At 52.5% G+C, this 52,972-nt stretch carries 73 protein-coding genes (1 of these 73 cut by a window edge); 15 read left to right on the top strand and 58 right to left on the bottom strand.

All coding sequences use genetic code 11. The annotated features are described in order from the left end of the window. Positions 1–349 precede the first annotated feature (349 nt). On the top strand, positions 350–904 hold the full coding sequence (locus KUE00_RS16555; protein ID WP_246761035.1) for a gamma carbonic anhydrase family protein: 555 nt from the start codon (positions 350–352) through the stop codon (positions 902–904). Here the strand turns inward: KUE00_RS16555 and KUE00_RS16560 are convergent. From KUE00_RS16560 to dprA, 6 genes are read right to left on the bottom strand one after another with little or no spacing between them, the layout of a single operon-like run. Continuing rightward, positions 880–1,131: a DUF1488 family protein gene (locus tag KUE00_RS16560; RefSeq protein ID WP_246761037.1), complete on the bottom strand. Its 252-nt coding sequence runs from the start codon at positions 1,129–1,131 to the stop codon at positions 880–882. The two genes, KUE00_RS16555 and KUE00_RS16560, sit on opposite strands and share 25 nt — an antisense overlap. Next, positions 1,128–1,946 (bottom strand): shikimate dehydrogenase, encoded by an 819-nt coding sequence (gene aroE, locus KUE00_RS16565; protein ID WP_246761039.1) that lies wholly within the window; start codon positions 1,944–1,946, stop codon positions 1,128–1,130. The genes KUE00_RS16560 and aroE overlap by 4 nt, the downstream gene beginning before the upstream one ends. Positions 1,947–1,949: 3 nt before the next feature. Continuing rightward, a complete protein-coding gene (gene tsaC, locus KUE00_RS16570) occupies positions 1,950–2,519 on the bottom strand; it encodes an L-threonylcarbamoyladenylate synthase type 1 TsaC (RefSeq protein WP_246761041.1) in 570 nt (189 codons plus the stop codon). Then, entirely contained in the window at positions 2,512–3,066 is a 555-nt protein-coding gene (locus KUE00_RS16575) for a DNA topoisomerase family protein (protein ID WP_246761043.1), read from the bottom strand. The genes tsaC and KUE00_RS16575 overlap by 8 nt, the downstream gene beginning before the upstream one ends. 25 nt (positions 3,067–3,091) lie before the next feature. Continuing rightward, on the bottom strand, positions 3,092–3,565 hold the full coding sequence (gene smg, locus KUE00_RS16580; RefSeq protein ID WP_246761045.1) for a DUF494 family protein Smg: 474 nt from the start codon (positions 3,563–3,565) through the stop codon (positions 3,092–3,094). Continuing rightward, on the bottom strand, positions 3,537–4,661 hold the full coding sequence (gene dprA / locus KUE00_RS16585) for a DNA-protecting protein DprA (RefSeq protein WP_246761047.1): 1,125 nt from the start codon (positions 4,659–4,661) through the stop codon (positions 3,537–3,539). The genes smg and dprA overlap by 29 nt, the downstream gene beginning before the upstream one ends. Before the next feature lie 118 nt (positions 4,662–4,779). Between dprA and def the strand changes: the two genes are divergently transcribed. The 5 genes from def (at position 4,780) to mscL (ending at position 9,590) form a co-directional block, all read left to right on the top strand. Next, complete coding sequence (def, locus tag KUE00_RS16590; protein ID WP_246761049.1) at positions 4,780–5,289, top strand: peptide deformylase; 510 nt, start codon at positions 4,780–4,782, stop codon at positions 5,287–5,289. A 24-nt stretch (positions 5,290–5,313) separates the two neighbouring features. Further along, a complete protein-coding gene (fmt, locus tag KUE00_RS16595) occupies positions 5,314–6,258 on the top strand; it encodes a methionyl-tRNA formyltransferase (protein ID WP_246761051.1) in 945 nt (314 codons plus the stop codon). Between the two features lie 43 nt (positions 6,259–6,301). Then, complete coding sequence (rsmB, locus tag KUE00_RS16600) at positions 6,302–7,591, top strand: 16S rRNA (cytosine(967)-C(5))-methyltransferase RsmB (RefSeq protein ID WP_246761053.1); 1,290 nt, start codon at positions 6,302–6,304, stop codon at positions 7,589–7,591. A 55-nt stretch (positions 7,592–7,646) separates the two neighbouring features. Continuing rightward, positions 7,647–9,023: a Trk system potassium transporter TrkA gene (gene trkA, locus KUE00_RS16605; RefSeq protein ID WP_246761055.1), complete on the top strand. Its 1,377-nt coding sequence runs from the start codon at positions 7,647–7,649 to the stop codon at positions 9,021–9,023. 156 nt (positions 9,024–9,179) lie between these two features. Beyond that, positions 9,180–9,590 carry a large-conductance mechanosensitive channel protein MscL gene (gene mscL / locus KUE00_RS16610; protein WP_246761057.1) on the top strand — a complete coding sequence of 137 codons (411 nt, stop codon included), beginning with the start codon at positions 9,180–9,182 and terminating at the stop codon, positions 9,588–9,590. Here mscL and KUE00_RS16615 read toward each other — a convergent pair. From KUE00_RS16615 to fkpA, 43 genes are all read right to left on the bottom strand, one after another. Then, positions 9,565–9,831, bottom strand: a complete 267-nt coding sequence (locus KUE00_RS16615) for an alternative ribosome-rescue factor A (RefSeq protein WP_246761059.1) — start codon at positions 9,829–9,831, stop codon at positions 9,565–9,567. The two genes, mscL and KUE00_RS16615, sit on opposite strands and share 26 nt — an antisense overlap. Positions 9,832–9,886: 55 nt before the next feature. Next, the gene (gene zntR, locus KUE00_RS16620) at positions 9,887–10,309 is read right to left on the bottom strand and encodes a Zn(2+)-responsive transcriptional regulator (RefSeq protein WP_246761061.1); all 423 of its coding nucleotides are present in this window, start codon (positions 10,307–10,309) and stop codon (positions 9,887–9,889) included. Further along, positions 10,309–10,680 (bottom strand): DnaJ family domain-containing protein, encoded by a 372-nt coding sequence (locus KUE00_RS16625; protein WP_246761062.1) that lies wholly within the window; start codon positions 10,678–10,680, stop codon positions 10,309–10,311. The genes zntR and KUE00_RS16625 overlap by 1 nt, the downstream gene beginning before the upstream one ends. A 115-nt stretch (positions 10,681–10,795) precedes the next feature. Beyond that, complete coding sequence (rplQ, locus tag KUE00_RS16630) at positions 10,796–11,179, bottom strand: 50S ribosomal protein L17 (RefSeq protein ID WP_246761064.1); 384 nt, start codon at positions 11,177–11,179, stop codon at positions 10,796–10,798. 40 nt (positions 11,180–11,219) lie between these two features. After that, on the bottom strand, positions 11,220–12,209 hold the full coding sequence (locus tag KUE00_RS16635; protein WP_002919219.1) for a DNA-directed RNA polymerase subunit alpha: 990 nt from the start codon (positions 12,207–12,209) through the stop codon (positions 11,220–11,222). 25 nt (positions 12,210–12,234) lie between these two features. Then, positions 12,235–12,855: a 30S ribosomal protein S4 gene (gene rpsD / locus KUE00_RS16640; protein WP_246761065.1), complete on the bottom strand. Its 621-nt coding sequence runs from the start codon at positions 12,853–12,855 to the stop codon at positions 12,235–12,237. A 32-nt stretch (positions 12,856–12,887) separates the two neighbouring features. Further along, entirely contained in the window at positions 12,888–13,277 is a 390-nt protein-coding gene (rpsK, locus tag KUE00_RS16645; protein WP_034899652.1) for a 30S ribosomal protein S11, read from the bottom strand. 16 nt (positions 13,278–13,293) lie between these two features. Beyond that, a complete protein-coding gene (rpsM, locus tag KUE00_RS16650) occupies positions 13,294–13,650 on the bottom strand; it encodes a 30S ribosomal protein S13 (protein WP_048917626.1) in 357 nt (118 codons plus the stop codon). Positions 13,651–13,786: 136 nt separating this feature from the next. Continuing rightward, a complete protein-coding gene (rpmJ, locus tag KUE00_RS16655; protein WP_004160566.1) occupies positions 13,787–13,903 on the bottom strand; it encodes a 50S ribosomal protein L36 in 117 nt (38 codons plus the stop codon). A 32-nt stretch (positions 13,904–13,935) separates the two neighbouring features. Then, positions 13,936–15,267, bottom strand: a complete 1,332-nt coding sequence (gene secY / locus KUE00_RS16660) for a preprotein translocase subunit SecY (RefSeq protein ID WP_124233601.1) — start codon at positions 15,265–15,267, stop codon at positions 13,936–13,938. A gap of 7 nt (positions 15,268–15,274) precedes the next feature. Continuing rightward, positions 15,275–15,709, bottom strand: coding sequence for a 50S ribosomal protein L15 (gene rplO / locus KUE00_RS16665; RefSeq protein WP_125290979.1), 435 nt, complete (start codon positions 15,707–15,709; stop codon positions 15,275–15,277). A 3-nt stretch (positions 15,710–15,712) separates the two neighbouring features. Next, the gene (gene rpmD / locus KUE00_RS16670; protein WP_004160569.1) at positions 15,713–15,892 is read right to left on the bottom strand and encodes a 50S ribosomal protein L30; all 180 of its coding nucleotides are present in this window, start codon (positions 15,890–15,892) and stop codon (positions 15,713–15,715) included. Between the two features lie 5 nt (positions 15,893–15,897). Beyond that, positions 15,898–16,398 carry a 30S ribosomal protein S5 gene (gene rpsE, locus KUE00_RS16675; protein WP_020322763.1) on the bottom strand — a complete coding sequence of 167 codons (501 nt, stop codon included), beginning with the start codon at positions 16,396–16,398 and terminating at the stop codon, positions 15,898–15,900. 14 nt (positions 16,399–16,412) lie between these two features. After that, a complete protein-coding gene (gene rplR / locus KUE00_RS16680; RefSeq protein ID WP_004160572.1) occupies positions 16,413–16,766 on the bottom strand; it encodes a 50S ribosomal protein L18 in 354 nt (117 codons plus the stop codon). Positions 16,767–16,775: 9 nt separating this feature from the next. After that, on the bottom strand, positions 16,776–17,309 hold the full coding sequence (gene rplF / locus KUE00_RS16685) for a 50S ribosomal protein L6 (protein ID WP_246761067.1): 534 nt from the start codon (positions 17,307–17,309) through the stop codon (positions 16,776–16,778). An 11-nt stretch (positions 17,310–17,320) separates the two neighbouring features. Next, positions 17,321–17,713 carry a 30S ribosomal protein S8 gene (gene rpsH / locus KUE00_RS16690; RefSeq protein ID WP_052902739.1) on the bottom strand — a complete coding sequence of 131 codons (393 nt, stop codon included), beginning with the start codon at positions 17,711–17,713 and terminating at the stop codon, positions 17,321–17,323. 30 nt (positions 17,714–17,743) lie between these two features. Continuing rightward, the gene (rpsN, locus tag KUE00_RS16695; RefSeq protein WP_062749332.1) at positions 17,744–18,049 is read right to left on the bottom strand and encodes a 30S ribosomal protein S14; all 306 of its coding nucleotides are present in this window, start codon (positions 18,047–18,049) and stop codon (positions 17,744–17,746) included. 14 nt (positions 18,050–18,063) lie between these two features. Then, the gene (gene rplE, locus KUE00_RS16700) at positions 18,064–18,603 is read right to left on the bottom strand and encodes a 50S ribosomal protein L5 (RefSeq protein ID WP_056232433.1); all 540 of its coding nucleotides are present in this window, start codon (positions 18,601–18,603) and stop codon (positions 18,064–18,066) included. A gap of 14 nt (positions 18,604–18,617) precedes the next feature. After that, the gene (gene rplX / locus KUE00_RS16705) at positions 18,618–18,932 is read right to left on the bottom strand and encodes a 50S ribosomal protein L24 (RefSeq protein WP_020322770.1); all 315 of its coding nucleotides are present in this window, start codon (positions 18,930–18,932) and stop codon (positions 18,618–18,620) included. Between the two features lie 10 nt (positions 18,933–18,942). Further along, the gene (gene rplN, locus KUE00_RS16710; protein ID WP_004160583.1) at positions 18,943–19,314 is read right to left on the bottom strand and encodes a 50S ribosomal protein L14; all 372 of its coding nucleotides are present in this window, start codon (positions 19,312–19,314) and stop codon (positions 18,943–18,945) included. Between the two features lie 293 nt (positions 19,315–19,607). Then, positions 19,608–20,966, bottom strand: a complete 1,359-nt coding sequence (locus KUE00_RS16715; RefSeq protein WP_246761268.1) for an 8-oxoguanine deaminase — start codon at positions 20,964–20,966, stop codon at positions 19,608–19,610. A 347-nt stretch (positions 20,967–21,313) separates the two neighbouring features. Then, positions 21,314–21,568, bottom strand: a complete 255-nt coding sequence (gene rpsQ / locus KUE00_RS16720) for a 30S ribosomal protein S17 (protein ID WP_024966581.1) — start codon at positions 21,566–21,568, stop codon at positions 21,314–21,316. Then, on the bottom strand, positions 21,568–21,759 hold the full coding sequence (rpmC, locus tag KUE00_RS16725; protein ID WP_025902044.1) for a 50S ribosomal protein L29: 192 nt from the start codon (positions 21,757–21,759) through the stop codon (positions 21,568–21,570). The genes rpsQ and rpmC overlap by 1 nt, the downstream gene beginning before the upstream one ends. Beyond that, positions 21,759–22,169 (bottom strand): 50S ribosomal protein L16, encoded by a 411-nt coding sequence (rplP, locus tag KUE00_RS16730; RefSeq protein ID WP_002438716.1) that lies wholly within the window; start codon positions 22,167–22,169, stop codon positions 21,759–21,761. Before rplP ends, rpmC begins: the two co-directional genes overlap by 1 nt. A 12-nt stretch (positions 22,170–22,181) precedes the next feature. Then, positions 22,182–22,880 (bottom strand): 30S ribosomal protein S3, encoded by a 699-nt coding sequence (gene rpsC, locus KUE00_RS16735; RefSeq protein ID WP_002919766.1) that lies wholly within the window; start codon positions 22,878–22,880, stop codon positions 22,182–22,184. 17 nt (positions 22,881–22,897) lie between these two features. After that, positions 22,898–23,230 carry a 50S ribosomal protein L22 gene (gene rplV, locus KUE00_RS16740; protein ID WP_000447532.1) on the bottom strand — a complete coding sequence of 111 codons (333 nt, stop codon included), beginning with the start codon at positions 23,228–23,230 and terminating at the stop codon, positions 22,898–22,900. Between the two features lie 12 nt (positions 23,231–23,242). Beyond that, positions 23,243–23,521: a 30S ribosomal protein S19 gene (rpsS, locus tag KUE00_RS16745; protein WP_013204132.1), complete on the bottom strand. Its 279-nt coding sequence runs from the start codon at positions 23,519–23,521 to the stop codon at positions 23,243–23,245. A 16-nt stretch (positions 23,522–23,537) separates the two neighbouring features. Then, a complete protein-coding gene (gene rplB / locus KUE00_RS16750) occupies positions 23,538–24,359 on the bottom strand; it encodes a 50S ribosomal protein L2 (RefSeq protein WP_246761069.1) in 822 nt (273 codons plus the stop codon). Between the two features lie 17 nt (positions 24,360–24,376). Beyond that, positions 24,377–24,679, bottom strand: a complete 303-nt coding sequence (rplW, locus tag KUE00_RS16755; RefSeq protein ID WP_034917494.1) for a 50S ribosomal protein L23 — start codon at positions 24,677–24,679, stop codon at positions 24,377–24,379. Then, positions 24,676–25,281: a 50S ribosomal protein L4 gene (gene rplD, locus KUE00_RS16760; RefSeq protein ID WP_246761071.1), complete on the bottom strand. Its 606-nt coding sequence runs from the start codon at positions 25,279–25,281 to the stop codon at positions 24,676–24,678. Before rplD ends, rplW begins: the two co-directional genes overlap by 4 nt. Positions 25,282–25,291: 10 nt before the next feature. Beyond that, positions 25,292–25,921, bottom strand: coding sequence for a 50S ribosomal protein L3 (rplC, locus tag KUE00_RS16765; RefSeq protein WP_125290984.1), 630 nt, complete (start codon positions 25,919–25,921; stop codon positions 25,292–25,294). Positions 25,922–25,953: 32 nt separating this feature from the next. Next, positions 25,954–26,265 (bottom strand): 30S ribosomal protein S10, encoded by a 312-nt coding sequence (gene rpsJ / locus KUE00_RS16770; protein ID WP_001181005.1) that lies wholly within the window; start codon positions 26,263–26,265, stop codon positions 25,954–25,956. Positions 26,266–26,585: 320 nt separating this feature from the next. After that, the gene (bfr, locus tag KUE00_RS16775) at positions 26,586–27,062 is read right to left on the bottom strand and encodes a bacterioferritin (RefSeq protein WP_246761073.1); all 477 of its coding nucleotides are present in this window, start codon (positions 27,060–27,062) and stop codon (positions 26,586–26,588) included. An 84-nt stretch (positions 27,063–27,146) separates the two neighbouring features. Then, positions 27,147–27,341 carry a bacterioferritin-associated ferredoxin gene (gene bfd / locus KUE00_RS16780; RefSeq protein WP_246761075.1) on the bottom strand — a complete coding sequence of 65 codons (195 nt, stop codon included), beginning with the start codon at positions 27,339–27,341 and terminating at the stop codon, positions 27,147–27,149. Positions 27,342–27,532: 191 nt separating this feature from the next. Further along, the gene (gene tuf, locus KUE00_RS16785; protein ID WP_246761077.1) at positions 27,533–28,717 is read right to left on the bottom strand and encodes an elongation factor Tu; all 1,185 of its coding nucleotides are present in this window, start codon (positions 28,715–28,717) and stop codon (positions 27,533–27,535) included. A gap of 70 nt (positions 28,718–28,787) precedes the next feature. Continuing rightward, a complete protein-coding gene (gene fusA, locus KUE00_RS16790; RefSeq protein ID WP_246761079.1) occupies positions 28,788–30,902 on the bottom strand; it encodes an elongation factor G in 2,115 nt (704 codons plus the stop codon). Positions 30,903–30,989: 87 nt separating this feature from the next. Then, positions 30,990–31,460, bottom strand: coding sequence for a 30S ribosomal protein S7 (rpsG, locus tag KUE00_RS16795; protein ID WP_125289829.1), 471 nt, complete (start codon positions 31,458–31,460; stop codon positions 30,990–30,992). Between the two features lie 96 nt (positions 31,461–31,556). Further along, positions 31,557–31,931 (bottom strand): 30S ribosomal protein S12, encoded by a 375-nt coding sequence (gene rpsL, locus KUE00_RS16800; protein WP_075182598.1) that lies wholly within the window; start codon positions 31,929–31,931, stop codon positions 31,557–31,559. Positions 31,932–32,055: 124 nt separating this feature from the next. After that, a complete protein-coding gene (gene tusB, locus KUE00_RS16805) occupies positions 32,056–32,343 on the bottom strand; it encodes a sulfurtransferase complex subunit TusB (RefSeq protein ID WP_246761080.1) in 288 nt (95 codons plus the stop codon). A gap of 7 nt (positions 32,344–32,350) precedes the next feature. After that, the gene (gene tusC / locus KUE00_RS16810) at positions 32,351–32,710 is read right to left on the bottom strand and encodes a sulfurtransferase complex subunit TusC (RefSeq protein WP_246761083.1); all 360 of its coding nucleotides are present in this window, start codon (positions 32,708–32,710) and stop codon (positions 32,351–32,353) included. Then, a complete protein-coding gene (gene tusD, locus KUE00_RS16815; RefSeq protein ID WP_246761085.1) occupies positions 32,710–33,096 on the bottom strand; it encodes a sulfurtransferase complex subunit TusD in 387 nt (128 codons plus the stop codon). Before tusD ends, tusC begins: the two co-directional genes overlap by 1 nt. Then, positions 33,096–33,818, bottom strand: coding sequence for a helix-turn-helix transcriptional regulator (locus KUE00_RS16820; RefSeq protein WP_246761087.1), 723 nt, complete (start codon positions 33,816–33,818; stop codon positions 33,096–33,098). Before KUE00_RS16820 ends, tusD begins: the two co-directional genes overlap by 1 nt. A 204-nt stretch (positions 33,819–34,022) precedes the next feature. Further along, complete coding sequence (fkpA, locus tag KUE00_RS16825; RefSeq protein ID WP_246761088.1) at positions 34,023–34,862, bottom strand: FKBP-type peptidyl-prolyl cis-trans isomerase; 840 nt, start codon at positions 34,860–34,862, stop codon at positions 34,023–34,025. Positions 34,863–35,150: 288 nt separating this feature from the next. Between fkpA and KUE00_RS16830 the strand changes: the two genes are divergently transcribed. After that, positions 35,151–35,369 carry a protein SlyX gene (locus tag KUE00_RS16830; RefSeq protein ID WP_246761090.1) on the top strand — a complete coding sequence of 73 codons (219 nt, stop codon included), beginning with the start codon at positions 35,151–35,153 and terminating at the stop codon, positions 35,367–35,369. Between the two features lie 84 nt (positions 35,370–35,453). Here the strand turns inward: KUE00_RS16830 and slyD are convergent, their stop codons facing one another. The 4 genes from slyD to kefG form a co-directional block, all read right to left on the bottom strand. After that, complete coding sequence (gene slyD, locus KUE00_RS16835) at positions 35,454–36,002, bottom strand: peptidylprolyl isomerase (RefSeq protein ID WP_246761092.1); 549 nt, start codon at positions 36,000–36,002, stop codon at positions 35,454–35,456. A gap of 132 nt (positions 36,003–36,134) precedes the next feature. Then, positions 36,135–36,329 (bottom strand): YheV family putative zinc ribbon protein, encoded by a 195-nt coding sequence (locus KUE00_RS16840; protein WP_125289837.1) that lies wholly within the window; start codon positions 36,327–36,329, stop codon positions 36,135–36,137. 96 nt (positions 36,330–36,425) lie between these two features. Then, the gene (gene kefB / locus KUE00_RS16845) at positions 36,426–38,231 is read right to left on the bottom strand and encodes a glutathione-regulated potassium-efflux system protein KefB (protein ID WP_246761094.1); all 1,806 of its coding nucleotides are present in this window, start codon (positions 38,229–38,231) and stop codon (positions 36,426–36,428) included. Then, positions 38,232–38,783: a glutathione-regulated potassium-efflux system ancillary protein KefG gene (gene kefG / locus KUE00_RS16850; RefSeq protein ID WP_246761269.1), complete on the bottom strand. Its 552-nt coding sequence runs from the start codon at positions 38,781–38,783 to the stop codon at positions 38,232–38,234. A 124-nt stretch (positions 38,784–38,907) separates the two neighbouring features. On the opposite strand from kefG, the gene KUE00_RS16855 reads away from it, so the two are divergent. After that, positions 38,908–40,812 (top strand): ABC transporter ATP-binding protein, encoded by a 1,905-nt coding sequence (locus KUE00_RS16855; RefSeq protein ID WP_246761095.1) that lies wholly within the window; start codon positions 38,908–38,910, stop codon positions 40,810–40,812. A 3-nt stretch (positions 40,813–40,815) separates the two neighbouring features. On the opposite strand, the gene tauD is transcribed toward KUE00_RS16855, so the two are convergent. The 5 genes from tauD to KUE00_RS16880 form a co-directional block, all read right to left on the bottom strand. Then, positions 40,816–41,673, bottom strand: coding sequence for a taurine dioxygenase (gene tauD, locus KUE00_RS16860; protein WP_246761097.1), 858 nt, complete (start codon positions 41,671–41,673; stop codon positions 40,816–40,818). Further along, positions 41,670–42,497 carry a taurine ABC transporter permease TauC gene (gene tauC, locus KUE00_RS16865; RefSeq protein ID WP_246761099.1) on the bottom strand — a complete coding sequence of 276 codons (828 nt, stop codon included), beginning with the start codon at positions 42,495–42,497 and terminating at the stop codon, positions 41,670–41,672. Before tauC ends, tauD begins: the two co-directional genes overlap by 4 nt. Next, positions 42,494–43,261, bottom strand: coding sequence for a taurine ABC transporter ATP-binding subunit (gene tauB, locus KUE00_RS16870; RefSeq protein ID WP_246761101.1), 768 nt, complete (start codon positions 43,259–43,261; stop codon positions 42,494–42,496). The genes tauC and tauB overlap by 4 nt, the downstream gene beginning before the upstream one ends. A gap of 9 nt (positions 43,262–43,270) precedes the next feature. Further along, complete coding sequence (tauA, locus tag KUE00_RS16875) at positions 43,271–44,248, bottom strand: taurine ABC transporter substrate-binding protein (protein ID WP_246761102.1); 978 nt, start codon at positions 44,246–44,248, stop codon at positions 43,271–43,273. 239 nt (positions 44,249–44,487) lie between these two features. Further along, complete coding sequence (locus KUE00_RS16880) at positions 44,488–45,090, bottom strand: LysE family translocator (protein ID WP_246761103.1); 603 nt, start codon at positions 45,088–45,090, stop codon at positions 44,488–44,490. 83 nt (positions 45,091–45,173) lie between these two features. Here KUE00_RS16880 and KUE00_RS16885 point away from each other — a divergent pair, with 83 nt between their 5' ends. The 7 genes from KUE00_RS16885 to KUE00_RS16915 form a co-directional block, all read left to right on the top strand. Next, positions 45,174–46,208 carry a hydrolase gene (locus KUE00_RS16885; RefSeq protein WP_246761270.1) on the top strand — a complete coding sequence of 345 codons (1,035 nt, stop codon included), beginning with the start codon at positions 45,174–45,176 and terminating at the stop codon, positions 46,206–46,208. Beyond that, positions 46,165–46,380 carry a YheU family protein gene (locus tag KUE00_RS16890; RefSeq protein WP_246761105.1) on the top strand — a complete coding sequence of 72 codons (216 nt, stop codon included), beginning with the start codon at positions 46,165–46,167 and terminating at the stop codon, positions 46,378–46,380. Before KUE00_RS16885 ends, KUE00_RS16890 begins: the two co-directional genes overlap by 44 nt. Positions 46,381–46,637: 257 nt before the next feature. Further along, on the top strand, positions 46,638–47,429 hold the full coding sequence (locus KUE00_RS16895; RefSeq protein WP_246761107.1) for a DUF1460 domain-containing protein: 792 nt from the start codon (positions 46,638–46,640) through the stop codon (positions 47,427–47,429). Between the two features lie 11 nt (positions 47,430–47,440). Further along, positions 47,441–48,880, top strand: coding sequence for an SH3 domain-containing C40 family peptidase (locus KUE00_RS16900; protein WP_246761109.1), 1,440 nt, complete (start codon positions 47,441–47,443; stop codon positions 48,878–48,880). A 92-nt stretch (positions 48,881–48,972) separates the two neighbouring features. After that, positions 48,973–49,842 carry a phosphoribulokinase gene (locus KUE00_RS16905; protein ID WP_246761111.1) on the top strand — a complete coding sequence of 290 codons (870 nt, stop codon included), beginning with the start codon at positions 48,973–48,975 and terminating at the stop codon, positions 49,840–49,842. Positions 49,843–50,245: 403 nt separating this feature from the next. Next, positions 50,246–50,878 (top strand): cAMP-activated global transcriptional regulator CRP, encoded by a 633-nt coding sequence (crp, locus tag KUE00_RS16910; protein WP_017803012.1) that lies wholly within the window; start codon positions 50,246–50,248, stop codon positions 50,876–50,878. A 57-nt stretch (positions 50,879–50,935) separates the two neighbouring features. Further along, on the top strand, positions 50,936–52,972 hold the 5' portion of the coding sequence (locus KUE00_RS16915) for a YccS/YhfK family putative transporter (protein WP_246761113.1). The gene runs 42 nt beyond the window's last position; only the first 2,037 of its 2,079 coding nucleotides appear in the window; it begins with the start codon at positions 50,936–50,938; its stop codon lies beyond the right edge, outside the window.

The raw sequence follows: 52,972 nt of genomic DNA on the forward strand, positions 1-52,972 counted from the left end.
GTTGCGGTAAGCGCCTTGGCGACTTACTGCGAGGTGGCGTATCTTACGCTTTCCTCCTTCAGAGTCAACTCCTTTTTCAGAAGTTTTTCTCCGGCGGTTCAGCTTCCTGAACCTCTCAACCCGGCGGCCGGTAAGCCGTTGTTCCGTGTCGATGGAGGCGCATTATAGGGATCCGTTTTCATAGCACAAGCCTTTTTTCGATCTTTCTTTTCGTTCGTTCTTTTCTTGCGCTTATCGCGCCATTATTAAACAAGATGTGCATAAATGACGCTAATTCCCCCCACCACTGTTGCTCCTTTACCGCCTGTCGCACTACGCTGTGGCGATCCTTTTAAAGAAAGAGGTACCTATGACCACAAATTTACGCCCTTATAAAGATACGTTTCCGCAATGCGGCAAACGCGTCATGGTAGATAGCTCCAGCGTGGTGGTTGGCGATGTGCATTTGGGGAACGATGTCAGCATCTGGCCGCTCGTCGCCATTCGCGGCGATGTTAACAAGGTCATTATTGGCCAACGCAGTAATATCCAGGACGGTAGCGTATTGCACGTCACCCATAAGTCGTCTGTTAACCCTGAAGGCTACCCATTACTTATTGGAGAAGATGTTACCGTTGGCCACAAAGCGATGTTACATGGCTGCCAGATTGGTAACCGTGTGCTGGTAGGGATGGGATCGATATTGCTGGATGGCGCCATAATAGAAGATGACGTGATGATTGGCGCTGGTAGCCTGGTGCCGCCGGGTAAAAGACTGACCAGCGGCTATCTCTATTTGGGCAGTCCGGTAAAGCAGGTACGGCCACTTACTGAAGCTGAAATCGGTGGCCTGCTCTATTCATCGAAAAATTACGTCGGCTGGAAGGACGATTATCTTGCTCAGGAAAGCCAAACCCACCCCTGAGCATCTTCTCTTTCTGCTTTGATGGCTTCTTCTGCCTCTTCCTCCAAATCCCAACGGTGCTGATGAAAAAACTCAAGCACCGTTTGGTCGCTGCCATAACGACTAATCAGCGATTCGCCGCTGACAGCGCACACCATCTGAAAGCCGTTAACCAGAGCCGGAAAGCACACGGCGCCTGCCGACTCATCCCACCACTCCCGATCGGGAAACTGGATCGCCTGATTCATGCCTGTAGTTCAGCCTGCAATACGGCGATGACGGGCGCGACATCAGGGAAAACGTTATGCCATAAAAAGAACGACCAGGCAGCCTGCCCGACTAACATCCCCAGCCCATCCGCCATACGTATTGCGCCATACTGCTGGCACCAGCGCAGAAAAGGTGTTGGGCCGACCTGATAAAACATGTCATAGCAGCAGGTTTGCTTGCTGATTAATGAAGGAGGAATCGCCGGGACTTCACCACCCACGCCGCTGGAGGTAGCGTTGATAATCAGGTCAAACTGCATGTCTGCTAACTGGTCCATTGCCCGCGCGGTAATCTCACCTGCATGCTGAAAAATTTCAGCCAGGGTATGAGCTTTATCCACGGTACGGTTAGTAATAGTCAGCCGGCAGCCTAAAGAAAGCAGAGGCAGGATTACGCCTCGCGCGGCACCACCGGCTCCCACCAGCAAAACGCTATCACCGGGCTTAACCAGTTCCAGCCTTTCCAGGTCGCTAAGCAAACCGATGCCGTCCGTGTTATCGCCCAACAGTCGCCCATCTTCCAGCTTCTTTATAGTATTCACTGCACCAGCAAGGGCAGCGCGCTCGCTAAGCTCATCCACCAGCCGATAAGCCTGCTCTTTAAAGGGCAAAGTGACGTTTGCGCCAGCACCGCCCTGAGCCATAAACCCGGCTACTGACTCAGGAAAACTGTCTACCGGCGCGCAGATACGCTCATAGGGATGAGCAATATCGGTTTGCCCGGCAAAAAGCTGATGAATACGAGGCGATTTACTGTGATTGATTGGGTTACCAAAAACCGCGAACTTCTGCATTATTTATCCCTGTCGAATCAATTCACCGGTTAAAGCATCGCGAATTTCAGACGGATTGGTACGACCGCCCGTTTCGCCCTGCAGAACGGGAAAGTCAGCGCCAAATTGCTGATGAACTTCCGCTGCCGTCCGGCAAGGCGGTAAGCCAGTCAGATTCGCGCTGGTAGAAACCAGTGGTTTGCCAAACGCCTGGCAAAGCTGCTGCACGTCCGGGTGATTGCTGACCCGCACGGCCAGCGAAGTAAAACGACCGGTCAGCCAGCGTGGCGTGGTAGCCCGCGCCGGCACTACCCAGGTAACCGGACCGGGCCAGCAGGAAAACATTTTCTCTTTTTGCTCAACCGTCAACTGCGCTTCATCAATATAGGGCAGCAGCTGCTGATAATCTGATGCAATAAGTATCAACCCTTTCTCTACCGGGCGCTGTTTTAACGTAAGCAGTGCCATTACTGCTGATTCACTGTCAGGATCGCATCCCAAACCAAATACCGCTTCGGTTGGATAAACGATAACGGCCTCTTGCTGTAAAGAGGTCAGACAGACACTTAAAGAGCCATAAAGATCGTTATTCAATGGTGTTTCCTGCTGTTACTGGCTTGCCACAGGCTTTACTGGCGCAAAAACGCCGGACGCCGCGCGCGGTTTTTTTCTCAATCAAAAGGGGAAAATGGCAGAATTCGCACTCCCTCTCTACCGGCGTAAAGTTTACCGCAAACTGGCAGGTCGGATAACGGTCGCAGGCGTGAAAAGTTTTGCCGTAGCGGGAACGCCGCTGCACCAGTTTTCCCTGATGGCACTGCGGACAGGCAACGGTGGTCTCATCGGGTTTATCAATCAGCTCCGTATGTTCACATTCAGGATAACGGCTACAGGCGATAAACATCCCGTAACGTCCCTGACGCAGCGCCAGTTCCGCTTCGCAAAGAGGACAAAACTGCCCTTCCAGTATTTTAACTATATGACCATCGGATTGGTTTTTAAGGGGACGAATGTAGTCGCAATCTGGATAAGAGGAACAGCCCAGGAACGCACCATGCTTTCCTGAGCGGATAACCAGATCTGCCCCACACTGTGGGCAGGGTTCATTTTTTCGCACAGCGAAAAGCGCTGTTTTATTCATAACATTTACGACACGAAGAGGATCTTCAGTGCACTATTCCTTCATTGACGTCGAAAAGTAGCTCTTCCATCTGCTGATAGGCGTTTTCACATCCGGGAATATTAAACAGCACCATCAGCACCACCCATTTGAGATCTTCAAGATCGAAATCAAGCGTATCCAGCGCCATGATACGTTCAATCACCATTTCACGGGTTTCCAGATTCAGCACCTGAATTTGTTCCAGAAACAGAATAAAGCCGCGACAGTTAGCGTCTAACCGCTGGCTTTCTTCTTCCGTATAGATCCGCATTGAGAGCGGATCGGCCGCCAGTAAAAACGGCGCGGCCAGGCCATCCTGATAGTCCGCCAGCTTTTCCAGCCAGTTCAACGCATTATAAATGTCTTCACGATGAAAACCGGCATCGGTTAAATCATCCGTCAATTTATCCTGATCGACGCGCATTTCGGCTTCGCTATGGATATACGTCTCAAATAAATACATCAGTACGTCGAACATGGCTTGCCCTCCTCAATCGGACATAGCCGCCGGGTACAGCTGAAATCCAACCTGCTAACTCCAGTTCAAGCAGCTTAGCTACGATGACTGGCACAGGTTGGCAGGCACGTTCAGCGACGACGTCAACAGGTGTAACCTCATCTCCTACGTTAGCCAACACATCGGCAAATGGCAATGAACTATTGTCCTGTACAGAAGAATATGTTGATGAATTTTGTACAGCGGGCAGCCATTTCAGTTCACTTTGCAACTGCTCCAGAATCGTATTGGGGTGGGCGGTGAGCAAAGCGCCCTGTTGAATCAACCAGTTCGTACCTTCACTGCCGGGATTACCCACCGCGCCGGGTACGGCATAGACATCGCGGTTTTGCTCCAGCGCCAGTCGAGCCGTCACCAGCGATCCGCTTTGCATCGCCGCCTCAACCACCAGCACACCCAGGCTTAATCCGCTAATAATCCGGTTACGGTAAGGAAAATGCCAGGGAAGCGGCGCGGCGGTAAGAGGAAACTCAGAGATGACAGCACCACCCGCAGCGACAATTTCTTTTGCCAGCGAGGCGTGTTGTCGTGGATATATTTTTTGCAGGCCGCTGCCCAGCACTGCCAGCGTTCGGCCTTTTACTTCTAACGCGGCTCGATGGGCAATACCATCTATGCCCAGCGCCAGGCCACTGGTGATAGCGATCCCGCTTAACGCCAGCGCCTGTGCGAAACAGGTTCCCCAGTTTCTGCCGTAGGCCGAGCAGTTACGGCTGCCGACAATGGCAATCTGCGGCATCGCAAGCAAAGCGGGATCGCCCATGACGTAAAGCAGTAAGGGAGCATCGCTAATGTTTTTTAGCAATGAAGGATAAAAGGCGCTGTCGCAGGTTATAAGATGATGGTCTGGATGAGCCAGCCAGGCGACAGTCCGATCGATAAGAATCTTATCCGTCTCCAGAAAAGCGCTGACCTGCTCCGAATCAAGCCCTGCCTTATACAGCTGCTCTTTTTCTGTTTTTTCCGTTTTATGCAGCGTAGTCGCTAACTGCGAACAGCGGTCGACAGATAATTTTTTAACCCCCGACAGACGCAGCCAAATCTCCGTTGACGTCATAATGCAATCCTTGCTTAGCCCTTTGGTTAACGTAGCGGGAATGCTGTCAATCATGAGGCGAAATGTCTACAATAAGAGGGATAAATCTCTTATCCCTTGAACACAAATCTGGAAAGTTATGTCCGTTTTGCAGGTATTACATTATCCCGACGATCGCCTTCGCATCGTCGCTAAACCCGTTGCAGAAGTGAATGCCGATATTCAGCGTATCGTGGACGATATGTTCGAAACGATGTACGCCGAAGAAGGTATCGGTCTGGCAGCCACGCAAGTTGATATTCATCAGCGTATTATCGTTATCGACGTTTCTGAAAATCGTGACGAACGCCTGGTGCTGATCAACCCGGAGCTGTTAGAGAAAAGCGGCGATACGGGTATTGAAGAAGGTTGTCTCTCTATCCCGGAACAGCGGGCGCTGGTGCCGCGTGCTGAAAAAGTGAAAATCCGCGCGCTGGACAGAGAAGGTAAAAGTTACGAGCTGGAAGCTGACGGCCTGCTGGCTATCTGTATCCAGCATGAAATGGATCACCTGGTCGGCAAGCTTTTTATCGATTACCTTTCGCCGCTGAAGCGCGATCGTATTCGTAAAAAGCTGGAAAAACTTTACCGCCAGACCTCGCAGGATTGATGACCATCTGAAGAAGGGAACCCCGTGTCCGACTCTTTAAATATTATCTTTGCCGGCACGCCTGACTTTGCAGCGCGTCACCTTGACGCGCTATTGTCGTCCAGCCACAAAGTCGTCGCCGTTTTTACCCAGCCCGATCGTCCTGCCGGACGTGGCAACAAGCTCACTGCCAGCCCGGTTAAGCAGCTGGCTGAACAGCATAATATTCCCGTATTCCAGCCTAAATCTCTTCGTCCGGAAGAAAACCAGCAGCTGGTTGCCCAACTGCATGCCGATGTGATGGTCGTGGTGGCCTACGGTCTGATCCTGCCTGCGGCGGTGCTGGCTATGCCGCGTCTGGGCTGTATCAATGTGCATGGTTCGCTGCTGCCGAAATGGCGTGGTGCCGCGCCTATTCAACGTTCATTGTGGGCGGGCGACACACAAACAGGCGTAACCATCATGCAGATGGATCCAGGGCTGGATACCGGCGATATGCTGCATAAGCTAGCCTGCCCTATCGACGCTTCCGATACCAGCGCCAGCCTTTACCAGAAGCTTGCTGAACTTGGCCCGCAAGGCATGCTGGATACGCTTGAGCAGCTGGCAAACGGCACGGCAAATCCTGAAGTGCAGGACGAGACGCTGGTCAGCTATGCGGAAAAATTGAGTAAGGAAGAGGCGAAGCTGGACTGGTCACTCTCCGCCGCCCAGCTTGAGCGCTGTATTCGCGCTTTCAATCCCTGGCCGGTCAGCTACTTTACCGTTGAAGATCAGCCGGTAAAAGTCTGGAAAGCCTCCGTGCTGCCTCATGTCGCGAAGCAACCTGGCGAAATCATTCAGGCTGACAAAAACGGCATTCAGATTGCCACCACGGACGGCGTTTTAAATATTGAAGAGCTGCAGCCTGCCGGTAAAAAAGCCATGAAAGCCCAGGATCTGCTGAACTCCCGCCGTGAATGGTTCACCGTCGGCAACATCCTTGCCTGATTTTTCACCCGGTTTCGTGCCGGGTGCAGTTTAAAGCGATCCTATGAAAAAAAATACCAATCTGCGCAGCCTGGCTGCCGAGACTATTGTAAAAGTAGTCGAACAGGGAGAGTCGCTGAGCAATGTACTGCCCGCCGCCCAGAAATCACTGAGCGACAAAGATGCCGCGCTGCTACAGGAACTTTGTTACGGTGTTCTCCGTACGCTACCGCAGCTGGAATGGGTTATCGGTCAGCTGATGGAACGCCCAATGACAGGCAAGCAGCGCGCTATCCATTTTTTGATCATGGTTGGTCTTTATCAGCTGCTGTTCACCCGCATCCCGGCGCATGCCGCGCTGGCCGAAACCGTTGAAGGCGCCATCGCTCTTAAGCGACCGCAGCTAAAAGGCCTGATCAATGGCGTATTGCGTCAGTTCCAGCGTAGACAGGATGAGCTAACCGCTGCAATGGGCAAAGGCGACCAGCAGTATCTGCATCCAAAGTGGCTGCTGGAAAGATTAAAGCGCGCCTGGCCTGAGAACTGGCAACAAATTACAGAAGCCAATAATCAGCGTCCACCGATGTGGCTACGCGTTAATCGCCAGTACCACAGCCGCGCAGCCTGGCTGGCGCTATTGCAGGAAGCCGGCAAGAATGCCGAACCTCACCCACGTCACGCGGACGCTTTGCGCCTTGAAGCGCCTTGCGCCGTCTCGCAGCTACCCGGCTTCGAACAAGGCTGGGTAACCGTGCAGGATGCCTCGGCTCAGGGTTGCGTTGCTCTGCTTGACCCACAAAACGGCGAAACGATTCTGGATCTTTGCGCCGCGCCCGGAGGAAAAACCACGCATATCCTGGAAGCCGCTCCGCAAGCGCAGGTCATGGCCGTTGATGTTGACGCTAAGCGTCTGGCCAGGGTTAGTGAAAACCTGCAACGTCTGAATATGACGGCCGAAGTCAAAACGGGCGATGGCACGACGCCGGAAAAATGGTGCGCGAACAGGCAGTTTGACCGCATTTTACTGGACGCACCTTGTTCGGCAACCGGCGTTATTCGTCGTCATCCGGACATCAAATGGCTACGCCGCGATCAGGATATCCCGGAACTGGTTGCTGTTCAGCAGCAGATTCTGGATGCGATCTGGCCTTACCTTAAGTCTGGCGGTACGCTTTTGTATGCTACCTGTTCGGTGCTGCCGGAAGAAAACCATCAGCAAATAACGGCATTCCTGACGCGCCATGATGATGCGGTACTGTGCAGCATCGGTGACGGCAAAACGCCCGGACTACAGGTATTTCCTGACGCCCTGGACGGCGACGGATTTTACTATGCGAAACTGGTAAAAAAATAACGCCGTGGCCGGCTTGTCCGGCCTCATTATTTCCTTCTGAATAGACTGAAGCATAATGAAAATTATCATTCTTGGTGCCGGACAGGTTGGCGGAACGCTCGCTGAAAACCTGGTAGGTGAAAACAACGATATTACCGTGGTGGATACGGATTCCGGCCGCCTGCGTCAGCTTCAGGATAAATACGATCTACGCGTTGTGCAGGGGCATGGTTCCCATCCACGAGTGTTGCGAGAAGCAGGCGCGGAAGATGCAGATATGCTGGTGGCGGTAACCAGTTCAGATGAAACGAACATGGTTGCCTGTCAGGTTGCCTATTCCCTGTTTAATACGCCTAACCGGATTGCTCGTATCCGCGCGCCGGATTATCTGCGCGATGCGGAAAAACTGTTTATTCCGGAAGCCGTCCCGATCGATCATCTGATCTCGCCCGAGCAGCTGGTTATCGACAATATTTACCGCTTAATTGAGTACCCGGGTGCGTTGCAGGTGGTGAATTTTGCCGAAGGTAAAGTGAGTCTGGCCGTGGTAAAAGCCTATTACGGCGGGCCGCTGGTGGGTAATCCTTTAGCCGTTATGCGTGAACATATGCCGCATATCGATACGCGCGTAGCCGCTATCTTCCGCCAGGATCGCCCTATCCGTCCGCAAGGCTCGACCATTGTTGAAGCAGGTGACGAAGTCTTCTTTATTGCTGCCAGTCAACATATTCGGGCGGTAATGAGCGAATATCAGCGTCTGGAAAAGCCTTACAAGCGCATTATGATTGTAGGCGGCGGCAATATTGGTTTTGGCCTGGCGCAGCAGCTGGAAAAAAACTACAGCGTGAAATTGATTGAACGTAATCAGCAACGCGCTGCAGAGCTGGCCGAGCTTTTGCAAAATACGATTGTTTTTTATGGCGACGCGTCCGATCAGGAGCTGCTTGCAGAAGAGCACATCGATCAAATCGATCTTTTTATTGCCATCACTAACGACGATGAAGCGAATATCATGTCGGCGATGCTGGCCAAAAGGATGGGTGCCAAAAAAGCGATGGTGCTGATCCAGCGTAAAGCCTATGTCGATCTTGTTCAGGGCAGCGTGATCGATATTGCTATTTCACCGCAGCAGGCCACCATTTCTGCACTGTTAAGCCATGTACGAAAAGCTGACATCGTGGGGGTTTCCTCTTTACGCCGGGGTGTTGCCGAGGCAATTGAAGCCATCGCACATGGCGATGAAACCACCTCGCGCGTTGTCGGCAGATCGATCAACGACATCAAGCTGCCGCCGGGAACTATTATTGGGGCGGTTGTACGTGGAGATGACGTGATGATAGCTAATGACAATCTGCGAATTGAACAAGGCGATCATGTGGTGATGTTCCTGACCGATAAAAAGTTTGTCTCCGATGTTGAACGCCTGTTCCAGCCAAGCCCGTTCTTTCTCTGACTCAGGGGCGGAATTCATCCGCCCGCTACCCGCCTGCTCACGCTGTGCTCGCTTTCGCCGAAGTTTTCTGCATCCGGCCGTTTTTCTCCTGCCTGAACATGGCAAAAGCCGGTTCGTTTGTTAGACTTACCAACTGGCACAGGAAAGGAGATAACAATGAGTTTATTCAAAGAGTTTCGCGATTTTGCTATGCGCGGCAACGTTGTCGATCTGGCGGTAGGTGTCATTATCGGTGCAGCATTCGGTAAGATCGTTTCATCTCTGGTGGCAAACATTATTATGCCACCGCTGGGGTTACTGATTGGTGGGATTGATTTTAAACAGTTTAGCTGGGTGCTGAAACCGGCAGCGGGCGATACGCCTGCCGTTGTAATGCAGTACGGTATCTTCCTGCAAAGCGTGTTCGATTTTATTATCGTGGCATTTGCTATCTTCCTGGCAATCAAGCTGATGAACAAGCTGCACAAGAAGAAAGAAGTAGAAAAACCGGCACCGAAAGTCAGCGCAGAAGAGACGCTGCTGACCGAAATCCGCGATCTGCTCAAGCAGAAAAACGGTCAGATTTAATTTTATAGCGCTTACCGGGAACCGCCCTCAGCTGGCGGTTTTTTTCTGCCTCAGAAAGCAGAAAGCCAGTGGTAAAGTCTGCTTTACCACTGGCCTCCCGGGCTACATGTTTGTCCTTACGTCGATAGCTACCTTTACCTTTCTTATTGGCTTCGATTCGCGTTTTGAATAGCGGATCGTGCAGCAAAGCTTCTAAAGCATTATCGCGGATAACACCTTTTTTGTGCTGATACTTGGTCATTACGATTTCCTCATGTTGGTTTCGGCAAAGAATATAGGCCTGAAATGCGTAAAGATCAATCCGTCTGCGGGGACAGAGCGCCTTTTTCCAGTGCTTCAAGAATAGAGCAATAAACGCTGCTGTGAGCCGTGCCGCAGCAGGCATCGTTGAGCCTTTTTAGCGAGCGCTGCATGCGCTGTAACTCTGCGATCATTGTTTCAACTTCTGAAAGTCTGCTTTGTACGATAGTTTTAGATTCCTGACAGGTATGATGTTCAGGATCAACGCGGATCGACAGCAGCTCCCGGATCGCTTCCAGCGTAAAGCCAAGCTGCCTGCCATAGCGGATAAACCGTAGACGCTGAAGATCGTTTTCACTGTATAACCGAAAGCCGCCTTCGGTGCGGATCTCGTGCTCCATCATCTGCTGCTTTTCGTAGTAGCGAATGGTATCTGGCGTTACCTCCGCAAGCTTCGCAAGCTGACCAATTTTGTACATTATTTATCTCCAAATAGCCGCTGCTGTAAACGCTCACCATATTCCTTTCTAAGAAAACCGGTATCCATTCCCGCCTGTCGAAGTTTACTTTCCAGAAGTGCAAGCCGCCTGGCATAGTGATCGCGGGTGGCGTCTTCTGGCTCCAGGCCAGCCAGCAATTCATTTAGCTCAATGGCTTCCCGACGCATTTCCAGTTCTGGTGGCAGATAGCCCGAGTTTTTTAACAGCCTGTAGGCCGCACGCAGTTCGGCTGGCACATGGCTGTCGTCATCAAGCTGCAGCTTTTTGCCGTTACCGGGCAGGTTATCAAACTCGCCGTTTTTTTGTGCTTCAGTAATGTGCTGCTCTACCAGTTGGTCAATTAACCACATGGTCACCTCACGAATGAGTGGAAAAGGGAAAGCATAACGCGTGGCGGGAGGATGGGGAAATAACAGGCATAAAAAAACCGGGCATACGCCCGGTTTTTCCAGATTGCGGCAGATATTACTCTGCTGCTTCTGCTTGAGCTTCTGGACGATCAACCAGCTCGATGTAAGCCATCGGAGCGTTGTCACCAGCGCGGAAGCCACACTTCAGAATACGAGTGTATCCACCGGCACGGCTCGCGAAACGCGGGCCCAGCTCGTTAAACAGTTTTGCCACGATCTCGTTATCACGAGTGCGGGCGAATGCCAGACGACGATTAGCTACGTTGTCGGTCTTGGCAAGAGTAATCAGCGGTTCAACTACACGACGCAGCTCTTTCGCTTTTGGCAGGGTCGTCTTGATGATTTCATGACGAACCAAAGAGCCTGCCATGTTGCGGAACATAGCCTGGCGATGGCTGCTGTTGCGGTTCAGTTGACGACCACTCTTACGATGGCGCATGACCTTATCCTTCTCAGTGAAACCTTAACCTGTGATCGGGTTATTCATCAGCGATGCTAGCGGGCGGCCAGTTTTCCAGGCGCATGCCCAGAGACAGACCACGAGAAGCCAGCACGTCTTTAATCTCGGTAAGAGATTTTTTACCAAGGTTAGGCGTTTTAAGCAGCTCAACCTCGGTACGCTGTACCAGATCACCGATGTAGTGGATAGCTTCTGCCTTAAGGCAGTTAGCAGAGCGGACAGTCAATTCCAGATCGTCAACAGGGCGCAGCAGGATCGGATCGAATTCTGGTTTCTCTTCTTTCACTTCCGGCTGACGTACATCACGTAAGTCAACGAAAGCTTCCAGTTGTTCAGCCAGAATGGTTGCCGCACGACGAATCGCCTCTTCAGGATCGATTGTGCCGTTGGTTTCCATTTCGATGACCAGCTTGTCCAGGTCAGTACGCTGTTCAACACGCGCTGCTTCAACATTGTAGGCAATACGTTCTACAGGGCTGTAGCAAGCGTCGACTAACAGACGACCGATCGGGCGCTCATCTTCTTCCGAATGAATTCGGGCAGAAGCCGGCACATAACCGCGACCACGCTGAACTTTGATACGCATGCTGATAGCCGCGTTCTCATCAGTCAGGTGGCAGATCACGTGCTGCGGCTTGACGATTTCGACATCACCATCATGGGTGATATCGGCTGCAGTCACAGGGCCAATGCCAGATTTATTCAGAGTGAGAATAACTTCATCTTTCCCCTGAACTCTTACCGCCAGCCCTTTCAGGTTGAGCAGGATTTCCAGGATATCTTCCTGTACGCCCTCTTTGGTGCTGTACTCGTGCAGTACACCATCAATTTCAACCTCGGTCACCGCGCAACCCGGCATTGATGAAAGCAGAATACGGCGCAGTGCGTTACCAAGAGTATGGCCAAAGCCACGCTCTAAAGGCTCAAGGGTCACCTTGGCGTGCGTCGAACTCACTTGCTCGATATCTACCAGGCGCGGTTTTAGAAACTCTGTCACAGAACCCTGCATTGTGTCCTCTCTTTGGTACTAAGCTTTACTTGGAGTAAAGCTCGACGATCAGGTGTTCGTTAATGTCCGCAGACAGATCGGTACGTTCAGGAATACGCTTGAACACACCTTCCATCTTAGTTGCATCAACTTCCAGCCAGGTTGGCTTTTCACGCTGCTCAGCCAGCTCCAGAGCGGCTTTCACGCGAGACTGCTTTTTGGCTTTCTCACGGATGCTAACAACGTCATTCGGAGTTACCTGATAAGAAGCGATGCTAACAACGCGACCATTTACCATGATGGATTTGTGGCTAACCAGCTGACGTGCTTCTGCACGAGTGGCACCAAAGCCCATACGATAAACTACGTTATCCAGACGACCTTCCAGCAGAGCTAACAGGTTTTCACCGGTGTTGCCTTTCAGACGTGCTGCTTCTTTATAATAGTTACGGAACTGACGCTCCAGAATGCCGTAGATACGACGAACTTTTTGCTTTTCACGTAACTGTACGCCATAGTCAGACAGACGCGGTTTACGCGCACCGTGCTGGCCAGGGGCTTGTTCAATCTTACACTTGGTATCAATCGCGCGAACGCCAGACTTCAGGAAGAGGTCTGTACCTTCGCGACGGCTCAGCTTGAGCTTAGGACCCAAATATCTTGCCATTTTCTTTCTCCAACATTCCTAAAAAACGGGCGTTATACGCGGCGTTTTTTCGGCGGACGACAACCGTTGTGAGGGATCGGAGTCACATCAGTAATATTAGTGATGCGGAAACCAGCAGCGTTCAGAGCACGAATCGTTGATTCGCGGCCCGGACCAGGACCCTTAACCATAACTTCCAGGTTCTTAATACCGTACTCTTTCACGGCGTCTGCGCAACGTTCTGCGGCAACCTGTGCAGCGAACGGCGTAGATTTACGAGAACCACGGAAACCGGAACCACCGGCTGTTGCCCAACCCAGCGCGTTACCCTGACGATCGGTAATGGTCACGATGGTGTTGTTGAAAGATGCATGGACATGAGCCACGCCATCAGAGACTTGCTTTCTTACACGCTTGCGTGCACGAACTGGTGCCTTTGCCATTATTCAATCACCCCGATTATTTCTTGATCGGTTTACGCGGACCCTTGCGGGTACGTGCGTTGGTCTTGGTACGCTGACCGCGTACTGGAAGACCACGACGATGACGTAAACCACGATAGCAACCAAGGTCCATCAGACGCTTGATGCTCAGGGTGACTTCACGACGCAGATCGCCTTCAACAACAAACTTTGCAACTGCGTCACGCAGAATGTCGATTTGTTCTTCAGACAGCTCACTGATCTTAACATTTTCAGCGATTCCCGTTGATGCACAGATAGCCTGTGAGCGGGTCTTGCCGATGCCGAAAATCGCGGTTAAGGCGATAACGGTATGTTTATGATCAGGAATGTTAATGCCTGCTATACGGGCCACTATGCACTCCTACTATTCAAATATGCGCCCCATGCTGAAAAGCCCGTTTTCAGGATACTCAAATGGAAAACGCATAGACATACAAAAGATTGGCTGGCTAATCTAGCCAGCTCAACCCGACTTTGCAAGAAAAATATTAGCCCTGACGCTGTTTATGCTTAGGCTCGGCGCTGCAAATCACACGTACGACACCATCACGACGGATGATTTTGCAGTTACGACATAATTTCTTGACGGAAGCACGAACTTTCATTTTTACTCTCCGTAACTTCTCAAGCGCCTGAATTAACGGCCGTAGCCTTTCAGGTTTGCTTTCTTCAATGCAGACTCATACTGACTGGACATCATCAGAGTTTGCACTTGAGCCATAAAGTCCATGATGACAACAACTACGATCAGCAGTGAGGTACCGCCGAAGTAGAATGGAACTTTCATTGCATCACGCATGAACTCCGGGATTAGGCAGATGAAAGTAATGTAGAGCGCACCCACCAGAGTGAGGCGTGTCATTACTTTATCAATATACTTCGCCGTCTGTTCTCCCGGACGAATTCCTGGTACAAATGCACCAGACTTCTTCAGGTTATCTGCTGTTTCACGCGGGTTGAAAACCAACGCCGTATAGAAGAAACAGAAGAAGATGATTGCAGTCGCATAGAGTAGCACATAAAGCGGTTGACCAGGCTGCAAATACATTGAAATAGTCGTCAGCCAGTTCCAACCGGTACCGCCCCCGAACCATGACGCGATGGTCGCCGGGAACAAAATAATGCTGGAAGCAAAGATTGCCGGGATAACCCCTGCCATGTTCACTTTCAACGGTAAATGTGTGCTCTGCGCAGCATAGACACGACGGCCTTGCTGACGTTTCGCATAGTTCACCACAATGCGGCGTTGACCACGCTCAACGAAAACAACGAAGAAGGTCACTGCAAATACAAGAACTGCAACCAACAGTAACAGGAGGAAGTGCAGGTCGCCTTGCCGCGCTTGCTCGATGGTATGGCCAATGGCCGGCGGTAATCCCGCAACGATACCAGCGAAGATTATGATAGAGATACCGTTGCCGATACCTCGCTCAGTAATCTGTTCGCCCAGCCACATCAGGAACATTGTCCCGGTCACCAGGCTTACAACAGCGGTAAAGTAGAAGGCAAAGCCTGGATTTAACACCAGGCCCTGCATTCCAGGCATATTCGGCAGACCGGTAGCAATACCGATAGACTGAAATATACCCAGTACCAGTGTGCCGTAGCGGGTGTACTGGCTAATCTTACGACGGCCAGCCTCCCCTTCTTTCTTTATTTCTGCCAGCGCGGGATGAACCACGGTCAGCAGCTGGATAATAATAGAGGCCGAAATATACGGCATAATACCCAGGGCAAAGATAGAAGCACGGCTCAGAGCACCACCAGAGAACATGTTAAACATTTCAATGATGGTGCCACGCTGTTGCTCAAGCAGTTTGGCAAGTACAGTGGCATCGATACCAGGGATTGGAATAAAAGAGCCAATGCGGAAAACAATCAGCGCACCAATCACAAACAGAAGTCTGCGTTTTAGTTCGCCAAAACCACCTTTGGCACTTTGAAAATCTAATCCCGGTTGCTTAGCCATCTGCTACTTATTCCTCAATTTTACCGCCAGCAGCTTCGATTGCAGCACGAGCGCCTTTAGTGACACGCAGACCGCGAACCGTTACCGGTGCAGAGACTTCGCCAGACAGGATAACCTTAGCGAATTCAATCTGAATACCGATAATGTTGGCTGCTTTCAGCGTGTTCAGGTCGACGATCCCGCCTTCAACTTTCGCCAGGTCAGACAGACGAACTTCTGTCGTAACCATTGATTTGCGAGAGGTGAAACCGAATTTCGGCAGACGACGGTACAGAGGCATCTGGCCACCTTCGAACCCGCGACGTACGCCACCGCCAGAACGAGAGTTCTGACCTTTGTGACCACGACCACCGGTTTTACCGAGGCCAGAACCGATACCACGACCCAGACGCTTGGAAGCGTGTTTAGACCCGTCGGCCGGAGACAGAGTATTTAAACGCATCTGTTACTCCTCCACTTTAACCATGTAGGAAATCGCGTTAACCATACCGCGTACAGCTGGCGTGTCTTCACGCTCTACGGTGTGGTTAATACGACGCAGACCCAGGCCAAGCAGCGTTGCCTTGTGTTTCGGCAAACGTCCGATCGAACTGCGGGTTTGAGTAATTTTAATAGTCTTAGCCATGGTCATTACCCCAGAATGTCTTCAACGGATTTGCCACGCTTGGCAGCGACCATTTCTGGGGAATTCATGTTGGCCAGGCCATCCAGCGTTGCACGAACCACGTTAATCGGGTTAGTGGAACCGTAGGCTTTAGCCAGAACGTTATGAACCCCAGCGACTTCCAGTACGGCGCGCATTGCACCGCCGGCAATGATACCGGTACCTTGAGAAGCCGGCATCATGAACACACGAGAACCTGTGTGCACACCTTTAACAGGGTGCTGCAGGGTACCGTCGTTCAGCGCGACGTTAATCATATTGCGACGGGCTTTTTCCATCGCTTTCTGGATCGCTGCTGGAACTTCACGCGCTTTACCGTAACCAAAACCGATGCGACCGTTACCGTCACCTACCACTGTCAGAGCAGTGAAAGAGAAGATACGACCACCTTTAACGGTTTTCGATACGCGATTTACCGCGATCAGCTTTTCCTGCAGTTCGCCAGCTTGTTTTTCGATGTGTGCCATCTTACACCTCTACCTTAGAACTGTAGGCCAGCTTCACGGGCAGCATCTGCCAGTGCCTGGACACGACCATGATATTGGAAACCAGAGCGGTCGAAAGAAACACCAGTGATGCCTTTTTCGATTGCGCGCTCAGCGACTGCTTTACCAACAGCTGCGGCGGCGTCTTTGTTTCCGGTGTACTTCAGTTGCTCACTGATTGCTTTTTCTACTGTAGAAGCAGCAACCAGAACTTCAGAACCGTTAGGAGCAATTACCTGTGCGTAAATATGACGCGGGGTACGATGTACCACCAGGCGAGTTGCACCCAGCTCTTTGAGCTTGCGGCGTGCGCGGGTCGCACGACGGATACGAGCAGATTTCTTATCCATAGTGTTACCTTACTTCTTCTTAGCCTCTTTGGTACGCACGACTTCGTCGGCGTAACGAACACCCTTGCCTTTATAAGGCTCAGGACGACGGTAGGCGCGCAGATCGGCTGCAACCTGACCAATCAGCTGTTTATCAGCGCCTTTCAGCACGATCTCAGTCTGAGTTGGACATTCAGCAGTGATTCCCGCAGGCAGCGCGTGTTCAACAGGGTGAGAAAAGCCCAGGGCCAGACTCACAGCGTTGCCTTTAACGGCCGCACGATAACCTACACCAACCAGCTGCAGCTTCTTGGTGAAGCCTTCGGTAACACCGATAACCATACTGTTCAGCAGTGCGCGAGAAGTACCAGCCTGTGCCCAACCGTCTGTGAAACCTTCGCGCGGAGCGAAAGTCAGAGCGTTGTCAGCATGCTTAACTTCTACAGCATTGTTGAGAGTACGAGTCAGCTCGCCGTTTTTACCTTTAATCGAAATAACCTGACCGTCGAGTTTTACCTCTACGCCGGCAGGAATGACGACAGGTGCTTTAGCAACACGAGACATTCTTTCCTCCGTTAAGCTACGTAGCAGATAATTTCGCCACCAAGACCAGCCTGGCGCGCTGCACGATCGGTCATAACACCTTTAGAGGTAGAAACAACAGCGATACCCAGTCCAGCCATTACTTTTGGCAGTTCGTCTTTGCGTTTGTAGATACGCAGACCTGGACGGCTTACACGCTGAATGCTTTCTACCACAGCCTTACCCTGGAAATACTTAAGAGTCAGTTCCAGTTCTGGCTTGGTGTCGCCTTCGATTTTAAATTCTTCAATATATCCTTCTTCCTTCAGCACGTTGGCAATTGCCACTTTCAGCTTGGAGGAAGGCATGGTGACCGCAACTTTGTTCGCGGCCTGACCGTTACGGATACGGGTCAGCATATCCGCGATCGGATCTTGCATGCTCATCTGTCTTTACTCCCGTGATTCAATTGGTAATTACCAGCTAGCCTTTTTCAAGCCAGGTACTTCACCGCGCATAGCGGCTTCACGCAACTTGATACGGCTCAACCCGAATTTGCCCACATAACCATGTGGACGGCCAGTTTGGCGGCAGCGGTTACGCTGACGGGACGGGCTGGAATCACGCGGCAGAGTTTGCAGCTTGAGAACTGCATTCCAACGTTCTTCGTCGGATGAGTTCACACTAGAGATGATAGCTTTTAATTCCTCGCGTTTAGCGCGGTATTTATCAGCCAGTTTTACGCGAACGACTTCGCGTGCCTTCATCGATTGCTTAGCCATGAAGTAACCCTACCTTACTTGCGGAACGGGAAGTCAAAGGCAGCCAGCAGAGCACGGCCTTCATCGTCAGATTTCGCAGTAGTGGTAATGGTAATATCCAAACCACGAACGCGATCGACTTTGTCATAGTCGATTTCTGGGAAGATGATCTGCTCACGAACGCCCATGCTGTAGTTACCACGACCGTCGAATGACTTAGCGGACAAGCCACGGAAGTCACGGATACGCGGTACAGCAATAGAGATCAGACGCTCAAAGAACTCCCACATGCGCTCGCCACGCAGAGTCACTTTACAGCCGATCGGATAGCCCTGACGGATTTTGAAGCCTGCAACTGATTTGCGTGCTTTGGTGATAAACGGCTTTTGACCGGAGATTGCTGCCAGATCTGCTGCTGCGTTATCCAGCAGTTTCTTGTCAGCGATCGCTTCACCAACACCCATGTTCAGGGTGATCTTCTCGACCCGAGGGACTTGCATGACAGAATTGTAGCTAAACTCAGTCATGAGTTTTTTAACTACTTCGTCTTTGTAGTAATCATGCAGTTTCGCCATCGTACTACTCCAAATTACTTGATAGTTTCGCTGTTAGACTTGAAGAAACGGACTTTTTTGCCGTCTTCGAATCTAAAGCCTACACGGTCAGCCTTGCCGGTGGCAGTGTTGTAAAGTGCAACGTTGGAAACCTGAATAGCGGCTTCTTTTTCAACGATGCCACCTGGTTGGTTCAGAGCCGGAACCGGCTTCTGATGTTTCTTCACCAGGTTGATACCTTCAACAATGACCTTGCCAGAAGACAGGACATTTTTAACTTTACCGCGCTTACCTTTATCTTTGCCGGTCAGCACGATAACTTCGTCATCGCGACGGATTTTAGCTGCCATTTTTCGCTCCTTAGAGTACTTCTGGTGCCAGAGAGATAATTTTCATGAACTTTTCAGTACGAAGTTCACGAGTTACCGGCCCAAAAATACGCGTTCCGATAGGCTGCTCGCTGTTATTGTTCAGAATAACGCATGCATTACCATCGAAGCGAATGACAGAACCGTCCGGGCGACGAACACCCTTCCTGGTGCGCACCACTACCGCCTTCAGCACATCACCTTTCTTAACCTTACCGCGAGGAATTGCTTCCTTGATGGTAATTTTGATGATATCGCCTACGCCTGCGTAGCGACGGTGCGAGCCACCCAGAACCTTGATACACATTACGCGACGTGCACCGGAGTTGTCGGCGACGTTCAGCATAGTCTGTTCTTGGATCATTTTAGTGCTCCGCTAATGTCAACTACTACTTCGGGACCTGATTCAGGTCGTATAAAAGCCCCATTATTGAGGGCGCAGCATTATAACACCGCTTCTCGCATATGGGTAGAAAAAATAAACGACTCATATCGAGTCGATATTTGATCCTCGAATTGAGGAACGCGACATTCTAAGGAATTGTTCATCCGGTAGCAATCGTAATCTGCACACTTCTTCAGCTTGTTGGGGTTTATCGTTATAAATCTGAAGCCGCCCCGAAAAAATGGCGGCTTTGTGAACGGCCAGACGTCAGCTTAAGGATAAAGCGTAGAGGCCAGCCTGTTATGTTCTGCAACGATTTGCGCTAAGTCCACCAGGGCAAGCTGTCCTTTGTCTATAATAATCCGCCCGTTGATAATGCTGTAGGCTACGGTTCCGGGGTTACAAAAAACCAGTGCGGCAAGGGGATCGTGACCTGTGCCCGCCAGTCCCGGCCGATTGAGATCGAAAACAGCGATATCCGCCATCATGCCCGGAGCTATAGCTCCCACGTCATCCCGGTTAAGAACTCTGGCCCCGCCAAGCGTAGCCAGCTCAAGCGCCTGTCTGGCCGTCAATGCATCAGGGCCAAAGCCAACCCGCTGTAACAGCAGCGCCTGACGGACTTCTGCTATCATGTCTGCCGTGTCGTTCGATGCCGAACCGTCAACACCCAGCCCAACATTTATACCCTTATCTAACATTTTTCTGACTGGCGCGATGCCGGAGGCCAGACGCATATTTGAACATGGACAATGCGCCACGCCAGTACCGGTACGCGCAAAAAGCTCAATCCCATAATCGTCCAGCTTAACGCAGTGAGCGTGCCAGACATCCCGCCCTACCCATCCTAAGTCCTCGACATACTGCGCCGGCGTGCGGTTAAACTTTTCCCGGCTGTAGCGGACATCGTTATCGTTTTCTGCCAGGTGCGTATGCATGGAGACGTTATAGCTACGCGCCAGGCTTGCCGACTCCTTCATGAGATTTTGGCTAACGGAAAAGGGTGAACAGGGCGCAACTACAATACGCACCATGGCTCCCGGAGAAGCATCATGGTAGCGTTCAATAACCCGCTGCGTATCCGCAAGGATTGCCGCTTCATTTTCTACCAGCGAGTCTGGCGGTAATCCTCCCTTACTTTGCCCAACACTCATACTGCCCCGGCTGGCATGAAAGCGCATGCCCATAATGGCAGCAGCTTCAATACTGTCATCCAGCCGACAGCCGTTAGGGTAAAGGTAAAGGTGATCGCTTGAGGTAGTACAGCCTGACAGCACAAGCTCGGCCATGGACATCATGGTAGAGATACGGATCGTCTCAGGCGTCATTTTTTGCCAGATCGGATAGAGGCTGGTGATCCACTTAAACAGTTCGCCATCCTGGGCTGCCGGAATCACTCGCGTCAGGCTTTGGTACATATGGTGGTGGGTATTGATCAATCCAGGGATGACGATATGCCCCTGCATATTGATAGTTTTATCTGCCTGGCCCGGAAGTTCCGCCGCTTTACCAACGGCAGCAATGACATTACCTCTTATTAAAACACTGCCATTTTTTATTTCCCGTCTGTCAGCATCCATAGTGACGATGAGATCCGCATTCTTCAGCAATAGGGTACGTTCTGGCGACATAGCGCCAGTTGCTGTCGTAGTGGGAAAAGCAAGCCCGGCGGCAAAAAGCTCAGAGGAAGCGGCGAGCAGCGGTAAGGTTAGCAAGAGACGGCGGGTATAATCAGGTTGATTGCACATCGTCACGTTCCATGTAGGTTTCCCGATACAGGACTTATCCACGCGTCCTGCGCAGCATGCTCAGCGTGGCTGAACGGAAAAACTATTTTAAGCGCTGAGAAAGAATTTAATGTGATCCCGATCGTTACGCTTAACGGTCTTATTAAACTGAGGCAGTTTTGAGAAGGGATGTGAGAAGGCAGAAAAGAAAAAACCCCCGCAAGCGGGGGTTTTTCAGAGAGAAGAAGTTCTTACAGAACCGCTTTCTCTACAACGCGAACCAGGGTCCAGGACTTAGTCTTGGACAGTGGGCGGCACTCACGGATTTCAACCTTGTCGCCGATACCACATTCATTGTTCTCGTCATGTACGTGCAGTTTGGTCGTACGCTTAATGAACTTACCGTAGATTGGGTGTTTCACGAAACGTTCGATAGCTACAACAATGGATTTCTCCATTTTGTCGCTAGTCACACGACCTTGCAGAGTACGGATTTTATCGGTCATTACGCACCCGCCTTCTCAGTCAGTAAAGTCTTAACGCGTGCAACATCACGACGCACTTGCTTCAACAGATGAGTCTGTTGCAGCTGGCCGGATGCTGCCTGCATGCGCAGGTTGAACTGCTCACGCAGCAGGTTAAGCAGCTCAGTGTTCAGCTCTTCAACGCTTTTCTCACGCAGCTCTGTTGCTTTCATTACATCACCGTCTTAGTTACAAAGGTGGTTTTGATAGGCAGTTTTGCTGCTGCCAGCTTGAATGCTTCACGGGCCAGCTCTTCCGGAACACCGTCCATTTCATACAGGACTTTACCTGGCTGGATCAAGGCAACCCAATACTCCACGTTACCTTTACCTTTACCCATACGCACTTCCAGCGGCTTCTCGGTAATTGGTTTGTCCGGGAATACACGGATCCAAATTTTACCTTGACGCTTAACTGCACGGGTCATAGCACGACGTGCTGCTTCGATCTGACGTGCAGTCAGACGACCACGGCCAACAGCTTTCAGACCGAAAGTACCGAAGCTAACATCCGTACCCTGCGCCAGACCACGGTTGCGGCCTTTGTGCACTTTACGGAATTTTGTACGCTTTGGTTGTAACATCAGCGACTCTCCTTACTTACGGCCTTTACGCTGCTGCTTTTTAGGTTGAGCAGCCGGTTCCGGTTGTTCAACAGCAGCCATACCACCCAGGATCTCGCCTTTGAAGATCCATACCTTAACGCCGATTACACCATAAGTGGTGTGCGCTTCAGAGGTGTTGTAGTCAATGTCAGCACGCAGGGTGTGCAACGGCACGCGGCCTTCACGGTACCATTCGGTACGCGCGATTTCAGCACCGCCCAGACGGCCACTAACTTCAACTTTGATCCCTTTAGCGCCCAGACGCATTGCGTTCTGTACAGCACGCTTCATCGCACGACGGAACATCACGCGACGCTCCAGCTGTGAAGTGATGCTGTCAGCAACCAGCTTAGCGTCCAGTTCCGGTTTACGGACTTCGGCGATATTGATCTGTGCAGGAACGCCAGCGATATCCGCTACGACCTTGCGCAGTTTTTCTACGTCTTCGCCTTTCTTACCGATCACGATGCCAGGACGAGCGGTGTGAATAGTCACACGGATGCTCTTAGCCGGACGCTCGATAACGATACGAGATACGGACGCTTTAGCCAGTTCTTTCGTCAGGAACTGGCGTACTTTAAAATCGCTGTCCAGGTTGTCAGCGAATTCTTTGGTATTTGCGAACCAGGTAGAGTTCCAGGGTTTAACAATACCCAGGCGAATACCATTAGGATGTACTTTCTGACCCATTGCTAGTCTCCAGAGTCTCAGCGATCGGACACAACCACAGTAATGTGGCTGGTGCGCTTCAGGATGCGATCTGCACGACCTTTTGCACGCGGCATAATGCGCTTCATGCTTGGGCCTTCGTCTACGAAGATCTTCGTGACTTTCAGATCATCAATGTCAGCGCCATCGTTGTGTTCGGCGTTAGCAATGGCAGATTCCAGAACTTTCTTGACCAGTACAGCCGCTTTCTTATTGGTGTAGGTCAAAATGTCCAGAGCCTGCGACACTTTCTTACCGCGTACAAGATCTGCTACCAGGCGAACCTTCTGAGCAGAAGAACGAGCGTGGCGATGTTTAGCGATAGTTTCCATCTCTTCCTCCTGTTAGCGTTTCTTGGCTTTCTTATCAGCAGTGTGGCCGCGATAAGTACGAGTCGGTGCAAATTCACCCAGTTTGTGACCGACCATTTCGTCGGAAACAAAGACAGGAACGTGCTGACGACCATTATGGACAGCGATGGTCAAACCGATCATGTTAGGGAAGATCGTTGAACGACGGGACCAGGTGCGCAAAGGCTTCTTGTCTCCGCTTTCCACCGCTTTCTCTACCTTCTTCAGCAAGTGCAGGTCAATAAATGGACCTTTCTTGAGAGAACGTGGCATGGCTTATCCTCTAAAATTATTTGCTACGGCGACGTACGATAAATTTATCAGTACGCTTGTTGCTACGGGTCTTCTTACCTTTAGTCTGCAGGCCCCAAGGTGATACAGGGTGCTTACCAAAGTTACGACCTTCACCACCACCGTGCGGGTGATCGACTGGGTTCATCGCAGTACCGCGAACGGTAGGACGAACACCGCGCCAACGAGCTGCACCGGCTTTACCCAGAACGCGAAGCATGTGCTCGGCGTTACCGACTTCGCCCAAGGTCGCGCGGCAGTCAGATTCGACTTTACGCATTTCACCAGAACGCAGACGCAGGGTAACGTAGGAACCTTCACGCGCAACGATCTGCACGTAAGTACCAGCTGAACGGGCAATCTGACCGCCTTTGCCTGGTTTCATTTCTACGTTGTGTACGGTGGAACCCACTGGGATGTTGCGCATTGGCAGGGTGTTACCCGCTTTAATCGCCGCATCAACGCCAGACTGAATCTGGTCGCCAGCTTTCAGGCCTTTAGGGGCCAGGATGTAACGGCGCTCGCCGTCTTTGTACAGAACCAGCGCGATGTTCGCGGAACGGTTCGGATCGTACTCAAGACGTTCAACGGTAGCCGGGATACCATCTTTGTTGCGTTTGAAGTCAACAATACGGTAAGCCTGCTTATGACCACCACCGATATGACGGGTAGTGATGCGACCATTGTTGTTACGGCCACCGGATTTGCTGTTCTTTTCGACCAGCGGGGCAAATGGTTTGCCCTTGTGCAGCTCCGCGTTCACCACTTTAACTACGTGACGACGACCCGGAGATGTCGGTTTACATTTAACAACTGCCATTGTTCTTCTCCTCCGACTTACTCAGCGCCGCCGACGAAGTCCAGATTCTGGCCTTCTTTCAGGGTGACGTAAGCTTTTTTCCAGTCGTTACGACGACCAATACGCTGTCCGTGACGCTTAACTTTCCCTTTAACAACCAGGGTGTTTACGTCCTCTACTTCCACTTCGAAAAGCTTCTGTACAGCGGCTTTGATTTCTGCTTTGGTCGCGTCTTTAGCAACTTTGAGAACGATGGTGTTGGTTTTTTCCATCGCAGCAGATGCTTTTTCAGATACGTGCGGCGCGCGCAGTACTTTCAGCAGACGTTCTTCACGGATCATGCCAGCATCTCCTCAACTTGCTTAACTGCATCAGCAGTCATAACGACTTTGTCGAAGGCGATCAGGCTAACTGGGTCGATACCAGCTGCATCACGTACGTCAACCTTGTACAGGTTGCGAGCGGCCAGGAACAGGTTCTCTTCCAGTTCGCCAGTGATGATCAGCACGTCTTCCAGCGCCATGTCTTTCAGTTTCTCTACCAGCAGCTTAGTTTTAGGTGCTTCCAGAGAGAACTGCTCGACAACGATCAGACGATCTTGACGTACCAGTTCGGACAGGATGCTTTTCAGCGCGCCGCGGTACATCTTTTTGTTTACTTTCTGACTGTGATCCTGGGTCTTCGCAGCGAAGGTCACGCCGCCTGAACGCCAGATTGGGCTCTTTGCAGAACCTGCACGCGCACGGCCGGTACCTTTCTGGCGCCACGGCTTTTTGCCGGAACCAGTTACTTCAGCACGGGTCTTCTGAGCACGGGTACCTTGACGGGCACCTGCTGCATAAGCAACAACAACCTGATGTACCAGCGCTTCGTTGAAGTCACGACCGAAGGTAGTTTCGGAAACAGTCAGCGCGCTTTGCGCGTCTTTCAATACTAATTCCATTGCTATCCCCTTACGCCTTCACAGCTGGTTTAACGATCAGGTCGCTACCGGTAGCACCGGGAACTGCACCTTTAACCAGCAGCAGGTTGCGCTCAGCGTCAACACGTACTACGTCCAGGCTCTGAACGGTTACGCGCTCATTACCCAGCTGGCCTGCCATTTTCTTGCCTTTGAACACTTTGCCCGGAGTCTGGTTCTGACCGATAGAACCCGGAACGCGGTGAGACAAGGAGTTACCGTGGGTAGCATCCTGAGTACGGAAGTTCCAGCGCTTAACAGTACCGGCAAAACCTTTACCTTTAGATGTACCAGTCACGTCAACTTTTTTCACGTCAGCGAAAATGTCAACGTTGATGCTCTGACCTACGGTGAATTCGTCGCCTTCAGCGGTACGGAATTCCCACAGACCACGGCCAGCTTCTACGCCAGCTTTAGCAAAATGGCCTGCTTCAGGCTTGGTGACGCGGTTTGCTTTTTTAGCACCGGCAGTTACCTGGATAGCAGTGTAGCCGTCGTTTTCCAGGCTCTTAACCTGAGTCACGCGGTTTGCTTCAATTTCGATCACGGTTACCGGGATAGATACGCCATCTTCAGTGAAGACGCGGGTCATACCGACTTTTTTACCGACTAAACCAATCATTGTTTCAACCTCTCAATCGCTCAATGACCTGATTAACCCAGGCTGATCTGCACGTCAACACCTGCAGCCAGATCCAGACGCATCAGAGCATCAACCGTTTTTTCAGTTGGCTCAACGATGTCAACCAGACGCTTGTGAGTGCGAATTTCATACTGATCGCGCGCATCTTTGTTGACGTGCGGGGAGATCAGAACGGTAAAGCGCTCTTTGCGGGTCGGCAGAGGAATTGGACCACGAACCTGCGCACCAGTGCGCTTGGCAGTCTCAACGATTTCTGCGGTCGATTGATCGATCAGACGATGATCAAACGCTTTAAGACGGATACGGATTCTTTGGTTCTGCATGAGACCAGAGCTCCAATTATTTATAAACGAAAAAAATTACTACCCACACCCATTACGATTGATGGGGGAGTGTAATCGTCTGCACATAACTCCCCGATTGGGAGTATTGTCAGGGAGCTAATTGCTCGCCTGCGGTTCAGATTGAACCGGGCCGCCATTTCTGACAGGCCCGCGCATTATACGTACGTGAGCGGGCATTGCAACCAGTTTCTTAACCCAGGCGGGGTATAGATAGCGGGTCGCCGGAAAACGCGTTGTTTAAAAAAATAAAAAACGCTGCCGGTCTTCCTGATCTAGCAGCGTTTTATGATGCAACAGCCCTACCCTTCTACTTTGATCTGCGACTGCAGGTAATTTTGCACGCCGATTTTAGCAATCAAATCGAGTTCGGTTTCTAAGAAGTCGATATGGTGTTCTTCATCTTCCAGAATCACAATCATCATATCGCGGCTGACATAGTCATAAACCTTATCCGCATAAGCGATAGCCTCACGCAGATCTTTGGCACCTTCCAGTTCAAGCTGCAAATCCGAACGCAGCATCTCTTCTACATCTTCGCCAATACGCAGCCGCCCCAGGTCCTGCAGGTTCGGCAGGCCTTCGAGAAACAGTATGCGTTCGATATATTTATCCGCATGCTTCATTTCGTCGATGGACTCGTGATATTCAATGTCGTTCAGGCGCATCAGCCCCCAGTTTTTGAACATTCGCGCATGAAGAAAATACTGGTTTATAGCAACCAGCTCATTTCCAAGAAGTTTATTCAAATGACTTATGATTCTGGCATCGCCCTTCATGTTGCATCCTCCGCTTCCGGTTAATCAGATCGTAGATGCACCAGCGAAGAAGTCAAAAAAGCATGACAAAATATAGGGGAATTATCAGGCAATTTCTTTATAAGGCGGAAGGTGCTGCAGTTCTTCTTTCATGATATCGCGCGTAACGCGCAAACATTTACCGCACTGCTTGCCTACAGGAATAAACTGGCGGAGATGCTGGAGCGATTTTGGCTGGTAACGACGCACTACCTCGCGGATCGTTTTATCACTTATGGCATTACATAAACAGACGTACATTTTATCACCCCGTACAAATAACGATCACATTGTAAATGCGAATCGTTTTTATTTCAATCGCACAAGGGGTTTATTGCAGGCGGGTAACGAGATGGTTTTTGCTTGCCGAATTGCAGCCATAAAAAAAGAGCACCGAAGTGCTCTTTTTACTTGCCCGAACAGAGCGAACCCTGTTCTCAGGCTATCGACAATTAAGCGATAACTTTAGCAACAACGCCCGCACCAACAGTACGGCCGCCTTCACGGATTGCGAAACGCAGACCGTCGTCCATTGCGATTGGGTGAATCAGGGTAACAACCATTTTGATGTTGTCGCCTGGCATTACCATCTCAACGCCTTCTGGCAGTTCGATGGTACCGGTCACGTCAGTTGTACGGAAGTAGAACTGTGGACGGTAGCCTTTGAAGAACGGAGTATGACGGCCGCCTTCGTCTTTGGACAGGATGTAAACCTCAGACTCGAACTGAGTGTGTGGCTTGATGGTGCCTGGCTTAGCCAGAACCTGACCACGCTGGATATCTTCGCGCTTGATACCGCGCAGCAGGATACCACAGTTCTCACCCGCACGGCCTTCGTCCAGCAGCTTACGGAACATTTCAACGCCGGTACAGGTTGATTTCACGGTATCTTTGATACCAACGATTTCAACTTCTTCACCAACTTTAACGATACCGCGCTCTACACGACCGGTAACAACGGTACCACGGCCGGAGATAGAGAACACGTCTTCGATTGGCAGCAGGAACGGCTTGTCGATTGCGCGCTCTGGCTCTGGGATGTAGTTATCCAGGTGACCAGCCAGCTCGATGATCTTAGCTTCCCACTCTGCATCGCCTTCCAGCGCTTTCAGCGCGGAACCGTGAACGATTGGGGTGTCGTCGCCCGGGAAGTCGTACTGTGACAGCAGGTCACGTACTTCCATTTCAACCAGTTCCAGCAGCTCTTCATCATCAACCATGTCGCACTTGTTCAGGAACACGATGATGTAAGGAACGCCAACCTGACGACCCAGCAGGATGTGCTCACGGGTCTGCGGCATTGGGCCGTCAGTCGCAGCAACAACCAGGATCGCGCCGTCCATCTGCGCAGCACCGGTGATCATGTTTTTCACATAGTCGGCGTGGCCTGGGCAGTCAACGTGCGCGTAGTGGCGAGTCGGGGTGTCATATTCAACGTGAGAAGTGTTGATGGTGATACCACGAGCTTTTTCTTCTGGTGCGTTATCGATCTGGTCGAATGCACGAGCAGAACCGCCGTAGGTTTTAGCCAGAACGGTGGTGATAGCAGCAGTCAGGGTAGTTTTACCGTGGTCAACGTGGCCGATGGTGCCAACGTTGACGTGCGGTTTGGAACGTTCAAATTTTTCTTTAGCCACGGCGATATTCCTTACTTTCTGTGCTCTCCCTTGTGGGAAGGAGAGCACGGGATCAATTGGTTAAACCCGATTATTTACCACGGGCTTCAATAACAGCCTGAGCAACGTTGTTCGGCGCATCATCATACTTCAGGAATTCCATAGAGTAAGATGCACGACCTTTGGTGATAGAACGCAGCTGTGTTGCATATCCGAACATTTCAGACAGCGGAACTTCAGCGTGAATCACAACGCCAGTTACGTTGGATTCCTGGCCGCGCAGCGTACCACGACGACGGCTAAGGTCACCGATAACGTCACCAGTGTTCTCTTCAGGCGTTTCAACTTCAACCTTCATGATTGGCTCAAGCAGCACAGGCTGTGCTTTCTTAAAGCCATCTTTAAAGGCGATAGAAGCCGCCAGTTTAAACGCCAGCTCGGAGGAGTCAACGTCATGGTAAGAACCGAAGTGCAGACGCACGCCCAGATCAACTACCGGATAACCAGCCAGCGGACCTGCTTTCAGCTGCTCCTGAATGCCTTTATCAACGGCAGGGATGTATTCACCAGGAATCACACCACCTTTAATGTCGTTGGTAAATTCGTAGCCTTTCGGGTTTGAACCCGGCTCCAGTGGGTACATGTCGATAACAACATGACCGTACTGACCGCGACCACCGGACTGCTTGGCGTGTTTACCTTCGATATCCGTAACTTTAGAACGGATAGCTTCACGGTAAGCAACCTGAGGTTTACCGACGTTCGCTTCAACGTTGAATTCACGCTTCATGCGGTCAACGATGATGTCGAGGTGCAGCTCACCCATACCTGCGATAATAGTCTGGTTAGACTCTTCGTCAGTCCATACGCGGAATGACGGGTCTTCTTTAGCCAGACGGCCCAGAGCCAGACCCATTTTTTCCTGGTCAGCTTTGGTTTTCGGTTCAACCGCGATGGAGATTACCGGCTCAGGGAATTCCATGCGCTCCAGAATGATAACGTTGTCCGGGTCACACAGGGTGTCACCGGTGGTCACGTCTTTCAGACCGATAGCTGCAGCGATGTCGCCTGCGCGAACTTCTTTAATCTCTTCACGCTTGTTGGCGTGCATCTGTACGATACGGCCCAGACGCTCACGCTGAGATTTAACCGGGTTGTACACGGTGTCGCCAGAGTTAACGATACCAGAGTAAACGCGGAAGAACGTCAGGTTACCTACAAACGGGTCGGTAGCGATTTTAAACGCCAGAGCAGCAAACGGCTCGTTGTCGTCAGAGTGACGAACTGCTGGCGTATCTTTACCGTCGTCCAGAATACCGTTGATAGCTGTTACGTCAGTTGGTGACGGCAGATATTCAATTACGGCATCCAGCATTGCCTGAACACCTTTGTTCTTAAATGCAGAACCACAGGTAACCAGGATAATTTCGTTGTTCAGAACGCGCTTACGCAGAGAAGTTTTGATCTCTTCTTCGGTCAGCTCTTCGCCACCAAAGAACTTCTCCATCAGCTCATCAGAGCCTTCAGCTGCCGCTTCAATCAGTTTCTGGCGCCATTCTTCAGCCAGTTCCTGCATGTCAGCCGGGATCTCTTCGTAATCGAAGGTCACGCCTGCATCCGCGTCGTTCCAGTTGATCGCTTTCATCTTGATCAGGTCAACAACGCCGGTGAAGTTCTCTTCTGCGCCGATAGCCAGCTGCAGAGGAACCGGAGTTGCGCCCAGACGTGCTTCGATCTGACCAACAACTTTCAGGAAGTTAGCACCCATGCGGTCCATTTTGTTAACGAACGCGATGCGTGGAACTTTATATTTGTTAGCCTGACGCCATACGGTCTCAGACTGTGGCTGAACACCACCAACTGCACAGTAAACCATTACTGCGCCGTCAAGAACACGCATAGAACGTTCAACTTCGATGGTGAAGTCAACGTGTCCTGGGGTGTCAATGATGTTTACGCGGTGCGGCTCGAACTGCTTAGCCATACCAGACCAGAAAGCGGTAGTCGCTGCGGAGGTAATGGTAATACCACGCTCCTGCTCCTGCGCCATCCAGTCCATGGTGGCTGCGCCATCATGAACTTCACCGATTTTGTGGTTTACACCGGTGTAGAACAGAATACGTTCGGTAGTTGTCGTCTTACCGGCGTCGATGTGTGCACTGATACCAATGTTACGGTAGCGTGTAATGGGTGTTGTACGAGCCATTTGATTCCTCTGATTCTCGGACGTTCAAAGTTAAATCCCAGCGGGGTCAACTGAACGCCCGCTGGGTTAATAACAACTACAGAGCTGTTACCAGCGGTAGTGAGCGAACGCCTTGTTGGCTTCGGCCATACGGTGAACGTCTTCACGTTTCTTCACTGCAGTACCTTTGTTTTCTGCAGCATCAGAAAGTTCGTTCGCCAGGCGCAGAGCCATTGATTTATCACCGCGTTTACGAGCAGCTTCAACGATCCAACGCATTGCCAGAGCATTACGACGAACCGGACGGACTTCAACTGGTACCTGATAAGTAGAACCACCAACGCGACGGGATTTAACTTCCACGGTTGGGCGGACGTTGTCCAGGGCTACTTCGAATGCTTCCAGTTCGCCTTTACCAGCACGCTGAGCCAGGGTCTCAAGTGCAGTATAAACGATAGATTCGGCGGTAGATTTTTTACCATCTACCATCAGGATGTTTACAAATTTGGCCAGCAGCTCTGATCCGAACTTAGGATCTGGCAGAATTTTACGCTGACCAATAACGCGACGACGTGGCATGGAAATACTCCGTTGTTAATTCAGGATTGTCCAAAACTCTACGAGTTTATTATGACATTTAAGATAAAACGTTTGGCCTTACTTAACGGAGAACCATTAAGCCTTTGGCTTCTTCACGCCGTACTTGGAGCGAGCCTGCTTACGGTCTTTAACACCTGAGCAGTCCAGCGCGCCACGAACGGTGTGGTAACGCACACCTGGCAGGTCTTTTACACGACCGCCACGGATCAGGATCACGGAGTGTTCCTGCAGGTTATGACCTTCACCGCCGATGTAGGAGGTAACTTCAAAACCGTTAGTCAAACGCACACGGCATACTTTACGCAGTGCGGAGTTTGGTTTTTTCGGGGTAGTGGTATACACACGAGTACATACACCACGTTTCTGCGGGCAAGCTTCCAGCGCAGGCACGTTGCTCTTTGCAACTTTGCGTGCGCGTGGTTTGCGAACCAGCTGGTTAACTGTTGCCATTAAATAGCTCCTGGAATTTGCTTTTGCTTCGTAAACACGTAATAAATCGCCTCGTCAGATAACGAGGACGCGGAATTTTAGGGCTGAGCAGAAAAGGTGTCAAGAAATAACCAGGATATTGTCGTTACCAGGTCATTTGTTGAGGGTGTTTAACCGTCAGCGCGACGAAATCAGTATAGCTCACCGCTGCCGCATCGGATGAAATTTGAGCAGAAAGCCCGCGAGCCACCACATCATCCTGCAGGACGTATAAAGAGATGGGGGCTAACCGCAGAGATTCAAGGGCTTTGCTGCCTTTTAACGCCGCCAGTACGCCATCCTGCAACAGTAACACGTCGTCCCCTTCTGCCAGCAGCCGCAGCATGGCGTTCAGGTCGCACTGGAAAGGAGAAGTCATCAACGTATGCAGCATAGTTTCCTCAGAACGAAATAATCTGGTCGTAATCGTTTAGCGCCGCACGCAGTGCCGCAGGGGTCAGAACCTCAACCGGCAGCGCTGTTAACGCGTCTGCTGCAATGCCGCGTTCGGCCAGCGCAGCCGAGCAGACGTAAAAGTTTTCCAGATCGTATAACGGCAGAACGCCAAACGTAGCGATATAGTTGCGCGCCAGAATTTTTTCCGGCTGCTGATCGCCCAGCAGCTGCATTACCCCGTCGCTGACGAAAAACAGCGCGATATCTTCGCTAAGCGCTGAAACGGCCATCACGGCGTCCAGCCCTTCCCGTCCGGCGCTGGAACCATGCGGCGGCTGGCTAAAAACAAAGGCGATACGCTTCATCAGAACTGTACCATCCGCTCGCTGCTTAATGCCGCTTCGGCCAGCGCGCCCAGACCGGAAAGCTGGAAACCTTCGGCCAGGTTAGCGGCGGGAAGATTCAGGTTTTTGGCTTCCTGCCGATCGGTGATGCCGCGCCGCAGCGCCGCAGCCACGCAGATATTCAGCGCAACGTTATGCTCGCGCTGTAACTGTTGCCAGGCGCGGGTCAAATCAACTTCATCGCTGGCCGGAGACGTCAGCGCGCTGGCGTTCATCACGCCCTCACGATAGAAGAAAACGCTTTCCAGACTATGGCCCTGCGCCAGCAGCGCCTGAGCAAACAACCAGGCCGAGCTGGCCTGCTGAGTGCCATAGGCGGGGCCGGTGACCAGCAAAGTAAAACGCATCAGCGTTCGGTTCCCTGAAAATCGCCATGCTTGAACTGGCGGATATAAAGATAGACGGTGTGCTTAGAGATGTTCAGGCGATCGGCCACCTGGTTAATTGCATCTTTAATATCGAAAATGCCTTTTTCATAGAGATTGAGCACAATCTGGCGATTCTTGGCGTTATTGGAGATATTGCGATCGTTACTGACCTCTTCAATCGTAAACTCCAGCGTTTGCATCACCAGATCCTCCACCGAAGAGGCAAAGTTTACCGAGGAGTCCATTTCCTGAGTTTCCGGCGGCATAAACGTCGCGATGATCTGGGAGAAAGGCACGTCCAGATTCATATTGATGCAGAGCAGACCGATAACGCGCTGTTTTCCGTTGCGAATGGCAATAGTGACCGACTTCATCAACACGCCGCTTTTGGCGCGGGTAAAGTAAGCGCGCGAGACGTTGCTTTCTGCATCCGTCATATCGTGCAGCATACGCAGCGCCAGATCGGTAATAGGCGAACCGATTTTACGACCGGTGTGCTCGCCGTTGGCAATACGCACAGCAGAGCGTTTTAAATCTTCCAGTGAGTGCAGCACAATCTCACAGTGCGAACCGATAAGCATTGCCAGCCCATCGACCACTGCCTCATACGATTTTAAAATCGCAAAATCATTTGGTTCAAAGGGATGCTGCTCCAGTAATTCCAGATCGTTCACATCACCGGTAAAAATTGAGCCAGACATTAAGACACCACCTTTAAAAAAGCCTGCTGCATGCGGCCAGCACAGGTTCGTTTCGAAGAAAATGCGCGGGCGTCAGTCTAGCAAATATCAGAAACGCCTGTCCCGGTCTTTGTCATGAATTTTGTGTGGGAATAGCGCTGGATAAAGGGATAAGGCAGTTTGAGGCAGGAAAAAATACCGCCACAGAAGTGGCGGCAGGAGGCGTTACTTAGATTCGGTAGCGGCTGGCGCTTCTGTCGGAGCCGGTGCGTTAGCATCCGCTTTCGCGGCCGGTTTGATGTCCAGCAGCTCAACATCAAATACCAGCGTAGAGTTAGCTGGAATACCCGGCACGCCGTTTTTACCGTAGGCGAGCTGTGGTGGAATGACCAGCTTGATTTTGCCGCCTTTCTTCACGTGCTTCAGGCCTTCGGTCCAGCCAGGGATCACGCCGTCAAGACGGAATGACAGCGGCTCGCCGCGAGTGTAAGAGTTGTCGAACTCAGAACCGTCAATCAGCGTACCTTTGTAGTTAACAACAACGGTATCGCTGTCTTTAGGCACGTCGCCAGTCCCTTCTTTCTCAACCTGATACATCAGGCCAGATTCGGTTTTTTTCACGCCTTTTTCTTTGGCGAACTTAGCGGCGAAAGCGCTACCTTTTTCGGTATTCTCTTTCGCGTCTTTTTCCATTTTCGCCTGAGCGGCCGTTTTTACGCGACCTTCAAACGCCTGCAGCGTCTGCTCGATTTCCTGATCGGAAAGCTTGCTCTTACCGGCAAAAGCGTCCTGAACACCGGAGATCAGCTGCTGCTTGTCCAGCGTGATGCCCAGTTTTTCCTGCTCTTTCAGGGAGTTTTCCATATAGCGGCCAAGAGACGCGCCCAGTGCATAGGCAGACTGCTGATCTTCGTTTTTAAACGCGGCATTCTTCGGTGCCTGCTGTGGCGCCTGCTCGGCCGGAGCAGAAGGTGCCGCCGTGGCTGGGGCCGCAAATACCTGCGAGGCATTCAGCGCAACGGCCATTGTGGTGGCCAGCAGTGTGACTTTAAACAGTGATTTCATCCATTTCTCCAAAACCGAAGCCTCTCACCTCGGAAATCGTTTACAGAACAGAGCCTGTACTATAACAACCGTGCGCGAGAAAGCTGCATAACTCTCGCAATGAAAACTAATTACTTCCGACCACATACCCATCCGAAAGTTTCATCACTGAGATGCAGCCGCCGCTGGCTCTTTTCAACCGCGCCAGCGAAATTAACGCGAACATCGCTGTTTCAGGCGGTTAATTACCGTTAGAATCGGAGGAATCCGGCCATGATAACGGCCTGCGCGGTAATAAGAGGAACGAGTATGCAACAATCATTGTTTGAACAGCGGATGGAGATGCTGGAAAGCCGCTTAGCTTTTCAGGAACACACCATAGAAGAGCTTAACCAAACGGTGATTCAACATGAGCTGGAAATGGGCCGCTTGCGTGAGCAAATGCGTCTGCTGACCGACAAATTGAAATCAGCTGCGCCTTCCATGATGGCCTCACAGTCAGAAGAAACGCCACCGCCCCACTACTGACAGCCCTTCGCCGCTGGAGAACCAGGCAGGATCGCTGCCCACAAAAAGGCCGCCCTCGGGCGGCCTTTTGCGAACGTCTACGACTTAGTGGCTGCAGCCACAGCCGCCGGTGCCGCAACCGCCTTTACCGTGGTCGTGGTCATGATCGTGGTCATGATGATGATCGTGCTCGCCGTGAACGTGGCCGTGAGCCAGTTCTTCTTCGGTCGCTTCACGAATCGCAACAACCTCAACGTTAAAGTTCAGATCCTGGCCCGCCAGCATGTGGTTACCGTCAACCACCACGTGGTCATCTTCTACCTCGGTGATTTCGACCGGTACCGGTCCCTGATCGGTTTCCGCCAGGAAGCGCATGCCAACCTGCAGTTCATCAACGCCCATGAACACGTCTTTTGGAACGCGCTGCACCAGGTTGTCGTCGTACTGGCCGTAAGCTTCGTTCGCCGCAATGTGGACTTCGAACTTATCGCCAGCCTCGTGATTTTCCAGCGCCTTTTCCAGACCAGAAATCAGGGAACCATGACCGTGCAGATAGTCCAACGGTGCGGTCACCGGAGACTCATCAACCAACACACCGTCTTCTGTACGTACCTGATATGCCAGGCTGACTACCAGGTCTTTTGCTACTTTCATGATTACTCCTAACCGTTGAGAGCTTGAGCCTTAAACGCTGACGGATTCGCCAGCAGGCTCTAAGTTTGCGTTGATTGTAATAAATTTCAACGCCGCTGTACGATACAGCTTAAAAAAAGCTGAGCCATAACGCTACTCAGGATGAAAAATTCCGATCACTTGCTCGTTGGTGCGAACCTCGTCACGAACGTGTTTGTCCGCTTCACGCATCTGATGGCCGCACTTAACGCATTCAACTACATCGACATTATTTTCGACCCACAGAGCAAGGGTATCTTTTGCCTGGCACTTTGGACAAGTCGCACCGGCAATAAATCTTTTACGCATACGCTTCCCGACTTAAATAATCAGGCATTGCTTTGCCTGTACCTGCAAACGCAAAGCTGTGCCAACTCAAAAAAGGACGAATTCGTTCGCCCCGGCCTATTCAAACTCATCCCAGCCGTCAAACTGGCGCTTTTCACGCTGCATCTCGGCCTGGAAAATATCTTCCAGCTCGCGCCTGGCCTCTTTCACGCGCGAAATCTGCTGGCTATCGCCGTGGTTCGGCATCAGCTCACGCAGCATACGCATATCCAGGCGACGAAAATGTTGCTGCGCGCGAAATGCCTGATGCGGATGCATGCCCAGCGACATCAGCGTCTTGCGGCCAAGCTCCAGCGCGCTGGAAAAAGTTTCGCGAGAAAACTGGGTAACACCTGCCTGTAGCAGCTCATGCGCTTCCACGCGTCCGCGCGCTCGCGCCAGGATTTGCAAATGCGGAAAATGATGCTGGCAAAGACGCACAATCTCCATCGCATCTTCCGGGCCGTTACAGGTCACCACAATGGACTGCGCCGTCTCAGCGCCTGCGGCACGCAGCAGTTCCAGCTCGGTGGCATCACCATAGTATACTTTGTAACCATAGTTACGCATCAGGCTGACCGCGCTGATATCGCGTTCCAGTACCGTAATCCGCTTTTCATTGGCCATCAGCAAGCGCGCTACAACCTGACCGAAACGGCCAAACCCCACCACGATCACCTGCGGTTTATCATCTTCAACAAAAGGTTTTTCTTCGTTGTCATCGCCATCGTTAAAACGTTTGGCCAGAATTTTGTCGACGCTCTGCATCAGCAGCGGCGTAGTCATCATCGACAGCGTAACCGTAACCAGCAGCAGCGGCATCTGATCTCCGCTGAACAGCTTGGCCGAAGAAGCCGCAGAGAAAAGCACAAAGGCGAATTCGCCGCCCTGGCTCAGCACCGCAGAAAACTGTAGCCGCTCCGAACTGCGCAGGCCAAAAATACGGGAGAGCAGATAAAGCACGCCCGCTTTAATCGCCACCAGCACCACTACGCCGACGAGGATTTCAACGATATGGGTATAAAGCACGCCCAGATTCAGGGCCATGCCGACCGAGATAAAAAACAGCCCGAGCAGCAAGCCTTTAAAAGGATCGATAGCAACTTCCAGCTCATGACGATACTCGCTTTCCGCCAGCAGAATACCCGCGATAAAGGTGCCCAGCGCCATCGACAGGCCCAGCGCCTGCATAAACAGTGCTGAACCTAACACCAGCAGCAATGCCGCAGCGGTAAAGACTTCGCGCACGCCGGAAGCGGCGATAAAGCGAAAAATCGGTCGCAGCAGAAAACGTCCGCCAATCAGCATGCCCGCAAAAGCCAGCACCTTCATGCCCACTTTCATCCAGTCGGTATGACCGCTGTCGCCGCCAGCCAGCAGCGGCACCAGCGCCAGCGCCGGGATCACGGCCAAATCCTGAAACAGCAGCACCGAAAAGCCAAGCTGGCCGGACTCGTTGCGCTTCATGCCTTTGTCGCTCATCAACTGCAGCGCCATCGCCGTTGAAGACATCGCCAGGCCCAGACCGCCAATCATCGCCGCCTGCCAGGAGAACTTCGTCAGCCACAGCAGCACGCCGAGGATCGCCGCGCTAAAAATTACCTGCGCTGCGCCAACGCCAAAAATAGAACGCCGCAGCTCCCAGAGCTTGGAAGGGTTTAGCTCCAGCCCGATGATAAACATCAGAAACACCACGCCCAGCTCGGAAAAGTGGAGGATTTCCTCGACGTCGCTGATAAAACCCAGTCCCCACGGGCCGATAGCAATACCGGCCAGCAGATAACCCAGCACTGCACCAATGCCAAGCCGGGCCGCAATCGGCACGGCGATAACCGCAGCAAAAAGATAGACTACGCCAGCAGTGAGCAGGGTTTGTCCTTCCATTCAAATGCCTCCATAGGGCAAAGGTGACGCCAGCCAGTCGCTATAGGCTCGCGCATAATTTTTCATCATTTCGGGCGTCTGCCGCCGTGCCCAGTAAATAATCATCGGCGTCAGCCAGTGCATGCTGCACATCTGCGCGGTCAGTTCAAAGGGGCGCATAATCGCCGACAAGGGATAGCGGTTGAGCCCTTCCTGATGGTAAGCCGTTTCCGGTTCACCGGTGGTAACAACGCTGCGCCAGTATTTCCCTTCCAGCACGTTACCGCCCGGCCCGCTGGCGAAGCCTCGCGACAGCACGCGATCCAGCCACTCTTTTAACAGCGCCGGGCAGCTGTAGGTATACAGCGGATGCTGAAAAACAATCACGTCGTGCTCGCGCAGCAAACGCTGTTCATAATGGATATCGATAAAGAAATCGGGATAGTGCGCGTACAGGTCGTGCACGGTCACATTAGGCAACGCTTTTGCCGGCTCTAACAGCACCCGATTGGCAATCGAGTCCTGAGATTCCGGGTGAGCAAAAAGCAGCAAAACTTTGGGCGGCTGCGACATCAGTCCCTCCAAATCGTCGTCACGGCGGGGAAATTCCGCTACCATGCTCGACACCGCGGAATAGTGCATTCCGCAAAGCATTTATGATGGTTTAATTTAACATATTCTGGTTATTACGGCGCTTATGATTGTCTTCTCATCGTTACAAATACGACGCGGTGTCCGCGTACTGCTGGATAATGCCACCGCCACCATTAACCCGGGCCAGAAAGTCGGCCTGGTAGGGAAAAACGGCTGCGGTAAATCCACGCTGCTGTCGCTGCTTAAGAACGAGATAAGCGCCGACGCCGGCAGCTTTAGCTATCCCGGCAACTGGTCGCTGGCCTGGGTCAATCAGGAGACGCCAGCGCTTGCGGTGCCCGCCATTGAGTATGTTATCGACGGCGACCGGGAATACCGTCAGCTGCAAACGGATCTGACCGCCGCAAACGAACGCAATGACGGCCACGCTATCGCCACTTTGCACGGTAAGCTGGACGCTATTCAGGCATGGACAATACAGTCGCGTGCCGCCAGCTTGCTTAGCGGTTTGGGCTTTTCTCAGGAGCAGCTCCAGCGGCCGGTCAGCGATTTTTCCGGCGGCTGGCGGATGCGCCTGAACCTGGCGCAGGCGCTTATCTGCCGATCCGACCTGCTGCTGCTCGACGAACCCACTAACCACCTCGATCTGGATGCGGTGATCTGGCTGGAACGCTGGCTGAAAAGCTACCAGGGCACGCTGATTTTGATTTCCCATGACCGTGACTTCCTCGATCCGGTGGTGGATAAAATTCTGCATATCGAGCAGCAGTCGATCTTTGAATACACCGGCAACTACAGCTCGTTCGAAATCCAGCGCGCCACCAAACTGGCGCAGCAGCAGTCGATGTTTGAAAACCAGCAGCAGAAAGTGGCGCATCTGCAAAGCTTTATCGATCGCTTTAAGGCCAAGGCCAGCAAAGCCAAGCAGGCCCAAAGCCGCATTAAAATGCTGGAGCGCATGGAGCTGATTGCCCCGGCCCACGTCGATAATCCTTTCACCTTCAGCTTCCGCGAGCCGGAGAGCCTGCCTAATCCGCTACTGAAAATGGAAAAAGTCAGCGCGGGCTATGGCGAGCGCATTATCCTGGATTCCATCAAGCTCAACCTGGTTCCCGGCTCGCGCATTGGCCTGCTGGGCCGCAACGGTGCGGGTAAATCGACCCTGATCAAGCTGCTGGCTGGCGAGCTGGCCCCGCTGAAGGGCGATATCGGCCTGGCGAAAGGCATCAAGCTCGGCTACTTCGCCCAGCATCAGCTCGAATTTTTACGGGCAGATGAATCTCCGCTACAGCATCTGGTGCGGCTGGCCCCTAAAGTGCTGGAGCAGCAGCTGCGCGACTACCTGGGCGGCTTTGGTTTTCAGGGCGATAAGGTGACTGAACAGACCGAGCGCTTCTCGGGCGGTGAAAAAGCGCGGCTGGTGCTGGCGCTGATTGTCTGGCAGCGCCCTAACCTGCTGCTGCTGGATGAACCAACCAACCACCTGGATCTGGATATGCGTCAGGCGCTGACCGAAGCGCTGATCGATTTCGAAGGCGCGCTGGTGGTGGTGTCGCACGACAGGCATCTGCTGCGCTCCACCACTGACGACCTCTACCTGGTGCACGATGGCAAGGTAGAGGCTTTTGATGGCGATCTGGAAGATTATCAGCAGTGGCTGAGCGATCTGCAAAAGCAAACCTCTGCCGCCGCTGCCGAACCTAAACAGGAAAGCGGCAACAGCGCCCAGGCCAGAAAAGACCAGAAGCGTCGCGAAGCCGAACTGCGCACGCAAACGCAGCCGCTGCGCAAGCAGATTGAGAAGCTGGAAAAGCAGATGGAGAAGCTAAACGGCCAGCTTGCCGACGCCGAGTCGAAGCTGGCGGATGCGGCTATCTACGAGCAGAGCCGCAAAGCGGATCTCACCGTGGCGCTGCAACAGCAGGCCGAAGCGAAATCCGCGCTGGAAACATGCGAAATGGAATGGCTTGACGCACAGGAACAGCTGGAAACGATGCTGGCTTCCTGATCCTTACACCGCATCAGGCCGATAAAAAGGCTTGTCTCCCAGGATGGTAGCGCGATGCATAATACGCCGTGCAGGCAGATAGTCTGCATTGGCGTAGTGCTGCGTGACGCGGTTATCCCAGATAGCTATATCATCCTGCTGCCAGCGCCAGCGCACCTGAAACTCCGGTTTGGTGATATGCGCAAACAAGAAATTCAGCAGCGCGTCGCCCTCTTTCTCGCTCAGTCCCACAATCCTGGTCGTAAAGCCTTCGTTGACAAACAGCGCCTGCTTGCCGCTGACCGGATGGGTACGGATGACCGGATGCAGCAGCGGCGGGTTTTTCTCTACGGCCTGCTTCCAGCGGGCGTGCTCATCTTCGCTCTTGCGGTATTTAAATTCCTGAAAGGATTTGGTGAAGTTGTGCTCAGCCTGTAACCCGCTCAGCAAGGTCTTAAACGACTGAGAGAGCGCCTCATAAGCGGCAATTCCGCTGGCCCACAGCGTATCGCCCCCGGTTTCCGGCAGTTGCTTCGCCGCCAGAATCGCGCCCGCTGGCGGCGTTTCAATAAACGTAACGTCGGTATGCCAGTTATCATTGTCCGGCGGATTATTATCATGCGTATCCAGCACGATAATTTCTTCTACGCCCGGCGCATGTGGATAAACAGGATGAATATGTAAATCGCCAAAGCGGGCGGCCAGCGCTCGCTGCTGCGCGGGCGTGACGGGCTGATTGCGAAGGAACAATACCTGATGGCGAATTAGCGCGTGATAAAGCTGTTCAAACTGCGCGTCGCTCAGCGGGCGGCTAAGGTCAACGTCGGCAACCTGGGCACCGATATAAGGACCAAGCGCGGTAATCTTCAGACGTTCGTTCATGATGTTACTCCATGCCAGGGGGTTAAACGGCGCTGTAAGGCCCGCAGCCCCAGCTCCAGAGAAAACGCAATCAGGGCGATAACGGCAATCCCTGCCAGTACAACGTCAGTGGCCAGGAATTCACCGGCGGACTGCACCATAAAGCCCAAACCGCGCGTGGCGGCAATCAGTTCAGCGGCCACCAGCGTTGACCAGCCAACGCCAAGCCCGATACGCAACCCGGTCAAAATTTCCGGCAGCGCGCCGGGCAGTACCACAAACCACAATGTCTGCCAGCGGCTCGCGCCCAGCGACTGCGCGGCACGAAGGCGCACCTGCTGAGCGCTTTTTACGCCTGCCAGCGTCGACATCACCACCGGCGCGAATATCGCCAGGTAGATCAGCAGAATTTTCGACGTTTCGCCAATCCCGAACCAGATAACCATCAGCGGCAGATAGGCCAACGGCGGCACCGGGCGATAAAGTTCAATTAACGGGTCGAGGATGCCGCGTGCGGTTTTACTTAGCCCCATCAAAATGCCCGTCGGCACGCCAATCAGCATTGCGGCCAGCAGCGCTATCACAATCCTTGTCAGGCTGGCCGCCAGATGCTGCCAGAGCGTCGCATCCATAAAGCCTTGCGGACTGGCGATAACCAGCAGCTGATGAAAAACCTGCTGCGGCGCGGGCAAAAATAGCGGCGCGATCAGGCCAAAGGCGGTAACGGCCCACCAGATAGCCAGCAAAACCAGCACGGTCGCCGCGCTCAGCGTAATCTGTCGGCCAAACGGCCAGCGCAGGCCCGGACGGCGCACCAGCGTTTTTTCCGTAGATAATAAACTCATGAGAACACCTCACGCTGCTGAAACACCTGGCTTAACACGTATTCACGCGTAGCAATGAAAGTGGGATCGGACTTGATAGCCCGGCAGGCTTCTCCAGCGGCATAGCGGCGACCGAACTCCAGCGGTAGCCGCTCAAGAACTCTGCCGGGGCCGGGAGACAGTAAAATCAGCTCGCTGGCTAAGAAGACGGCTTCTTCAATATCATGCGTAATCAGCAACACCTGCTTGCCGCTATCCCGCCAGAGATTGAGCAGTAGCTCCTGCATTTGCTCACGGGTAAACGCATCCAGCGCGCCGAAAGGTTCATCCAGCAAAAGCAGCTGAGGATCGGCGGCTAACGCTCTTGCAATCCCCACGCGCTGACGCATACCGCCAGACAGCTGCCAGATATATTTCTTTTCTGCACCGTTCAGCCCTACTTTTCGCAACATCTGGCGCGCCGTTTCGTGACGCGTAGCTTTATCGATACCGGCCAGCTGTAGCCCGAAAGCGACGTTGTCCAGCACGTTACGCCAGGGAAGCAATCCTTCATGCTGAAAAACCACGCCGCGTTCCGCTCCCGGCCCGGTCACTCGCTGGCCGTCCAGCGTAATGCTGCCCGATTCCGGCTTGAGAAAACCGGCAATCAGGTTCAGCAACGTGGTTTTGCCGCAGCCGGAAGGACCAAGCACCACCACCAGCTCCTTCTCGGCAATGGTCAGGCTGATATCTTCCAGCGCGAGGTGCCCCTCATAGCGGGCCGTCAGGTGCGAAACCGAAAGCATGGCGACTCCTTACTGAGTGAGGTTTTTAACGAAGCGATCGGTGACGAAAGCGCTATAGTCGCTGGCGGCCTGCGGCACTTTGCCCTGCTCTTTCAGGAATTTCGCCGTATCAATGATGGCCTGATCAACCGGCTTGCCCAGCTGTTCAACCTGCTGCTGCGCGGTCAGATAGGTATTGCCCTGCACCAGACCGGGCACCTGCTGTTCAGGCACGCCGCTTAAACGCGACAGCTTACTGAGGTTGTCGCCGTCTTTAAGCCACTGCTCGGGGTTATCCAGGTAGGCTTTTTGCGCATTGAGCGCGCTGCGGGCAAAAGCGGTCACGACATCAGGATGCTGTTGGGCAAAATCTTTGCGCACTACCCAGACGTCCAGCGTTGGCGAACCCCACTTGCCAACCTGCGCGGAGTCGGTCAGCACCTTGCCATCCTTCTCCAGCTCATTGACTGCGGGCGCCCAGACGTAGGCCCCATCAATATCGCCACGCTGCCAGGCGGCGATAATCGCGGGCGGCTGAAGATTAACGATCTGCACCTGACCGGGCTTGATACCCCAGTGCTTAAGCGCGGCCAGCAGGCTGTAATGCGTAGTAGAAATAAAAGGTACGGCGATACGCTTACCAATCAGGTCTTTGGGATCTTTAATGCCTTTCTTCACTACCAGCGCTTCAGAATTGCCAAGCTGCGAGGCCAGTAAAAACACCTCAATCGGCACCTGCTGGCTGGCCGCTACGGCAAGCGGGCTGGAACCGATATTGCCGATCTGCACATCGCCGGAAGCCAGTGCCCGCACCACGCTGGAGCCGCTGTCAAACTTACGCCAGTCGACCTTCGCGCCGCTGGCTTTGGCAAACGCATCGTCGGCCTGCGCGACTTTCGCCGGTTCCGCAGAGGTCTGATAAGCGATGGTGACGTCTGTCGCCTGTGCGCCAATGGCGGAGAGAGAAAGCGTTGCTGCTAACAGCGAAAGAGTGAATTTGCGCGCCATGATGTTGCTCCGGTTATCGTTATTATCGGGTGAATAACGCCTTTGTAACCGAGAGCCGTTGCCGCACTGAAGTAATTAAAAATTATCGGTTATAACGATAAGTCCTTAGAAGAAATTCGGGTTTTTATTGCCGGAAAACGGCGTTAGCGCGCGAGCGGCTGAAAGACAGGAATGGCTGGAACGGTTCTACAGCAATTCAGTCGCCTGACCAGCAGCAAGGGCTGCAACACTCACTTCTTTTAACGCCAAATCAGCAGTACGCAGGCCGCCGTCAACATTCCCATCGCAACATTAAAAATTGTCCAGGCACGGCGGCTCCGCAAAATACGACCAATCAGCGAGCCAAAGCCCAGCCAGATCAGGCCGGAAACCAGGTTAACCAGCGCCATCGCAAAACTGATAGCCACCACCGAATAACGATAGGCCTCCCCGGCCAGGCTGAAGCTGGCGACCGCGCCCAGCGCCATCAACCAGGCTTTCGGGTTAATCAGCTGCAACAGGCCACCCTGCCAGAAAGGCATCGGCGCGGCTGGCCCATCGCCAATCTCCAGCTTCTCATATTTCGCCGTCGCGATTTTCCATGCCAGCCACAGCAGATAAAGACTGCCGGCAACCTTTAACAGCAAATGCAGAGAAGGATAAAGCAGGATCAGCCCGCCAATTCCAAAAGCCACCATCAGCAGCATCACCTGCATACCGATCATAATGCCGAACAGCAGCCACAGCGAACGCAGGAAACCAAAGTTGGCACCCGAAGCGGTAAGTAACATATTATTAGGGCCAGGCGTAATGGCGGCGACCCATAAAAAACCCAGCATTGACAAAAACAGACTCAGTTCCATAGATAATGAGCGCTCCTCGCCCCGGTCGACAAATAACTTATCGAAATTAACAGCATGACGGGGATCCTGAAAGCCTTTTGAAAATGAATCTTAACGACCTGACGGAACATGCTTTTCAGCCCATGGCGGGCATGCGCAACGCCCATTTGCAAACGCTGCTGCCACGGCTGGTTCGCCGACGTATCACCCTGCAGCCGCGCTGGCAGCGACTCACTCTACCGGACAGCGATTTTATCGATTTGGCCTGGAGCGAAGACCCGGCGCAGGCCAGCCACAAACCGCGCGTCGTTTTATTTCATGGCCTTGAAGGCAGCTTCAGCAGTCCTTATGCTCACGGCCTGCTGCAAGCCTGCAAACAGCGCGGCTGGCTGGGCGTAGTCATGCATTTTCGCGGCTGCAGCGGCGAGCCGAATCGCCTCAAGCGTATCTATCATTCTGGTGAGACCGAAGACGCGAGCTATTTCTTGCAATGGCTTCGCGACAGCTGGGGAAGCGTGCCCACGGCGGCCGTCGGCTTCTCGCTTGGCGGCAACATGCTGGGCTGCCTGATGGGCAAACAGGGCGCAGATTGCCTGCTGGATGCGGGCGTTATTGTCTCTGCGCCGCTGATGCTGGAACCCTGTAGCCAGAGGCTGGAGCGGGGTTTCTCACGTCTTTACCAGCGTTACCTGCTAAACTTGCTCAGACAGAATGCCACCCGAAAACTGCACGCCTGGCCCGGAACGCTGCCGGTAGATTTAGCTCAGCTTAAAGGATTCAAAAAACTCAGAGAGTTTGATGATGCCATTACCGCCAGGGCGCACGGTTTTCTGGACGCAACGGATTACTACCGTCGCTGTAGCGCTATGCCTTTGCTGCCGCAGGTGCGTAAACCCTTGCTGATCATTCATGCTAAAGACGATCCGTTTATGACCAACGACGTTATTCCCGCTGCGGGCACGCTCCCTGCCTGTGTGGAATACCAGTTAACGCAGCATGGCGGGCACGTAGGATTTGTAGGCGGAACGCTGCGCAAGCCGCAAATGTGGCTGGAACAGCGCGTTCCACAATGGCTTTCAACCTGGCTGGACAACAATGATTATTCCCTGGAAAGAACTGGACCCGGAAACGCTCGCTAATCTGATTGAAGCCTTTGTTCTGCGCGAAGGCACCGATTACGGCGAACAGGAGCGTTCGCTAGAACAGAAAGTTCAGGACGTGAAACGCCAGTTAACCAGCGGTGAAGCGGTGCTGGTCTGGTCTGAACTGCACGAAACCGTCAACATCATGCCCAGGGGGCATATCCGTTAAAGCTTTTCAAAAAGGGAAGGGTTTTAAACCTTCCCTTTTTAAAATCCCACGCATTTTACAGTAATAAGAGCACCTTACCCCAAACCCTTAATTAACATTAACTTCCTTTCTGAATATCATGCCCTTTTTGGTAAAAACTATTTAAAAACAAACTAATCTTAATTCAGAAAGTTAAGATTAAAAAATTTCTTGCCACTTGAAAATAATCCGGCACGGATAAACAATGAACCCCCGCAAGCAAATGAAAGGAATCTTCTATGCACAGGGCACATCTTATTCCATTGTTATGTACACTTATTACGGCTTGTTCCTGTCAAACGCCCTCTGTTGTCATTGACCCCGCCTCACAAAGAAAAGTCGATGAGATTTTGAGTAGTCATATACTGCCAAATGGCCAAATACCGATTGGCAGCAAAATAGATATCGTGTCCGCACGGCTTTCAGGAACGCCCTATGCCGCAAATACGCTTATCGGCTCCATAAATACGCCAGAAAAACTGGTGGTCAATATTAACGGCGTAGACTGCTATACCTTCATTGATTACGTTAACGCCCTTAGCCACGCCAGCAGCAAGTCAGACTTCTTTACTCAGCTGAAGAAAACACGTTATGTGAACAGCGACGTAGATTTCCTGTACAGAAGACATTTCTTTACCGACTGGGCCGCGCGCTATCCTGCAAATGCAAAAGATGTCACGCCTGAAATTAGCGCCAACTATAAAAAAGTCACTAAATATCTTAATCAAAAAGAAGATGGCAGCCACTACATTAACGGGCTGGACGTTCGTAAAAGAGACATTAATTACATTCCTGGCATCGCTATTAATCAGGATGTCATTAGCCAGCTTAAGACCGGGGACTATATTGGCATTTATACAAATTTAGCCGGTCTGGATGTGACGCACGTTGGCATCTTTATCATGACCGATACAGGACCCGTCTTCCGTAACGCCTCTTCTCTGAAAATAAATAATAAAGTTGTGGACTCACCTTTCACCGAATATATGAAAGGCAAACCGGGCATCATTGTGCTGCGTCCGCTGAAATAAAAGGAGCCAGCATGAAAAGAATGCGGCACTACTCTGTATTATCCTTGCTAATAGCCGGATGTCATTCGTTCGACCCGGCTAACGGTCCTCAGCCTGTATATAATGTTACGCCAGCGGCGACAGAAACCACGCCTGTCGACGCGACAAAATCCATTTTCCCTCTGGCGCGCTACTCGCAGGAGAGTGATAAGTGGTTACCGCCAGCCGCCGTCGGCTATAACACGCCCGTGATAGATGCGGCAACGCAGCAGCGGCACTTCGCCGCGTTAAAGGCGCGCTATTTTGGTACGGGGGAAAAAGATAGATCCCCCTGGAACCCGCTCTATATCGATAAAATTATCGCGACGCATGCAGCCAGAGATGCGATTAACCACGTCGCGGACACTTACTTAACCAGTAGCGCAAAAAGCTACGGGCTGAATTTTCGCGTGCTTCCTCAGTCATGGAAGGATGCGGTCAAAGCGAATATAACCGTCTCCATAACTGACGAAAGTGCAGGACGCTCTATTGCCGTCAGAGAAACCTTGCTCAGGGCATTACCAACCAGCGATCCGGCTTTTGATGACCCAGGACGAGCCGGACAGGGTTATCCTTTTGACAATTTACAGGTATCAGCAATTCGGGCAGGTACGTCGCTTTATACTTTAGCAACCAGTAAAGACAGAGCCTGGCAGTATATTGTCTCCCCCACGCTGATGGGCTGGGTTAAGAGTGACGATGTCGCCACGGTCGATGAAATGTTTGTCACCCGCTGGCGCGGGCTGGCGCAGCAGCAGCTGGCCAGCGCGGTTAGAGAGCCCGTCTCTGTCGCGACAGAAAACCGTTTCTATTTTATCGCGCGTCCCGGCACTATCCTGCCGCTTCAGCAGCAAAACGGGCAGCCTCGCATTGCTGTTCCGGTCAAAACGGCGGATGGCAAGGCCGAAATCAGCTGGGTTAACACAGAACAGCAAGATTTTGCCCCCATGCCGCTGCCAATGACTCCTGCCAATATCGCCAGGTTAATCAAGTCGATGCAGGGCAAACCTTATGGCTGGGGACAATTCAATTTCTATAACGACTGTTCCGCCGAGATGCGTAGCCTGATGATGCCGTTTGGTCTGTTTCTGCCGCGCGATTCCTCTGAGCAAGCCGCAAGCGGTCGCGTGGTCGATGTGAGCAAGCTGAGTCCCGCTGCCCGGCTGGATTATCTGGCAAAAAACGGCAGGCCGTTCACTACGCTGATTCATATTGACGGCCACATTATGCTGTATATCGGCAATACCGAACTCGACGGCAAGCTTGTTCCCATGACTTACCAGAACATGTGGGGATTGCATACGCAAAGCCACGAAGGACGAAGTATTATCGGCGGCTCCGTCTTCTTCCCTTTGCTTACCCACTACCCGGAAGACAAAGATCTGACTTCACTGGCCGCTAAGCCATTATTCGCACTTACCTTTATCGAATAAGCCGCCGTTGCCCGGCTCACTACCGGGCAACAGATGACAACGAACAATAAAACGTGCTAACAATGGCGGAATAACGCTCACAGGAAATGCTTATGTCCGCCAAACATCCAGTGATTGCCGTAACCGGTTCCAGCGGCGCAGGCACCACCACCACCAGCCTGGCCTTTCGCAAAATATTTCAACAGCTTGGCCTGCACGCCGCCGAGCTGGAAGGCGACAGCTTCCATCGCTATACCCGGCCTGAAATGGACATGGCGATCCGCAAAGCGCGGGATATGGGTCGCCATATCAGCTACTTTGGGCCTGAAGCCAACGACTTCTCCCTGCTGGAACAGACCTTTGTGGAATATGGCCGCAGCGGCAGCGGTCAGTCCAGAAAATATCTGCATACCTACGACGAGGCAGTACCGTGGAACCAGGTTCCCGGTACGTTTACGCCGTGGCAGCCGCTGCCGGAACCTACCGATGTCCTGTTTTACGAAGGACTGCACGGCGGCGTGGTGACGCCGCAGAATAACGTTTCGCAGCATGTCGATCTGCTGGTTGGCGTGGTGCCGATCGTAAATCTGGAGTGGATACAAAAAATGATCCGCGACACCAGCGAACGCGGGCACTCGCGCGAGGCGGTAATGGACTCCGTAGTGCGCTCAATGGAAGATTACATTAACTTTATTACGCCACAGTTCTCCCGTACCCATATCAACTTTCAGCGCGTGCCGACGGTGGATACCTCCAATCCCTTCGCTGCGCGTGGTATTCCCTCGCTTGATGAAAGCTTTGTCGTGATCCATTTTCAGGCGCTGGAAAATATCGATTTCCCTTATCTGCTGGCGATGCTGCAGGGCGCGTTTATTTCCCATATCAATACGCTGGTGGTGCCGGGCGGCAAAATGGGTCTGGCGATGGAGCTGATTATGGGCCCGCTGGTCAAGCGGCTGATTGAAGGCAAGAAAATTAAGTAGCGCTTCAGGCTTAAGCGCGCGGCGGCTGATGCTTACCCGGGGGTAAGGATTCTCTCAAAATGGAGAATGTCGCTGCCCGCGTTGTCGCTGTCGGTGTAACAAGTTCCTCTAATTCATTTAGTTAACTTATGAAGATGTTCTGATAACTAAAACGGCAATCGGGCAGATTTCCCGCTATGCTGAAGCGAGACAACAGAAGACACCCATGCAAAGCTGTGCTACAAACAAAGCTGAATTTCGTCAGTACTCTACAAACCAGACGAAACGGGACGACATAACGAGCCCGGCACTCAACAGAGAGCCGAATAAAATTCCTGCATTGGGAAGCGCTTGACTATTTCAACGCCTGTCAGGGAACTCTGCCCCTGTATTTAGGCACGATAACAACAGAGGATAACAGCGAATGGTTCTCGGCAAACCGCAAACAGACCCGACACTTGAATGGTTCCTGTCACATTGCCATATTCATAAGTATCCATCCAAAAGTACGCTGATCCACCAGGGTGAGAAAGCAGAAACCCTTTACTACATCGTCAAAGGCGCGGTAGCGGTGTTGATCAAGGATGAAGAAGGCAAAGAGATGATCCTTTCCTACCTCAATCAGGGCGACTTTATTGGCGAGCTTGGCCTGTTTGAAGAAGGCCAGGAGCGCAGCGCCTGGGTACGAGCGAAAACTGCCTGTGAAGTGGCTGAAATCTCTTATAAAAAGTTCCGCCAGCTGATTCAGGTCAACCCTGATATCCTGATGCGCCTTTCCTCACAGATGGCGCGTCGCCTGCAGGTAACCTCAGAGAAAGTGGGCAATTTAGCTTTCCTCGATGTGACAGGTCGCATCGCGCAAACCCTGCTAAACCTGGCTAAGCAGCCGGACGCCATGACCCATCCGGACGGCATGCAGATTAAGATTACCCGTCAGGAAATTGGTCAAATCGTTGGCTGCTCGCGTGAAACCGTTGGGCGTATCCTGAAGATGCTGGAAGATCAAAATCTGATCTCCGCTCACGGTAAAACTATCGTTGTCTACGGCACACGCTAAGCCGTTCTGAGAGTAAGGCGCAATATCGCTATTGCGCCTTTTTAGCAGATCCAGATTATGTGGCGCCGACTCATCTATCATCCCGAAGTTAACTACGCGCTGCGCCAGACGCTGGTGCTGTGCCTGCCCGTGACCGTTGGCTGGCTGCTGGGCAGTCTGCAAAATGGCCTTCTCTTCTCGCTGGTGCCTGCCTGCTGCAATATTGCCGGTCTGGACACGCCGCACAAACGCTTCTTTAAGCGCCTGCTTATCGGCGGTGGCCTGTTCGCCCTCAGCAGTTTCCTGGTGCAGTATCTGGGCGAGCATGCCGTTCCGTTGCCCGCTATCCTGTTTTTTATGGCGCTGCTGCTGGGCGTGACCGGCGAAATCAGCCCGCTACACGGCAGACTGCTGCCCGGTGCCTTAATTGCCGGGATTTTTACCCTCAGCCTTGCGGGACGCATGCCGATCTGGGAGCCGCCTTCGCTCTATATCCTGGGCACCGTCTGGTACGGCATTTTTAACTGGTTCTGGTTCTGGCTGTGGAAAGAGCAGCCGATGCGGGAAACGCTGAGCCTGCTTTACCGCGAGCTGGCTGACTATTGCGAAGCCAAATATACGCTGCTCACCAAACTGACCGATCCGGAAAAAGCGCTGCCGCCGCTGCTGGCTCGTCAGCAAAAGGCGGTCGATCTGATTACCACCTGCTATCAGCAGATGCACATGCTCTCCGCCAGCAATGACAATCATCACAAACGGCTGACCCGTGCTTTCCAGGTAGCGCTGGATTTGCAGGAGCATATCGCCGTCAGCCTGCACCAGCCGGAAGAGGTGCAGAAGCTGGTCGAACAAAGTCATGCTGAAGCCGTGATCCGCTGGAATGCGCTGACCATCGCCGCCCGTTTGCGGGAGCTTGCTGATAATATCCTGTATCACCAGCTACCTGAGCGTTTCAGCATGGAGAAACAGCTGCGGGCGCTGGAAAAAATCGCGCGTCAGCATCCTGCCAATCCGGTCGGTAATTTTTGCGCTTATCACTTTAACCGCATCGCCCGCGTGTTACGAACCCAACGGCCGCTCTATCAGCGCGATTTAATGGCCGACAGGCAAAAACGGCTGCCGCTGCTGCCCGCTATTAAAAGCTATCTGTCCCTGAAGTCCGCGGCGCTGCGTACCGCAGCCAGATTTGCCGTGATGCTCGCTTTCGCCAGTTCGCTGGCCCTGTTCTTTAATCTGCCCAAGCCCTACTGGATACTGATGACGGTGATGTTCGTCAGCCAGAACGGCTACAGCGCGACCAGGGTAAGGATCCAGCACCGTGCGCTGGGCACGCTTGCCGGACTGGTTATCGCCGCCCTGACGCTACGGTTTCAGGTGCCGGAATCGGCCGTGCTGCTGGTGATGCTAACGCTGACGCTGGCTGGCTATCTGGTTATTCGTAAATTTTACGGCCTGGCGATGATTGGCTTTACCGTCACGGCGGTCTATTCACTGCAGCTGCTGGCGCTGAACGGTGCCGATTTTCTACTGCCGCGCCTGCTGGATACGCTGATGGGTTGCCTGATCGCCTTCGGCGGCATGGTCTGGCTCTGGCCGCAGTGGCAGAGCGGCCTGCTGCGACAGAACGCCCACGACGCGCTGGAAACCTATCAGGAAGCTTTACGGCAGCTGCTGGGCAACGAACAGGATCCGCAAAAGCTGGCATGGCAACGCATGCGGGTTAATCAGGCGCACAATGCGCTGTTTAACTCGCTGAATCAGGCGATGCAGGAGCCGGGATTTAACGCCAGCTATCTGGCCGATATGAAACTGTGGGTAACGCACAGCCAGTTCATTGTTGAACACATTAATGCGATGACCATCCTGGCACGCGAACATACCATGCTGACGCCACAGCTTGCCGAGCGCTATTTACAGACCTGCGAAGTGGCCCTACAGCGCTGCCAGCAGCGGCTGGAATATGATGGCCCCAGCTCTGACAGCAACGTGCTGGATGCGCAGATTGAGTTTCATCAGGGAGCGGTAACGGTTCTGGAAAGGCATGTAAAAAGGATTTTGAGCCACCTGGGCGTGATGCACACTATCTCATCGCTGGCGTGGAGCAATCGACCTCAT

Origin of the sequence: Erwinia phyllosphaerae, from assembly GCF_019132875.1 — a bacterium.
GTDB lineage: Bacteria > Pseudomonadota > Gammaproteobacteria > Enterobacterales > Enterobacteriaceae > Erwinia > Erwinia phyllosphaerae.

Bases quoted from the DNA above. Each gene is read 5' to 3' on its own strand.
- KUE00_RS16555 (WP_246761035.1), top strand. From the start codon at position 350: ATGACCACAAATTTACGCCCTTATAAAGATACGTTTCCGCAATGCGGC.
- KUE00_RS16560 (WP_246761037.1), bottom strand. From the start codon at position 1,131: ATGAATCAGGCGATCCAGTTTCCCGATCGGGAGTGGTGGGATGAGTCG.
- aroE (WP_246761039.1), bottom strand. From the start codon at position 1,946: ATGCAGAAGTTCGCGGTTTTTGGTAACCCAATCAATCACAGTAAATCG.
- KUE00_RS16575 (WP_246761043.1), bottom strand. From the start codon at position 3,066: ATGAATAAAACAGCGCTTTTCGCTGTGCGAAAAAATGAACCCTGCCCA.
- smg (WP_246761045.1), bottom strand. From the start codon at position 3,565: ATGTTCGACGTACTGATGTATTTATTTGAGACGTATATCCATAGCGAA.
- dprA (WP_246761047.1), bottom strand. From the start codon at position 4,661: ATGACGTCAACGGAGATTTGGCTGCGTCTGTCGGGGGTTAAAAAATTA.
- def (WP_246761049.1), top strand. From the start codon at position 4,780: ATGTCCGTTTTGCAGGTATTACATTATCCCGACGATCGCCTTCGCATC.
- rsmB (WP_246761053.1), top strand. From the start codon at position 6,302: ATGAAAAAAAATACCAATCTGCGCAGCCTGGCTGCCGAGACTATTGTA.
- trkA (WP_246761055.1), top strand. From the start codon at position 7,647: ATGAAAATTATCATTCTTGGTGCCGGACAGGTTGGCGGAACGCTCGCT.
- mscL (WP_246761057.1), top strand. From the start codon at position 9,180: ATGAGTTTATTCAAAGAGTTTCGCGATTTTGCTATGCGCGGCAACGTT.
- KUE00_RS16615 (WP_246761059.1), bottom strand. From the start codon at position 9,831: ATGACCAAGTATCAGCACAAAAAAGGTGTTATCCGCGATAATGCTTTA.
- zntR (WP_246761061.1), bottom strand. From the start codon at position 10,309: ATGTACAAAATTGGTCAGCTTGCGAAGCTTGCGGAGGTAACGCCAGAT.
- KUE00_RS16625 (WP_246761062.1), bottom strand. From the start codon at position 10,680: ATGTGGTTAATTGACCAACTGGTAGAGCAGCACATTACTGAAGCACAA.
- rplQ (WP_246761064.1), bottom strand. From the start codon at position 11,179: ATGCGCCATCGTAAGAGTGGTCGTCAACTGAACCGCAACAGCAGCCAT.
- KUE00_RS16635 (WP_002919219.1), bottom strand. From the start codon at position 12,209: ATGCAGGGTTCTGTGACAGAGTTTCTAAAACCGCGCCTGGTAGATATC.
- rpsD (WP_246761065.1), bottom strand. From the start codon at position 12,855: ATGGCAAGATATTTGGGTCCTAAGCTCAAGCTGAGCCGTCGCGAAGGT.
- rpsK (WP_034899652.1), bottom strand. From the start codon at position 13,277: ATGGCAAAGGCACCAGTTCGTGCACGCAAGCGTGTAAGAAAGCAAGTC.
- rpmJ (WP_004160566.1), bottom strand. From the start codon at position 13,903: ATGAAAGTTCGTGCTTCCGTCAAGAAATTATGTCGTAACTGCAAAATC.
- secY (WP_124233601.1), bottom strand. From the start codon at position 15,267: ATGGCTAAGCAACCGGGATTAGATTTTCAAAGTGCCAAAGGTGGTTTT.
- rplO (WP_125290979.1), bottom strand. From the start codon at position 15,709: ATGCGTTTAAATACTCTGTCTCCGGCCGACGGGTCTAAACACGCTTCC.
- rpmD (WP_004160569.1), bottom strand. From the start codon at position 15,892: ATGGCTAAGACTATTAAAATTACTCAAACCCGCAGTTCGATCGGACGT.
- rpsE (WP_020322763.1), bottom strand. From the start codon at position 16,398: ATGGCACACATCGAAAAACAAGCTGGCGAACTGCAGGAAAAGCTGATC.
- rplR (WP_004160572.1), bottom strand. From the start codon at position 16,766: ATGGATAAGAAATCTGCTCGTATCCGTCGTGCGACCCGCGCACGCCGC.
- rplF (WP_246761067.1), bottom strand. From the start codon at position 17,309: ATGTCTCGTGTTGCTAAAGCACCTGTCGTCATTCCTGCCGGCGTAGAG.
- rpsH (WP_052902739.1), bottom strand. From the start codon at position 17,713: ATGAGCATGCAAGATCCGATCGCGGATATGCTGACCCGTATCCGTAAC.
- rpsN (WP_062749332.1), bottom strand. From the start codon at position 18,049: ATGGCTAAGCAATCGATGAAGGCACGCGAAGTCGTTCGCGTAAAACTG.
- rplE (WP_056232433.1), bottom strand. From the start codon at position 18,603: ATGGCGAAACTGCATGATTACTACAAAGACGAAGTAGTTAAAAAACTC.
- rplX (WP_020322770.1), bottom strand. From the start codon at position 18,932: ATGGCAGCTAAAATCCGTCGCGATGACGAAGTTATCGTGCTGACCGGC.
- rplN (WP_004160583.1), bottom strand. From the start codon at position 19,314: ATGATCCAAGAACAGACTATGCTGAACGTCGCCGACAACTCCGGTGCA.
- KUE00_RS16715 (WP_246761268.1), bottom strand. From the start codon at position 20,966: ATGTCGCCAGAACGTACCCTATTGCTGAAGAATGCGGATCTCATCGTC.
- rpsQ (WP_024966581.1), bottom strand. From the start codon at position 21,568: ATGACCGATAAAATCCGTACTCTGCAAGGTCGTGTGACTAGCGACAAA.
- rpmC (WP_025902044.1), bottom strand. From the start codon at position 21,759: ATGAAAGCAACAGAGCTGCGTGAGAAAAGCGTTGAAGAGCTGAACACT.
- rplP (WP_002438716.1), bottom strand. From the start codon at position 22,169: ATGTTACAACCAAAGCGTACAAAATTCCGTAAAGTGCACAAAGGCCGC.
- rpsC (WP_002919766.1), bottom strand. From the start codon at position 22,880: ATGGGTCAGAAAGTACATCCTAATGGTATTCGCCTGGGTATTGTTAAA.
- rplV (WP_000447532.1), bottom strand. From the start codon at position 23,230: ATGGAAACTATCGCTAAACATCGCCACGCTCGTTCTTCTGCTCAGAAG.
- rpsS (WP_013204132.1), bottom strand. From the start codon at position 23,521: ATGCCACGTTCTCTCAAGAAAGGTCCATTTATTGACCTGCACTTGCTG.
- rplB (WP_246761069.1), bottom strand. From the start codon at position 24,359: ATGGCAGTTGTTAAATGTAAACCGACATCTCCGGGTCGTCGTCACGTA.
- rplW (WP_034917494.1), bottom strand. From the start codon at position 24,679: ATGATCCGTGAAGAACGTCTGCTGAAAGTACTGCGCGCGCCGCACGTA.
- rplD (WP_246761071.1), bottom strand. From the start codon at position 25,281: ATGGAATTAGTATTGAAAGACGCGCAAAGCGCGCTGACTGTTTCCGAA.
- rplC (WP_125290984.1), bottom strand. From the start codon at position 25,921: ATGATTGGTTTAGTCGGTAAAAAAGTCGGTATGACCCGCGTCTTCACT.
- rpsJ (WP_001181005.1), bottom strand. From the start codon at position 26,265: ATGCAGAACCAAAGAATCCGTATCCGTCTTAAAGCGTTTGATCATCGT.
- bfr (WP_246761073.1), bottom strand. From the start codon at position 27,062: ATGAAGGGCGATGCCAGAATCATAAGTCATTTGAATAAACTTCTTGGA.
- bfd (WP_246761075.1), bottom strand. From the start codon at position 27,341: ATGTACGTCTGTTTATGTAATGCCATAAGTGATAAAACGATCCGCGAG.
- fusA (WP_246761079.1), bottom strand. From the start codon at position 30,902: ATGGCTCGTACAACACCCATTACACGCTACCGTAACATTGGTATCAGT.
- rpsG (WP_125289829.1), bottom strand. From the start codon at position 31,460: ATGCCACGTCGTCGCGTTATTGGTCAGCGTAAAATTCTGCCAGATCCT.
- rpsL (WP_075182598.1), bottom strand. From the start codon at position 31,931: ATGGCAACAGTTAACCAGCTGGTTCGCAAACCACGCGCACGCAAAGTT.
- tusB (WP_246761080.1), bottom strand. From the start codon at position 32,343: ATGCTGCATACGTTGATGACTTCTCCTTTCCAGTGCGACCTGAACGCC.
- tusC (WP_246761083.1), bottom strand. From the start codon at position 32,710: ATGAAGCGTATCGCCTTTGTTTTTAGCCAGCCGCCGCATGGTTCCAGC.
- tusD (WP_246761085.1), bottom strand. From the start codon at position 33,096: ATGCGTTTTACTTTGCTGGTCACCGGCCCCGCCTATGGCACTCAGCAG.
- KUE00_RS16820 (WP_246761087.1), bottom strand. From the start codon at position 33,818: ATGTCTGGCTCAATTTTTACCGGTGATGTGAACGATCTGGAATTACTG.
- fkpA (WP_246761088.1), bottom strand. From the start codon at position 34,862: ATGAAATCACTGTTTAAAGTCACACTGCTGGCCACCACAATGGCCGTT.
- KUE00_RS16830 (WP_246761090.1), top strand. From the start codon at position 35,151: ATGCAACAATCATTGTTTGAACAGCGGATGGAGATGCTGGAAAGCCGC.
- slyD (WP_246761092.1), bottom strand. From the start codon at position 36,002: ATGAAAGTAGCAAAAGACCTGGTAGTCAGCCTGGCATATCAGGTACGT.
- KUE00_RS16840 (WP_125289837.1), bottom strand. From the start codon at position 36,329: ATGCGTAAAAGATTTATTGCCGGTGCGACTTGTCCAAAGTGCCAGGCA.
- kefB (WP_246761094.1), bottom strand. From the start codon at position 38,231: ATGGAAGGACAAACCCTGCTCACTGCTGGCGTAGTCTATCTTTTTGCT.
- kefG (WP_246761269.1), bottom strand. From the start codon at position 38,783: ATGTCGCAGCCGCCCAAAGTTTTGCTGCTTTTTGCTCACCCGGAATCT.
- KUE00_RS16855 (WP_246761095.1), top strand. From the start codon at position 38,908: ATGATTGTCTTCTCATCGTTACAAATACGACGCGGTGTCCGCGTACTG.
- tauD (WP_246761097.1), bottom strand. From the start codon at position 41,673: ATGAACGAACGTCTGAAGATTACCGCGCTTGGTCCTTATATCGGTGCC.
- tauC (WP_246761099.1), bottom strand. From the start codon at position 42,497: ATGAGTTTATTATCTACGGAAAAAACGCTGGTGCGCCGTCCGGGCCTG.
- tauB (WP_246761101.1), bottom strand. From the start codon at position 43,261: ATGCTTTCGGTTTCGCACCTGACGGCCCGCTATGAGGGGCACCTCGCG.
- tauA (WP_246761102.1), bottom strand. From the start codon at position 44,248: ATGGCGCGCAAATTCACTCTTTCGCTGTTAGCAGCAACGCTTTCTCTC.
- KUE00_RS16880 (WP_246761103.1), bottom strand. From the start codon at position 45,090: ATGGAACTGAGTCTGTTTTTGTCAATGCTGGGTTTTTTATGGGTCGCC.
- KUE00_RS16885 (WP_246761270.1), top strand. From the start codon at position 45,174: ATGAATCTTAACGACCTGACGGAACATGCTTTTCAGCCCATGGCGGGC.
- KUE00_RS16890 (WP_246761105.1), top strand. From the start codon at position 46,165: ATGATTATTCCCTGGAAAGAACTGGACCCGGAAACGCTCGCTAATCTG.
- KUE00_RS16895 (WP_246761107.1), top strand. From the start codon at position 46,638: ATGCACAGGGCACATCTTATTCCATTGTTATGTACACTTATTACGGCT.
- KUE00_RS16900 (WP_246761109.1), top strand. From the start codon at position 47,441: ATGAAAAGAATGCGGCACTACTCTGTATTATCCTTGCTAATAGCCGGA.
- KUE00_RS16905 (WP_246761111.1), top strand. From the start codon at position 48,973: ATGTCCGCCAAACATCCAGTGATTGCCGTAACCGGTTCCAGCGGCGCA.
- crp (WP_017803012.1), top strand. From the start codon at position 50,246: ATGGTTCTCGGCAAACCGCAAACAGACCCGACACTTGAATGGTTCCTG.